Below are 43,364 nucleotides of genomic sequence, written 5' to 3'. Positions count from 1 at the left end.
CGGTTTCGTTCAATCCGGCTTCTCAGAGGTCCGGCTCGTCCGGGGCTGGCGTCATGCTTGCCGGACCTCAGAGAACCCTCCAGATTCGTCGAACGCAAGAAGAAGGGCGGCTGGGTCGATATCACCCTCGACCTGATCGAGGCCGGCACCAAAGCGCCCATGGCCGCCACCATCGACACCGCCCGGCTGGTCGAGGATGAGGCGGACAACACCCTGCCCGTGCTGGCGGACGATTTCGGCCATGGCTTCGACGCGGACGGCCCATCCTTCCTGGCCGACGACGCCTTGGGCATCCTGGGCGAGGCCGGCGGCATGTTGGGCCAGATCTCGGGCCGGCTGGCCGTCGTCGGACGTCCGCTTGGTCTGGTGCAGCGCGGTCTGTCTTCCTTCACCGGCAATCTTTCCAGCCTGATCGGCATGCCCTCGCTGCTCGGCGGTCAACTGCAGGGGCTGATGGCGGTCGCGGTAGTCGTCCGGGGTTTCGGTCACGGTGACCGGCGGCGGTGCCGACACGGCCAGCAGGCGGCGGCAGCTTTCCAGCTTGGCGGCGCGGCGGCCGTTGGCGAGGAAGCCATAGTGGCGAATGCGGTGAAAGCCGTCGGGCAGGACGTGGAGCAGGAAGCGGCGGATGAATTCGCTGGGCTGCAGCGTCATCACCTTCTGTTTGTCGTGATGGCGATAGTCCTTCCAGCGGAAGCGGACGCCGCTGTCATCGATCGCGACCAGGCGGCTGTTGGCGATGGCGACACGATGGGTGTACCGATTCCCACACCACCATGATCAACGCGCTGGGTGTGGTCGGCTGGGGCGTCGGCGGCATCGAGGCCGAGGCCGGCATGCTGGGCCAGCCCCTGGTGTTCCTCACCCCCGACGTGGTCGGCGTGCATCTGCACGGCCGGCTGCGCGAAGGCGCCACCATCGCCAACATGGCGCCGGAATACGGCGCCACCATGGGCTTCTTCCCGGTGGACGAGGCAACCGTCCGCTATCTGGAAGCCACGGGACGGACCGAGGCCGAGATCGGCGCTTTCCGCGCCTATTTCACGGCGCAGGGCCTGTTCGGCATCCCCATGCCCGGCGACATCGACTATAGCGAGGTGATCGAGTTCGACCTGGGTTCGGTGCAGCCCTCGATTGCCGGCCCCAAGCGGCCGCAGGACCGCCTGAACTTGCCGGATATGGGGCGGGCCTTCGTCTCGCTGTTCTCCGCCTCGGCGGAAGATGACGGCTATGGCCGACCGGCCACAGAACTGGAACGACAGCCCACGGGCTGGGCCTGCCGACGTCCATGGGCTGCCTGGCCCTAGCCCTGATTCCTGAAATGTGGGGGATCGGCGGCTATCTGGTGCCGCTGGCACTGGTCACCGCCGGCTACGCCTTGTTCCAGGTGGCCAACAACACCGCCATCATGACCGGCATCCACGCCGGTCAGCGCGGCGCCGCTTCGGCGATGCTGAGCCTGTCGCGCAATCTCGGCCTGATCACCGGGGCCTCGGTGATGGGGGCGATCTTCGCCTTCGGGGCGGGAAGCGGCGATATCGCCCTGGCCGCTCCGGCTAAGGTCGCGGCCGGAACGCGCACCACCTTCGCCGCGGCGACGCTTTTGCTGACCCTGGCGCTGGGCATCGGGGCACGCGCGCAACAAAAAGGCCGGGCTTCTGGCCCGGCCTGATGTCCTGAAATCTCAGGAGAAAAATGGTGCTGCCGAATGGAATCGAACCATCGACCTTACCCTTACCAAGGGTATGCTCTACCGACTGAGCTACGGCAGCATCTCGTACACGGGGGCAAAGGGTGCCCCCCCGAAGAGGGGCGCTTTATGCCACACCCCCTTTCATAACGTCAAGCGGGATTCCTCCCCCATTGACCAAGGAAATTTTCGGCGGAAAATAGCGGCCATGACCGACACCCCCCGCCCGCCCGCCGCGAAGCCGAAATCGCCGACCGGAGCCGAACTGCGCAAGATGCGTCAGGCCGAGGCGCTGCGCGCCAATCTGGCCCGGCGCAAACAGCAAGAACGCGAGCGCACAGACACCGAACCGGAGGTCGCGCCGTCCGCCCAGGCCGACCTTGCGCTGGACCGGGCCAAACGGTAAAAAGCCCGAGACCTTCGAGGGGAGCGCCCGCACATGTCCGTCATGCCCGATACCTGGATTCGTGAAATGGCCCTGACCAAGGGCATGATCGAGCCGTTCACCGAGAAGCTGCAGCGGGAAGGCGTGATCTCGTACGGGCTGTCGTCCTATGGCTACGACGCCCGGGTGGCGCCCGAGTTCAAGATCTTCACCAACGTCGATTCGGCGGTGGTCGATCCCAAGCAATTCTCGGAAAAGAGCTTCGTCGACCGCGAGACCGACGTCTGCGTCATTCCGCCCAATTCCTTCGCCCTGGCCCGCACCGTGGAATATTTCCGCATTCCGCGCGATACCTTGGTGATCTGCCTGGGCAAGTCGACCTATGCCCGCTGCGGCATCATCGTCAACGTCACCCCGCTGGAGCCCGAATGGGAAGGCCATGTGACGCTGGAATTTTCCAATACCACGCCGCTGCCGGCCAAGATCTATGCCAACGAGGGTGCTTGCCAGTTCATCTTCCTGAAGGGAGATTCGCCGTGCGAGACGTCCTATGGCGACCGCGCCGGCAAATATATGGGCCAGAAGGGCGTGACCCTGCCGAAGCTTTAACACGGCAGGCTTGACCCGGCCCCTGGCCGGGGGCTAAACCCTTGCCCTTTCCACCCGACCAGGACGAACGCGACATATGGACAGGATCCGCATCCACGGCGGCGTTCCGCTGAAGGGCACCATCGCCATCGGCGGCGCCAAGAACGCCGCCCTTGCCCTGATGCCGGCCTGCCTGCTGACCGACCAGACCCTGGCGCTTTCGAACCTGCCGCATCTGGTCGACATCACCACCATGGCCAACCTGCTGGCCCAGCACGGCGTGACCTTGGCGCTGAATGGCGATTCCCGCCATGGCGGCCATACCGGCCGGGTGCTGGAGCTGACCGCCGGAACCATCACCAACACCACCGCCCCCTACGATCTGGTGCGCAAGATGCGCGCCTCGGTTCTGGTGCTGGGGCCGCTTCTGGCCCGTTGCGGCCAGGCCAAGGTGTCGCTGCCCGGCGGCTGCGCCATCGGCACGCGGCCGGTGGATCTGCACCTCAAGGCGCTGGAACAGATGGGCGCCGAGATCGAACTGCAGGAAGGCTATATCAATGCCCGGGTCAAGGGCCGCCTGAAGGGCGCCCACATCATCTTCCCGCAGATCACCGTCGGCGGCACCGAGAACCTGATGATGGCCGCCACCCTGGCCGAGGGCGAGACGGTGATCGCCAACGCCGCCCGCGAGCCCGAGGTCACCGATCTGGCCCTGTGCCTGGTGGCGATGGGGGCGAAGATTTCCGGCATCGGATCGGGCACGCTGCGCATCGAGGGCGTCGACCGCCTGCATGGCGCCGAATATTCGGTGGTCCCCGACCGGATCGAAACCGGCACCTACGCGGTGGCCGCCGCCATCACCCGGGGCGACGTCGAACTGGTCGGCGCCCGCTTCGACCTGATGGAAGCGGTGATCAAGACCCTGACCGAATGCGGCGTGTCGGTGGAAGAGACTCCGCGCGGCATGCGGGTCAAGGCCGACACCGGCGACCTGGTCGGCACCGACATCATGACCGAGCCCTATCCCGGCTTTCCCACCGACATGCAGGCCCAGTTGATGGTGCTGATGGCCACCGCCAAGGGCGCCAGCATGATCACCGAAACCATCTTCGAGAACCGCTTCATGCATGTTCCCGAACTGATGCGCATGGGGGCGCGGGTCAATGTCCATGGCGCCTCGGCGATCGTGCGGGGCGTGCCCCGGCTGTCGGGCGCTCCGGTGATGGCCACCGACCTTCGCGCGTCGTCATCCCTGATCCTGGCCGGCCTGGCGGCGGAAGGCGAAACCATCGTCAACCGCGTCTATCACCTGGATCGCGGCTATGAGCGGGTCGAGGAAAAGCTGGCGGCCTGCGGCGCGCAAATCGAACGTCTGAAGGGCGACGCCGCCGAATAGAGGCTTCGCTTTATGCGCGAAGCGCTGCCCGTGCCGGGCCGGCTCAGACGCCGCCGGGCTTGGCACTGTGCAAAAAAGCCCGAGCGGCGATTGAGCCGCCCGGGATCGGGCCGCGCTTCGCGCCTAACAAGCTTCGCGCATTAGGCCGACAACAGCAATTTACCGCCGATCACCACCAGCACGGTGGCCAGCAGCGGGCGCAGCACCGCTTCCGGCACCCGCACCGCCAGGGCCGAGCCGATGGCGATGCCGGGCAGCGAACCGACCAGCAGCGAGACCAGCAACAGCCAATCGACCGAGCCCAGCATCCAATGGCCGATGCCGGCCACCAGGGTCAGGGGCACCGCGTGGGCGATGTCGGTGCCGACGATGCGGGCGGTCGGCAGGCCGGGATAAAGCAGCAACAGGGCGGTCACGCCGATGGCGCCGGCACCGACCGACGACACCGAGACCAACAGCCCCATGATCGCGCCCAGCCAGATGGTGGTGCGGATCGTGGCATCCCGCGACAGCCGGCGCGGCCGGCTTTCGGCCCAGCGCAGCAGGCGGCCGCGATAGAAGATCGCCAGCGCGGTCAGCAACAGCGCCACCCCCAGCCCGGCCGACATCAAGCCGCCGGCTTGCTTGCCGGTCACCCCCAGATGAAAGAGCAGGGCCAAGGTGGCCCCGGTCGCCGGCACGCTGCCCAACGCCAACCAGCCGGCCAGCCGCCAATCGACGTTGCGATTCATCCCGTGGACGACCGTTCCGCCGCTTTTGGTGACGGCGGCATACAACAGATCGGTGCCGACGGCGGTGGCCGGATGGAAGCCGAAGGCCAGGATCAGCAATGGCGTCATCAACGAGCCGCCCCCTACCCCGGTCAGGCCGACCAGGATGCCGACACCCAAGCCCGACAGGGAATAAAGGGGGTTGAGACCATTCAACAGCTCGATCACGGGCTTTCCCCAGGTTTCACCTTGATCATCACACTACCCTACCAATCTGGTGATGTTAAGTGTTTTCCCTGTGTATTTTGGTGGGAGATTCGTCCCGACTTGGCCGGACCGTTGAAGTATCTGGTTTTTTCCCCTATCCTGATCAATGGATAGATCGACCGTATTAAGGGACTGATTCGGTATGGTTGGGAGCCGTCCCATGGAAATCTTGCTGGTGGACGACAGCCGGGGCGACGCGCGCCTGGTCAAGGAAGCCCTGCGAGAGGAAGCGCCGCTCGACACCCTTCACCATGTCATCGATGGCGTTGAGGCCATGGCCTTCCTGCACCGCAACGGGGCCTATGCCGACAAGCCGCGGCCCGATATCGTGCTGCTGGACCTCAACATGCCGAAGATGGATGGCCGCGAGGTGCTGCGCGCCATCAAGTCCGATCCGTCTCTGAAGACCATTCCGGTGGTGACGCTGACCACCTCGACCCAGCGCGAGGATGTGGATTATTGCTATTCCACCGGGGTCAACGCCTTCATCTCGAAGCCGGTCAACCTGGACGACTTCATTCACACGGTGCGCCAGTTCAAGCAATTCTGGCTGTCGGTCGCCACCCTGCCCCACCCGCACGCGGCTTAAGACTTCAGTCCCTGACCACCCGAAAGCCGATGTCGTAGCTCCATAGCCGCGCATCCTGGGCCGAGCGGCCATCGGATCGCGACTGGTGCGGCACGAAATACCACGAGCCGCCGGCCACCCAGCGGGTCCGGCACTCGGGATCGGCGCAGGTTTGCGTCCATTCCCACACATTGCCATGCATGTCGAACAGACCCCACGGATTGGCCGCCATGGTCGCCACCGGGGCCGGGCGATGGTCGAAACGGGGATCGCAGCCGTAACAGACGGCGCGCCCGGGCTGCATGGTTTCGCCCCAGGCGAAGGCGGTCTTGGTGCCGGCGCGGGCGGCGATTTCCCATTCCTCGATGGTTGGCAGGCGGTGGTGACGGCCGGTGGCCCGGCTGAGCCAGGTGGCGAAGGCCTCGGCGTCGGCCAGGGTGACGTCGGTCATCGGATGGTCGGGCTCGGACCAGCGCAACGAGGGCTTGGCCGAGCAGCCGCCATCCTCGACGCAGGCCCGCCACTGGCCGACGGTGGTTTCGGTGCGGGCCATCGCCAGCGGGCGGCCGGGCAGATCCACCATGTCGGGATAGGGGGCGGCGGCGGCCGGAACGGCCAGAAGAATCACGGCCGGAACGGCCAGAAGAATCACGGCCGGAACGGCCAGCACAACCATCGCCAAAGCCAGTCGAAGCACCGCGTTACACTCCGTTACCAACCGGCCCGTCATGGCGTTACCGGCAAGGCGTCTAATGGGATCCAAGCAAGGATTTGGACCACAGGAGGATGCCATGAAGACCCTGACCAAGACCATCGCCGCCTTCGCCGGTCTGCTGCTTCTGGCCGGCTGCGCCGCCGCCGCCGAAGATACCACCCCGAAGAATGTCGGCCCCGGCTACGGCCCCGGCTGGCGTCACGAGGAAATGATCAAGGCCCGCCAGAGCGGCCAGTTCGGCCCCGGACCGATGATGATGAACCGTGCCGCCGCCCCCGGCCAGACCTTCGGCCCCGGCCGCATGGGGCCACCGTTGAATGCCGACGGCACCGTCGATACCACCAAACTGCCGGCCTGGTGCCCCTATAACCAGCAGGCTCCGACCAAATAGAAACCGGCAATCCGGGCCGGGCCGCCCCCCCAGGGCGGCCCGGCTTTGTTTGGGCCAGCGGCCGGTGTAGGATCGGGCGAGTACAACCCGCCCGGAGACCGGCATGATCCGCCTGCTCGCCCTGTTGTCGCTTTTGCTGCTGGCCGCCCCGGCCCGGGCAAAGGACGATCTGGTCATCGGCATCACCCAATATCCGGTGACGCTGCATCCGGGCATCGAATCGATGCTGGCCAAGACCTATGTTCTGGCCATGGCCCGGCGGCCGCTCACCGCCTATGGCCCCGACTGGAAGCTGATCTGCATGCTGTGCGAGACGCTTCCCACCATCGACAACAAGCTGGCGGTGCCGGAAAAGACCGCCGATGGCAAGCAGGGCGTGGCCTTGACCTACACCTTGCGGGCCGATTCCGTCTGGGCCGACGGCACCCCGGTCAGCACCGACGACGTCCTGTTCACCTGGGAGGTCGGCCGCCATCCGCAATCGGGCATCGCCAATGCCGAGCTTTATCGCCGCATCTTGAAGATCGAGGCCAAGGACAAGCGGACCTTCGTGCTGCATCTCGACCGCCTGACCTTCGACTACAACGCCATCAACGATTTCGCCCTGCTGCCGGCCCATGTCGAGAAGAAGCGCTTCCAGGCCGCGCCGGCCGAGTACCGCAACCGCACCGCCTACGACCAGGACAGCGCCAATCCGGGCCTCTATAACGGCCCCTACCGCATCACCCAGGCGGTCCAGGGCAGCCACATCGTGCTGGAACCCAATTCCCACTGGAAGGGCACCAAGGCAGCCTTTGCCCGCATCGTCGTCAAGACGGTCGAGAACACCCCGGCCCTGGAAGCCAATCTGTTGTCGGGCGGCATCGACATGATACCCGGCGAGCTGGGCCTGCCTTTGGACCAAGCCATCGCGTTCGCCAAGCGGGCCGATCCGCGCTTCGCCATCACCTACAAATCCAGCCTGGTCTACGAGCATCTGGACGCCAACCTGTCGGTGCCGATGCTGACCGACCTGCGGCTGCGCCAGGCCTTGATGTATGCCACCGACCGCGCGGCGATCTCGAAGCAATTGTTCGACGGCCGCCAGCCGGTGGCCCATACCGCCGTCAACCCGCTGGACGGCGTCCATGCCGACGACGTGCCGAAATATTCCTTCGACCCGGCCAAGGCCGCCCGCCTGCTGGACGAAGCCGGCTGGACCCTGCAGGGCAATCTGCGCCGCAACGCCAAGGGCGAGCCCTTGTATATCGAACTGGCCACCACCGCCGGCAACCGTACCCGCGAATTGGTGGCCCAGGTGCTGCAGGCGCAATGGAAGAAGCTGGGCATCGATTTGCGCATCAGGACCGAGCCGCCGCGCGTGCTGTTCGGCCAGACCCTGACCCAGCGCCGCTTCCCGGGCCTGGTGATGTATGCCTGGTACTCGGCCCCTGAAAGCGTGCCGCGCACCACCCTTCATTCCAGCCAGATCCCCGCCGAAGCCAATGCCTGGGCCGGCCAGAATTATCCCGGCTACAAGAATCCGCGCATGGATCAGTTGCTCGACGCCATCGAGGTCGAGCTGGACCGCCCCAAGCGGGTCGAGCTGTGGCGCCAGTTGCAGCATCTTTATGCCGAGGAATTGCCGGCCCTGCCGCTGTTCTTCCGCGCCGACACCTTCATCCTGCCCAAGGCCCTGAAGGGGGTGACGCCCACCGGCCATCAGGACCCCAGCACCTTGTGGATCGAGACCTGGCGGTGGGGGTGATCCTCGCCCGCCTGGGCCAGTCGGCCGTGGTCTTGCTGGTGATGAGCTTCGTCATCTACGGCTTGATGGGGCTGATGCCGGGCGACCCCATCGACCTGATGATCGCGGCCGACCCGCATTTGACCGCCGCCGACGCCGTCCGCCTGAAGGCCCTTTACGGCCTGGACCGGCCGTGGACCGAGCGTTATCTGCGCTGGCTGGCCCAGATCGGCCGGGGCGAGCTGGGCTATTCCCGCCTGTTCGCCCGCCCGGTCCTTGATATCCTGGCTCCGGCCGTGGCCAATACCGCGCTTTTGATGGTCGCCTCGCTGGCCTTGGCCCTGATGGTGGCCCTGCCGCTGGGCATCTGGGCCGCCAGCCGACCGGGCGGCTGGATCGACCGCGCAGCCAACCTGCTGGCCTTCGTCTCGGTGTCGGTGCCGACCTTCTGGCTGGGGCTGATGCTGATGGTGCTGTTCGCCGTGCAGTTGGGCTGGTTGCCGGCCGGCGGCATGCACAGCCTGGACGATGGCGGCGGCGGGCTGGTGGACCGCCTGCGCCATCTGGTGCTGCCGACCCTGACCCTGGCCATCGCCGGTACCGGCCAGTATATCCGCCATATGCGCGCCGCCATGCTGGAACAGGCCGGGCTTGATTATATCCGCACCGCGATCGCCAAGGGCTGCGGCCCGACCCGCGTGCTGCTGCATCACCAATTGCGCAACGCCGCCATCCCGGTCACCACCATCGTCGCCCTGGAAGTGGGTGGCCTGTTCTCGGGGGCCTTGATCACCGAAACGGTGTTCGCCTGGCCGGGCATGGGCCGGCTGATCTTCGAGGCGGTGATGGGCAACGATTTCAATCTGGCGCTGTCGGGCCTGCTGTTGGCCACCGCCATGACCCTGGCCGGCTCGATCCTGGCCGACCTGGCCTATGCCTGGCTTGACCCCAGGGTGCGCCGCCGATGAGCCCTGCACAGCGCATCCTGGCCCGCTTCCTGGCCGACCGCCCCGCCCTGGCCGCACTCGCCGTGCTGGTGGCCCTGACAATGGCCGCCCTGGGTGCGCCCTGGCTGGCCCAGGACCCCGAGGCGCTGGACCTGGCGGCGATGCTGACCGCGCCATCGTGGGACCATCCGCTGGGAACCGATGAATTGGGCCGCGACGTTCTCGCCCGCCTGCTGCATGGCGGCCGGGTGTCGCTGGCGGTCGCTGGCGCCACGGCCGGCCTGGCGGCCCTGTTGGGCACCCTGATCGGCTTGCTGTCGGGGACGTTGGGCGGCCGCGTCGATGCCGGGCTGATGCGGCTAACCGACGGGGTGATGGCGCTGCCGCTGTTGCCGCTGCTGATCGTGCTGGCGGCCATCGATCCGGCCAAGCTGGGCCTGTCCGCCGAGGCCTTGAACTCGGAAGGCTTCGCCATCGGCCGCATCGTCGTCATCGTCGCCCTGGTTGGCTGGACCCAGGTGGCCCGCCTGGTGCGGGCCGAGACCCTGTCGGTGCAGGCCCGCGACCATGTCCGCGCCGCCCGCGCCATCGGCGCCGGCCCGGTGCGCGTCATGCTTCGCCACATCCTGCCCGACGTCGCCTCGCCGGTGATCGTCGCCACGACCTTAAGCGTCGGCCATGTCATCTTGATCGAAAGCGCCTTGTCGTTCCTGGGGCTTGGCGTGCGCCCGCCCTTGGCCAGCTGGGGCAACATGCTGACCGGCGCGGTCGGCACCGTCGCCTCGGCCCCGACCCTGGCTTTGTGGCCCGGCCTGGCCATCCTGGTCACCGTGCTGGCCGTCAACCGCGCCGGCGACGGCTTGCAACGCGCCCTGGACCAACGGTCGCGCGATTAGGTCAAAGAAGCGTCAGCAGCGGCCCGGCCAGCCAGCGGCCGATCTTGTCCGCCCCGTTCGGCGTGTTGTGCAAAAAGTCGTAGAAATCGCCGTCACCGAAATCGATCCCGGCGGCAAGGTCCAGGCAGATCGCTCCGGTCTCGCCACAGACGTCCAGGGTGACCTGATTGGCCTCGGCCAACAATCGGGCATGATCCAGACCGGTCAATCCATCGTCGCCCACCACCCCTTCAAGCCGGCCGTCCCGCTGCCGGATGTCGCCCCGGCGCTGTGTCACCAGTACCGGCAGCGCCCCCATCGAGCGGATGGCCGCGACCATGTCGGTCAGCCTTTGCCGATAAGCCGCCGGCCGCCAGTCCGGCCAGGCCGAACGGGTGTCCGAAAAGCCGGGAACCTCGGTCCAATTCACGCGGGTCCAATCGACACGGCCATGATTCAGCTTGGCTTTCCGGGCATTCAGGGCCCCCAGCGCGGTTTCCCATAGCCTGAGAACCGCCGAATTCTGCTGAAGCATCTTGAAGTGGCTGGAAAATCCCAGCCGGTCGGTGGATTTTGGCCGCAGATAGGCGTCGTTGATGCCGACATAAGCCAGCACCAGCCTGGGATGCAAGCCGGGCACATGGGGGAACCACGCCTCGAAATTGCGCAGCATGCCGATGGTGCTTTGACCGTCGATGCCGGCATTGGCGATGGTCACCGGCCGCCCGGCCGCCCTTAGCTCACGGGTAAGCACCGATTGCCAGGTCAAATCGTCGGGAAGGTAAAGCTGCTCGGTGGTGCTGCCGCCGATGGTCAGGATGTCGATGGCGTGGGGAGCGGCGCCACCGCCCCGCACGCCATATTCATCCCGTGTGAAGTGAAACAACGTCCCGCCCGGGTAAAGGTCGCGCGCATCGACCTTGACGAAGGCGTTGCGCTGAATATTCACCCGGCTCAAGGGGGCCTCGATCAGCCAGGCCCCGAACACGGCCTCGGCGGCGATGATCGCGGCCAGCAGCAGGCCCAGGTTGACGGCGATGATCCGGGCCGCGTGCCCCACGTCAATTCTCCCGCCCGACCCAGGGGATGCGGGCGAATTCAACGCCGTCTTCCTCCAGCGCCTTGGATTCGTCGGCCGAGGCCTCGCCGTAGATCGGCCGGGCTTCGGCCTCGCCGTAATGGATCTTGCGGGCCTCGTCGGCGAACTTGTCGCCGACATAGTCGCAACTGGCCTCGACGGCCGAGCGGATCTGGCCCAGCAGGCGGCGCATTTCCTGGGCGGTGTCGTGGGCGTCAAGCTTGGCGCCGGTGGCCCGGTTCAGCCGGGGCGCCATGATCGCCTTGGCCACCCGCACATCGCCGCACACCGGGCAGACGACGGCACCCGATGCGACCTGGGAATCATAGGTGGCGTTATCGCGGAACCACGCCTCGAAATGATGGTCGTTGCCGCAACGCAGTTCGAATAGGATCATGATTCCTTCCATACCTCATTCGCAAAGGCTTCGTCCATGCCCCACCATTCCGACGCCTCGCCCTGGGTCCGGCGTTTCGCGCCGTTGGTGCCCCGGGGCGGCCCGGTGCTGGACGTCGCCTGCGGCGAGGGGCGCCATTGCCGCCTGTTTCGGGACCTGGGCCACCCGGTCACCGGTATCGACCGCGACATCGCCGACACCCGCGCCGACGGCGCCGAGCTGATCGGTGCCGACATGGAAACCGATGCGGGCTGGCCGCTGGATGGGCGCCAATTCGCCGGCATCATCGTCACCAACTATCTGTGGCGGCCGCTGCTGCCGGCGATCAGGGCCGCCCTGGCCGCTGGCGGCGTGCTGATCTACGAGACCTTCGCCCACGGCAACGAGGCCTTCGGCCCGCCACGCAACCCCGATTTCCTGCTGGCGTCGGGCGAATTGCTGCAAGCCTGCTCTGACCTGACCATCGTCGCCTACGAGCACGGCATCCGGGACGGCCGCGCCGTCATCCAGCGCATTTGCGCCGTCAACGGGCCGGGACCGTTCGCCCTGTCGTGATCAGTTCGTCGGGGAAAAGTCCCTCGGCTTCGCCTCGGTGACCTTTCCCCCGATTTTGTATGGCCGTTGTCAAACGCGAAAAATAGGCGCAGGGCCGCCCCAAGCCTATTTCTCTCCTTTTGCACGAACGACTGATCAGCCCTTGGGCGGCAGCGAAAACGGGCGGTCATGTTCCAGGCACGGCACCTTGCGCCGGGCCTCGATCACTTCCTTGATGTCGATGTCGGCGATGACGAAGCCCGGCTGTTCCAGCGCGTCGGCCAGAATCTCGCCCCACGGCGACACGATCAGGGCGTGGCCATAGGTCTCGCGGTTGTTGACATGGGTGCCGCACTGGGCCGGGGCGAAGACGTAGCAGCCGGTCTCGATGGCACGCGCGCGCAGCAGCACATGCCAATGGGCGCGGCCGGTGGTGCGGGTGAAGGCCGCCGGCACCGCCAGGAAATTGCAGCCGGCCTGGCCATAGGCGCGGTACAGATGGGGGAACCGCAGGTCGTAGCACACCGACAGGCCCATCCGCCCCCATGGCAGGCGGGCCACCTGGGCACTGTCGCCCGGGCGGAAAGTCGCCGATTCCTTGTAGACCTCGCCCAGGCCCAGATCGACGTCGAACATATGGATCTTGTCGTACTTGGCCGAGATCAGCCCGGACGGATTGATCACATAGGTCCGGTTGGCGACCATGCCGTCATCCACCAGCACCGCCAGCGAGCCGACATGCAGCCAGCAGCCCAGCTCGCGGGCCAGGGACTGGAAGGATTTCAGGGCGAGATGCTGGTCCTCGGGCATGGCCTTGAGGACGATGTTCGACCGCCCCCATTCCATCATCGCCACGTTTTCCGGCATCAAGATCAACTCGGCGCCGGCGGCGCGGGCCTCGACGCACAGGCGGCTGGCCTCGTCGATGTTGGCCTGCAGATCGTTGCTGGCGTTGACCTGAAGGCAGGCCGCCTTGAAGACCTCGCCCTTCACCTAGGCACCCGCCAGCATGGGATCGAGCTTGCCGTCGGATTCCAGATCGTACAGATCGTCGCAGCCGCCGACATGGGTGCCGTTGATGAAGATCTGCGGCACGGTGCGCTTGCCACCCGAGCGGTTGATCATGAACTCGCGCATCTGCTCGTCATCCGAGACATCGATTTCCTTGTAGGAAACCCCCTTCTTCTGGAACAGCTTCTTGGCGCGGACGCAATAGGGGCAGACGCGGGTGGTGTAGATTTCGATCTCAAGGGCGGGCATCGGATACTCCGTCAATCAGGCGACCTTTATATAGCGCGGGTCAGGCGTGGGGCAACACCACGCGCCCCAGCGTCAGGACATCGACGCCATGCGCGCCGGTCGTGACCAGGATTCGGGCGCATTCGCCCACCGTCGCGCCCGTCGTCAACACGTCGTCAACCAGCAGCACCCGCTTGCCCGCCAGCCGGTGGCGCCCTGACGGACGCACGGCGAAGGCGCCCCTGACATTGGCGGCGCGTTCGTCGCGGCCCAGATGGCCCTGGGCCGGGGTGGCGCGGGTGCGCACCAGAAGGTCAGGCGCCACCGGCTTGCCGGTCAGCCGGCCCAATGCGTTGGCCAGCACCGCGGCCTGATTATAGCGCCTAGACAACAGCCGCAGCCGGTGCAGCGGCACCGGCACGATCAAATCGGCGTCATGGATCAGATCGGCACCGGAGCGCGCCAGCCAGCGGGCAAAGGTCGGCGCCCCTTCCAGCCGGTCGGCATGCTTGAGGCGCAGCACCAAGGGCTTCGAGGCATCGTCATAGCGAAACACCGCCCGCGCCCGCGCCCATGGCGGCGCTTCGCGCGCGCACAGGCCGCACAGGGCGCCGGGGCCGGCATCGATCTCGAAGGGATGGCCGCAGGCATCGCAACAGGGCGCGGACAGGAAGGTGATCTGCCCCCAGCAATCCGGGCACAGCGCGCCGGGCTCGCCGACCATGGCCCCGCAGGACGGACACAAGGGCGGCAGCACTGCGTCGAGCGCAAGCCTGATCCACCGTCTTGCCCCCCTCATCCCACTTCCCCCGGCTACGCCGACCATGTCATATGGATGGATGGCTGATCCTATCACCATTTTCGACCGCTCGCTGTTGCGCAAGCGGCGCGACCGCGCCGCCAAGGCCTTCCCGTCCCACGACTTCCTGGTACGCGAAGCGGCCGAGCGTCTGGCCGACCGCCTGGACGACGTCACCCGGCGCTTTCCGGTGGCGCTGGACCTGGGCTGCCACACCGGCGAGCTGGGCCAGACGCTGGGCAAGCGCGGCGGCATCGAGACGCTGGTGCAATGCGACCTGTCGCCGGCCATGGCCGGGCGCGCGGCGCGAAGCGGACGGATCACCCTGGCCGCCGACGAGGAATGGCTGCCCTTCGCCGACGATTCCTTCGATCTGGTGCTGTCGTGCCTGTCGCTGCATTGGGTCAACGACCTGCCCGGCACCCTGGTCCAGATCCGCCGGGTCCTGAAGCCGGACGGGTTGTTCCTGGCGGTGATGCTGGGCGGCGACACCTTGATGGAACTGCGCCAGGCCCTGGCCGACGCCGAGATCAGCGTCGAAGGCGGCTTAAGCCCCCGGGTGTCGCCGATGGCCGAGGTGCGTGATCTGGGCGGCCTGCTGCAGCGGGCGGGCTTCGCCCTGCCGGTGGCCGATTCCGAGCATCTGACCGTCAGCTACGCCGACCCGATGAGCCTGCTGGCCGACCTGCGCGGCATGGGCGAGACCAACGCGGTGGCCCAGCAACGCAAGGGCCTGACCCGGCGCGCCACCTTGTTCACCGCCCTGGCCCGCTATCCGGAACGCTTCGCCGATTCCACGGGCCGGATGCCGGCCACCTTCCAGCTGTTGACCATGACCGCCTGGAAGCCGCACCCCAGCCAGCCCAAGCCGCTGGCCCCCGGTTCGGCCCAGACCTCGCTGGTCACCGCGCTCAACAATCCCTGCGCGCCGCTGCGGCCGCAGACGGATTGATGCCCGTGCGCTTTCCCACACCCCTGGTCCCGGCCACCCTGATCAAGCGCTACAAGCGCTTCCTGGCCGATGTCCGCTTCGACGACGGAGCCGAAATCACCGCGCATCTGGCCAATTCCGGCTCGATGCTGGGCACCTCGGCCCCCGGCAGCCGGGTGTGGCTGTCCCGCTCGGACAGCCCGACCCGCAAGCTGGCCTGGAGCTGGGAACTGGTCGAGATCGACGGCCATCTGGTCGGCGTCAACACCGCCCACCCCAACCGCATCGCCGCCGACGCCATCAGCGCCGGATTGATCCCGGAACTGGCCGGCTATGACCGGGTCCGCCGCGAGGTCCGCTACGGCAGCCGCAACTCGCGCATCGACCTGCTGCTGGAGGCCGACGGCCGCCCGCCCTGCTGGGTCGAGGTCAAGAACGTCCACCTGAAGCGGGGAGATTGGGCGGAATTTCCCGATGCCGTCACCGCCCGCGGCGCCAAGCATCTGGAAGAACTGGCCGACCAGGTCCGTCTGGGCGACCGCGCGGTGATGCTGTATCTGGTCCAGCGCGAGGATTGCACCGCCTTTCGCCCGGCCGCCGACATCGACCCGACCTATGCCGCCGGACTGAAGAAGGCGGTAGGCGACGGCGTCGAGACGATCTGCTATACCTGCCGCATGGGGCTGGACGGCATCGACATCGGATCGCCCCTGCCCCTGCATTTGGAACAGACGAGTTAAGCAGCACCCCATGGAACGCGAAGACCGCGAGGCGAGCCGGATCATCTTGCATCCCCGGGCCGATTTCGACGCCATGCACAAGGCAGGCAAGCTGGCCGCCGAGACGCTGGATTACATCACCCCCTTCGTGCAGCCGGGCGTCACCACCGCCGAGATCGACCGCCTGTGTGCCGAATTCATCGCCGCCCGCGGCGCGGTGTCGGCGCCCTTGAACTATCGCGGCTTTCCTCGCTCGATCTGCACCTCGGTCAACCACGTGGTGTGCCACGGCATTCCCGGCGACAAGCGCTTAGAAGACGGCGACATCGTCAATATCGACGTCACCCCCATCGTCGATGGCTGGCACGGCGATTCCAGCCGCATGTATTACGTCGGCAAGGTCGGCATCAAGGCGCGCAAGCTGGTGGAAATCACCTACGAGGCGTTGATGCTGGCCATCGACATCGTCAAGCCCGGCGCCACCCTGGGCGATATCGGCTGGGCCATCCAGAACCATGTCGAGAAGCAGCGCTTCAGCGTGGTGCGCGACTTCTGCGGCCACGGCCTGGGCCGCACCTTCCACGAGCCGCCCAACGTCATGCATTACGGCGTGCCCGGCCAGGGCATCGTCTTGAAGGAGGGCATGTTCTTCACCATCGAGCCGATGATCAATGCCGGCCGCGCCGACACCAAGATCCTGGCCGACGGCTGGACCGCGGTGACCAAGGACAAGTCCCTGTCGGCGCAGTTCGAACACTCGATCGGCGTCACCGCCACCGGCTGCGAAATCTTCACCGCCTCGCCGGCAGGGCTGCACTGTCCCCCCTACTAGCGTCCAGGTTTACATTTTATTGACATGGAACGCACAGGTGCGGAATAGTACCTATGCGAAAGTCTCAGGATTTCCGCCAAAATCAAGAAGGCCAAGCGACTATCCGGGGGGATAGGGCTTCAAGATTGTGGGGGCAACATGTCGGTGGGGGCATTATCGGTTGATGCTGGCGAGGCGGTTCGCCGTGTGAACGAGACCCTGCAGGGGTCCGTCGTCGAAATCCTTGCGCCGTTCGTCCCGGAATTGAAAAACATTCCGCGCGACCAGGCTTATCAGCGGGCGCTGGGCGATCTGACGTTGCTCGAGCGCTGCTTTTCGGCCTTCCGCGCACAGCGGGCCAAGTTTTCCCAGGTCCTGGTCGATGCCGCCAAGACGCCGGTAACCGACGACGGTGCGGAGTTGTCGTGTGGCCGCACCCTGGAACAGGTGGTGGCGATGATCGTCCGCACCGCCGCCAAACGCCATTTCCGCGCCCGGATGTGCCCGCGCCCCCAGATGGCCGAGGCAGAACCCGTGGGCCTGATGACCAAGGTCGCCACCATGCTGAAGGTCGGCCCCTGCGCGCCGGCCAAGCCCAAGGCACCGCCGGCTGCGGACGCCGCCCAGCGCGCCCGCGCCGACGAGTTGTACGACGCCCTGAAGGCCAACCTGCTGCACGAATGGCAGGTACCGCTGGTGCCGACCTATGCCGACATGACCCCCAACCTGGCCCGCGCCCTGGGGCCGAAAATCCTGGAACTGCGCGACCCCGACCATCTGCGCCGCATCGTCGATGACCCGGCCGAGGCTGCCGCCTTGTTCGACGTCCCCGACGCGCCCGAGCCGCCGACCGCCGGCTCGAAGGACGAACGCGCGCGCCTGTCCGACGTCCTGGCCCCGGGGGGCCAGCGTCTGCGCATGGAGGCCTTCAATTTCGCCCTGCGCGAGGAAACCCTGCGCTCGCTGGTCAAAAGCGGCCGGCGTATGTCGCTGATGACCGAGGCCTTGAGCGCCGTCGGCGGCGGCACCGCCAAGATCCTGGTCGCCGAACTGGGGCTGCGCATGGACCAACTGGCGCTGATCTTGCTGGTCGCCCACGAAGTGGCTGGCCCCGACACCTTCGCTCGCGTCTTCGGCCATCCCGGCGACCCGGCGATGCTGATGCGTCTGACCCAGAAGGCCCGCCAGCAAGGCATTTCGCAAAAGACCAGTCTGGCCGATTGCGCCGCCTTCACCCGGCGGCTGTTCGTCCGTCAGTCATAGGTCGTCGTCGCTAGCGTCCTGCCCACGAAATCCGCAACACGGATTTCGTCGATAAGCAGGCCGCTAATTTGTTGAATTGTTTGGTGATTTTGACGTTTGCGGAATGGTGCCAACTTCGAAATCACCACACTAGCGATTAAGTAAGGTCATTCCCACATGATCGGCAACAGGCAGACCCACGAGCACCCTGATGCCCGATAACCAGTCGCGCGACCATTTGAACGTCGTCAGAAAGATCACCGCCACCTTGCAAGGCCCGGTGGTCGCCGCCTTGGCCGAACTGGTGCCCGAGGTGCGCGCTTTGCCGCGCCGCACCGCGCTCGACACCATCTTGGACGATGTCGATCTGCTGAACCGCTGTTTCATGGCGTTTCGCACCAACACCGATCAATTTCGCCACCTGCTGGTGGACCGCCACAAAGTCACGGTCGAGGACGCCGACGCGCTGCTGGAATGCGGCCGCAGTTTGGACGACGTCATCGCCATGGTGGTGCGCACCGCCGCCAAGCGCCACTTCCGCCTGCGCCTGGACGGATCGACCAAGCCCAGGAAACGAAAGGCCCCCAACTCGCGCCGGGGTCTGTTCGCCAAGCTGCGCTCGCTGGTCACCCGCCACCACCCCCGCACCACATCGGGGCCGCTGACCCAGGGCGAGATTCTTTACAACGCCTTTCAGGAATATCTGCTGCACGACTGGCAGGTGCCGATCATCCCGGAATATGTCCAGATGAATCCCGGCATGGTTCGCCGGCTGGGCGAGCGCCTGCTGGAATACCGCCTGCCCGAGGACATTCGGCGGCTGCGCTCGGACCCCGACAACCCGCCGCCGCCGACCCCGGTGGTCAGCGACGCCCAGACCTCCGGCTTCCAGGTCGCCCCCACCGCCCCCGCCCCGCTGCCGGTTTCGGTGACCGGGTCCGAACGGGTGAGCGACGGCATGGCCCGCATCGAGATCAACCGCCCAAGCGCCGACAAGGACGAGCGGGCCCGGCTGTCCGAAATCCTGACCCCCGACGGCAAGCGGCTGCAGGCCAAGGCCTTCGCCAACGCGCTGCTGGACCCCAAGGTCCGCGAGGTCATTCCCAATGCCGCCAACGCCATCAGCGTCACCGGCAAGCTGGGCATCGTCAGCGCATCGGTCGGAAAGAAGCTGGTGGGCGACCTCGCCCTGCGCGTCGATCAGTTGGCGGTGTTCCTGATGAGCGCCAACGCCGCCCTGGGCGACGAGAATTTCGAAAAGGCCTTCGGGGTGCCCGGCCGCCCCGAATATGTCGCCAAGATCGTCCAGCGCGCGCAAGCGGCGAATTTGGGCCAAGCCAGCACCAACCGACAGATTGCCGACTTCATCACCCGCCTGTTCGCCGCCGCCGCCCAGAAGACCGGCTAGGTTCGAATTACTCTAATTTTAGCGCAGCTTTTATTTGCGTTCCTGCGTTCCGGGGGTATGGTTTGCCAAATTCCATGCATGGAGCCCCAGCATGAATGCCGAACCCCCTGTGCCTTTGTCCAACCTGAACGATCTGGTCGATCGCCTGATCGACGGCAAGTATCTTTCGCTTCCGGATGCCCCCGAAGGCCTTCCGGCCAAGCTGCGCGAACTGGCCGACAAGCTCGAGGACCGTTCGAAGGGGCTTTTGCGCCACTCGGTCGGCATGTCGATCTTCCTGAACGACACCGTCACCCAATCGGTGCAGACCATGCGCTCGATTCGCGAGATGAGCCAGCGCATGGCCACCATCTCGGCCTCGACCGAGGAAATGGTCGCCACCGTTCAGGCCATCAGCCGCACCTCGGAACTGGCGGCCTCGAACGCGCATTCGGTGCAGGACATTTCGGACGAAGGGGCGCGCAGCAACGAGCTGGTGGTTTCGACCATGCGCGACATGGTGGTCACCGTCAACGACACCGCCGAACGGGTGGCGCGGCTGTCGGACACCTCGGCCTCGATCGGCGCCATCGTCAAGCAGATCGAGCAGATCGCCCGCCAGACCAACCTGCTGGCCTTGAACGCCACCATCGAGGCTGCGCGTGCCGGCGAGGCCGGCAAGGGCTTCGCCGTGGTCGCCAACGAGGTCAAGGCCCTGGCCAACCAGACGGCGGCGGCCACCACCGACATCCGCGACCGCATCGGCGGCCTGAAGACCGAGACCGACGCCATCCTGGCCGGCATGGAACAAGGCGCCGAAGCGGTGCGCCAGGGCGAGCAGGCGGTGTTGTCCTCGGTCGGCAAGATGCGCCAGGTTTCCGAGGAAATCCGCGACGTCACCGCCTTGATGCAGGAAATCGCCGACCATCTGGGCCAGCAGCGCCAGGCCGCCCAGGAAATCGCCAGCAACCTGGAATTGGCCACCGAACGCTCGAAGTCCGACACCGATTCCATCAACAAGTTGATCGATACCGCGTCGATCGCCAGCGCCAGCCTGACCGACATGCTGACCAGCCTGATCGAAGTCGAGATGAAGAACGCGGTGATCTTGCTGGCCAAGTCCGACCACATGGTGTGGCGTCGCCGTCTGGCCGAAATGCTGGTGGACCGGGCCAAGCTCAATCCGCACGAACTGGCCAACCATCACCAATGCCGCCTGGGCAAGTGGTACGATCAGGTCCAGGACGCCTCGATGAAGTCCCATCCGGCCTTCCTGGCGCTGGAAGCCCCGCACAAGCGCGTGCACGACATGGGCATCCAGGCGGCGCAATTGTACGCCGATGGAAAGTTCGAGGACGCGGTCGAACTGGTCGCCGCCATCGAGGAGCCGTCGAAGGAAGTGCAGCGTCTGCTGGACGAGTTGGCCGCCGTTTATAGCTAACGCCCCATTGACCGAGGGCCCGGCTGCGCCTACACCCGATGATGGATGTTCGTCATTGCAAGGATAGCCGACCATGCGCCGTGTGCTTCGTTTCATCGTCGGCACCTTCGCGGTGATCGGCCTGTTGGTGGTCGTCGGCATGATCGGCGCCATCTGGGGGTTTTCCGCGCTGCACGACAAGGTCGAGCCGGCCCTGCCCAAGAAGATGGTCCTGACCTTGGACCTTGAATCCAAGATCCACGAGACCGCGTCGTCCGACCCGTTCGCAATGCTGTCGGGCAAACGCGAATATGTCCTGCGCGAGTTGGTCCAGGCCCTGGACGCGGCGGCCCGTGACCCGCAGGTGGTTGGCCTGTTCGCCACCATCGGCCAGACCCAATTGTCGATGGCCGAAGCCCAAGAGATCCGCGCCGCAATCGGCCGCTTCAAGGAATCGGGCAAACAGGCGGTTTTGTTCGCAGAATCCATGGGCGAGTTAGGCAACGGCACGCTGGCGGTCTATGTCGCCTCGGCCTTCGGCAAGGTGTGGCTGCAGCCGTCGGGCGATGTCGGCCTGACCGGCTTCGCCGCGGAATCGCCATTCCTCAGGGGCACGCTTGATATGCTGGGCATCCAGCCGCAGGTGGTCGCCCGCAAGGAATACAAGACCGCGCCCGAGACCTTCACCGAAAAGCGCTATTCGCCGGCCCAGGCCGAGACGCTGAACGGCCTGTTGGATTCGTGGAGCGATCAAGTCATCACCGGCATCGCCGAAAGCCGCAAGATGCCGACCGAGAAGGTGCGCGCCCTGTTCGGCAAGGGCCCATTCCTGGCAGCCGAGGCCCTGGCGGCCGGCCTGGTCGATCATCTGGGCTATCGCGACGAGGCATGGAGTGCCGCCGCCTTCGACACCAAGATCAAGAAGGTCGATCTGGCCGCCTATGGTGCCCGCCAGCCCAAGGCGAGCGGGACCAAGGTGGCGGTCATCACCGGCAGCGGCACCATCGTCCGTGGCGATGAAGAAGGCCCGTTCGGCGCCGAGCAGGGCTTCCATGCCGGCACCATCGCCCAGGCCTTCCGCGACGCCGTCGAGGATCCGGCGGTCAAGGCCATCATCTTGCGTATCGACAGCCCCGGGGGCTCGTATGTGGCGTCCGACACCATATGGAACGAAGTACGCCGGGCACGCGCCGCCGGCAAGCCGGTGGTCGCCTCGATGGGCGGGGCCGCCGCCTCGGGGGGCTACTTCGTCGCCATGGGTGCCGACCGCATCGTCGCCCAGCCAGGCACCATCACCGGCTCGATCGGGGTGTTTTCCGGCAAGGCGGTTCTGACCGAATTCTGGCAGAAGCTGGGGGTCAGTTGGGATGAACTGCACCGGGGCGACAACGCCACCATGTGGAGCACCAACAGCGCCTTCTCGCCCCAGGCGCTGGAACGGGTCAACGCCATGATGGACCACATCTACGCCGATTTCACCCATAAGGCCGCCGACGGCCGCAAGATCGCCAAGGATAAGATCGAACCCGTCGCGCGAGGCCGGGTGTGGAGCGGCGCCGACGCCAAAACGGTCGGGCTGGTGGACGTGTTGGGCGGCTGGACCACCACCTTCGAGCAGGTTCGCGAGGTGGCCGGGCTGGAGCGCGACGCGCCGTTGAAGCTGGTCGCCTTCCCCGAGCCGAAGAAGCCGTGGGAGATGCTGGGCAAGGTGCTGGGCGGCGGGCTGGTCGGCGACGAATCGACCCGGGCCATGGCAAAGATCGCCCGCATCATCGCCCCGGTCGCGGAACAGATGGAAATTCTGGACCCGCAGGCCGGATCCTTGCGCATGCCGGTGCGGCCATGAATGATCAGCGCCCGCTGACGGCGGTGGTCACCGGAGCCAGCCGCGGCATCGGTCACGCCATCGCCCGGCGGTTCCTGGCCGAAGGCTGGCGGGTGATCACCTGCGCCCGGGCCGAGATGCCGGCGGCGTGCCGATCCGACCCCAACTGGGTCCATCACGTCGTCACCGACCTGGCCGATCCCGCCAGCACCGATGCCTTCATTGCCGCCGCCAATGCCTGGTTGGGCGACGCGCCGCTGAACGCGCTGGTCAATAATGCCGGCGTCAGCCCCAAGACCCCCTACAAGGAACGATTGGGGGTGTTGAACGGCCCCATCGACGGCTGGAAGGAAGTGTTCGAACTGAACTTCTTCGCGCCCCTTCGGCTGGCGCGCGGTTTCGCCCGGGCGCTGCACAAGGGCAAGGGTTCCATCGTCAACATCACCTCGATCGCCGGCCATTACGTCCACCCCTTCGCCGGCTCGGCCTATTCCACCTCGAAGGCGGCGCTGTCGGGCCTGACCCGCGAGATGGCGGTGGAACTGGCCCAGTTGGGGGTGCGGGTCAACGCCGTGGCCCCGGGCGAAATTCGCACCGAAATGATTTCCGCCGAATACGAAGCCCTGGTCCCGCGCATTCCGCTGGAACGCATGGGCACGCCCGAAGACGTCGCCGGCACGGTGTTCCGCCTGTGCGGCCCCGACTTCGACTATGTCACCGGCAGCGAGATCTTCGTCACCGGCGGCCAGCACCTCTATTAGCCCTCCCACCTCAGATTGCGTCGAGCTGCATGCAATCAACACTGATTTGTCACATTATTAGACTCTATTTTAGCGTGTGCTTAAGCTAGCATGATCCCACCTAAAGCGGTGGAGGCATCCATCCTTCGGGCACCAAGGAAAACAACATGCAGGAAGGACACACACCATGACTGTCGGTACGTTCCTCGTTTCCTACGTCTCGTCCGAAACCATGCCCGGCGGCTGCGTGCTGTCGATGCAGCTGGTGGTCGATACCGTGCACAAGACCGCGTCGGGCATCGCCACCGTCACCCAGGCCACCAACCCGCCGCTGGACGTGCGCATGCCGGTCAGCGGCCCGGTGATCACCATGACGGTGATGCCCAACAACACCCACTTCCGCATGGATCTGCAAAGCCAGTCGGGCATGGTGGGCCGCAACCTGTCGGTCATGGCCGTGGTCGGCGAGGATTGGCAGAGCGGCGTCGCCAATGTGCACCTGTTCACCGACACGGCCCAGGGCACCATCAGCTTCACCACCCCGATCAAGACCGCCCCGGCCATCGGTCAGGTCGCCGCAGAATAATGGCATCGCCGGAAGGGTGGCGAAGGCCGCCCTTCCGGCGACTTCATTTCGCCCTTGCGAAAAGGGCCGGAAGCTGTCAACATCTGCGGGTCGAATAGTTAGGGCAACCCCCGCGACGCCGCCTTTTCGAAGGCCGCCACTCCTGGACTTCCCCATACCTGATTTGATGCTTCGCACCACCGGGCGCGGAGCCACGCCAGCAATGGAGGATCTAATGTCCACTGGCACCGTGAAATGGTTCAACAGCACCAAGGGTTTCGGCTTCATTCAGCCCGAGGACGGCTCGGCCGACGTGTTCGTCCACATCTCGGCCGTCGAGCGCGCCGGCATGAGCGGCCTGAACGAAGGTCAGAAGCTGTCCTACGAGCTGGAGCGTGGTCGCACCGGCAAGATGGCTGCGGTGAACATCCGCGCCGTCTAAGCCGTCAGGCTTAGCCAACGGAAAGGCCCGGCCCCTTTGGGGACCGGGCCTTTTTCGTTTGCTGTGACGAGACAGCGCTGCGCCAACGCCCTTCTCCCGTCATGGCCGGGCTTGACCCGGCCAGCCATGGTCCGAAACCGCCTCAGCAGGCTGGCCCCTCGGATCGAGCCCGAGGGTGACGAGATAACAATCCGATTCCACCAAACTCAGACAGGCTTTGAAGGCCGGTTGCTCCGGGTCATCAGCCGTCGACCATGAAGAAGGCCGACCAGATATAGGGCGAGCTCCATTGACCGATGCGCAGCATCTCCAATTGGGCCTCGCGCAGGGACTGGTGCGGGGTCTTGCCGGCCAGCAGGCGGCCGTACAGCGCGTTCATCAGGGTCTGGGTGCCGGCGTCGCTGACTTCCCAAAGGGACGACACCACCGAACCAGCCCCGGCCTCTTGGAAGGCGCGACGCAGGCCGTAGACGCCCTCGCCTTCATGAATTTCACCCAGGCCGGTTTCGCAGGCCGACAGAATCGCCAGCTTGGTGCCGGTCAGGTCCAGCCCCAGCACCTCAAGCGCGGTCAACACGCCGTCATTATCGGTGTCGATCTCGCCCAGCAGCTGGGCGTTGGCGTTGATGCCGGCAAAGGCCAGACCGGACCGCAGCAGCGGGTTATCGCCCGGTGGCGGCAATTGGATGTCGCCGCCGCGCTGCAGCTTCAACAGGCGCTTCCTCAGGGTATCGTCGGGCTTCAGGAAGAAGCCGTGGGTCGCGATGTGCAGAACCTCGGGCGGGCGCTCCATGTCGCGCAGCACGCGCTCCTGGGCGTCCAGCTTGCTGTAGATGGTGCTGGTCTTGCCGACCACCGTGACCTTTTGACGGATTAGCTGGCCTTCCTTCTCGGCACCCGGCAGCGGGTCGAACTTCAGGCCGCGCATGCCAGAAGACATGCCACGCATGCCGCCCGCCACCGACGAGCCGCGCGACCGGGCCTTTTCCAGGTTCTCCTTCCCGGTTACCGCCTCGGTATTATAGTCGGGGCCGGCATTGATCATGATTCCGCCGGTGGCCGGCGGCAACTTGTTGGGCAACAGGTTGCGGGCGGTGGTGTAGATGTGCACATCCAGGCGCTCGATCAGATACTTGCCGTTCTTCTCCACCAGGGCGGTGAAGGGCAGAATGTTCAGCATGCCGTCGGGGATCAGGTAGACCGACGACTTCTTGCCGATCTTGTCGGCCAAAGGCGCCCAGATCAGGCCATAGGTCGTCTGCCCCACTTCCAGCAATTCGTCGAGATCGATCTCCTCGCTTTGGATGTCGGTGCGGTATTTCTGGATCGCGGCGTCGATCTTGGCCGGATCGTCATAGGCGATCATGCTATAGACCGGCTTGCCGCCATCCTTGCGCAACGTCGCCGCCACCAGCTTCTGCTTGCCGGCATGGGTGAACAGCTGGAAATCGACCAGCACCGAATCCTCGGGCAGGAACTCGACCAACTCATCCAGCTTGATGCGTTCCACCGTCTTCTGGAACCGCACGCTGGCGCGGCCCAGGTCGGATTGCAGGCGGTTGATGCGCTCTTCCAGCTCGTGCAGAACCTCGGCGTGGCGGTCCTTGGTTTCCTCGGTCGGCCCCGACAGGGTCAGCGCCGCCAGCTTCTTGCGCGTCTCGGTCAGTTCGGAATTCAACTTGTCCAGTTCTGGGTTCTTGCTGAGGCGACCCAACTGGGCCAGCTCGGACGCCACCTTGAACAAGATGCCCTTGCGGTTCAGGCTGACGTCCAGCAAGCCCTTGCCGGCGGTTTCCGGGTCCAGCCGCGACAGCAGGTCCATATAGGCCGCCAATTCCGGCTGATGCAGCCGGACATAGCCTTCACGGGCATTGTCGCCGGTGACGTACAGCATGCGGTTCAGGAAGTCGGTGCGCCGCGCGAAGATGGTGGCGCGCACCCCCAGGCCACCTTTCAGGTCGCCCTTATCGACCTTGACGTCGGCCAGGCCATTCATCGCCTCGAAGGTATAGGGATGCAGCGGCCCCAGCACCTCTTCGCCCATGGCGGCGGCCTTGGTCAGCATTGAATCGGCATCGTCCAACCGCTTGGCGGTCCGCAGCATGTTGCCCAGGTCGATCTGCGAGCGCAGCACGTCCAGATGCTTCGGCCCCAGCACGTCGGACCTGGCCTTCAACACCTCGCGGAACAAGGCCTCGGCCTCGGCCAGCTTACCCTGGCGGTGCATGGTCCGGGCCAGCGAGTTGCGCGCCTTCAAGGTGTTGATGTGACGCGGACCATAGGACTTGGTCCACGCCGCCACCACCTGGCGGAACAAAGGCTCGGCGTTGGCGAATTCCTCTTTCAGCAGATAGAGGTAGGCCAGATTGTTGACGAAGGCCAAGGTGTCGGGGTGATTGGCCCCCATCTTCTTGGTGAAGACGATGATGGCGCTTTTATAGAATGCCTCGGCCTTGTCGAAATTGCCCTGGCTCTCGTTCAGCAGGGCCAGATTGTTCATGCTGACCAGGGTCGAGGGGTGGGCATCGCCCAGCACCTTGCGGCTGCCCTCGACGGCGGTGCGCAGATAAGGCTCGGCCTGATCGTACAGGCCCTGCTTCTCCAGGATTTCGCCCAGATTGTTGGCCGCCACGATGGTCGAGCGATGATCCAGGCCCAGCACCTTCTCGAAGCGCTCATAGGCTTCCTTGAACACCGCCTCGGCTTCGGCCAGCCGGCCCTGCTTGCGATAGATCGATCCCAGCGACGACAAGGTGGCGACGGTATTGGGATGGGCGTTGCCCAAAGTCTTGTTCTGATGCTCCAGGACTTCCCTCGCCAGGGCCTCGGCGCGGACATGGTCGCCGCGCTCGTCGACCACCTCGGCCAACTCGCCCTTGATGGCCATCGCCGTCTCGACGTCGCCGGCGGTTTGGGCATCCTTGACCAGGGCCTCCATCATCCCCTGGGCTTCGTCCAGCCGGCCCATGCGAAAGGCGATGGCGGCGGCTTCCGAGCGGGTCGAGAAGCCGGCCGGGTCGCCGGCGGCCAGCGCGCTGTCTTGAATGGACAGCGCCTTGGCGATCAAGGGCTGGGCCTTGTCGTACTCGCCCATCTGGCGGGCCAGTTCGGCCTGTTGGGCGACGCAGGTACCGGTCTTGGGATGGACCTCGCCATAGGACTTGGCGCGCGCCACGCAGGCGGCGTTCAGCAACTTTTCAGCCTCGGGATAGCGCCCGGAATTCTGCAGCGAGCGGGCCTGCGCCGCCTGGGCCGACAAGGTCAGGTCGTGCATCGGCCCCAGGGCCTGGCCGGCGGCCTTGGCCATCTCGCCCTGGATCTGGGCGGCCTGGGGGAAGCGGGCCTGCGCCGTTTCCAGGGCGGCCAGGTGCCCCTGGATCTTCAAGGTTTCCGGATGTCCCGCCCCCAAGGCGCGCTCGGCGGCGGCGGCGGCCGTCTTCAGGCTGGCACCAGCCAGCTCGATTTTGCTGGCCGCCATCTGGATTTGCCCCATATCCGAGCCGCTGTAGATCGTGGCGATATGGTCGGGGCCCAAATTATCGGTGGCGACCGACAAAGCCTGGGCGCCCACCTCTTGCGCGCGGTCCAGGTTGCCCTGGGCGGCGGCGGCCATCGCCGCCTGACGCATGCGGTTCCACATGCCGACCGCCGGTTCGCGGCCGGCGGGAATGGCCGACGCCTTGGCCTGGCGCTCGGCCATGGCCGGCGGCACCGCTTCCCGCAGCTTGGCCACCTCGGCGGCATAGGCCGCCGCGTCGTCCCGCTTGCCGGCGCCGACGGCGATCTTGTGCGCGGCCTGCAACAGGCTGGCCGCCGATTCGACATCGCCCAACTGCATGGCCAGGGCGGCGGCGTTGTGGGCGTAATCCAGGTTGGAGGGCGCCGCCTCGTGGGCCTTCTTGTACAAGGTGAAGGCCTCGGCCGCGTTGCCCTTGCCCAGCGCCTGCTTGGCCCGGTCCGCCAGCCCCGGGGCCGCCCCCTGGGCGAAGGCCGGCTGGGGTGATGCGACCGTCAGCACCACGCCCAAGGCGGTGGCGCAGGCGAGGAAGGCAAGGGTGCGACGTGCGGCCATACCGGTTTCTCCCGTTGAAGCCCGTTACTTTTCCTTGTGGGTATAGACCCCGTCCCAATCCGCCCCCGGCGGCTCGGCGACGAAATGTTCGATGCGGTCGAGATAGATCTGGTAGATCTTGCGATCCGGCTCTTCCGTCAGCAGCCCCTGGAAGGCGACCCGGGCGGCGTCCCACTTCTGCTGGGTGTAAAGGTGCAGGCCTTCGTGGTGGCGGTTGATGCGAGACAGGGTCTCGGCATCGACCTCGCCCTCGAAGCCGATCGGCTCGAAGATGCGGACCGGCGTGTCCTTGCCCTTGACGCGCACGCAATCCAGCTCGCGGGTGATCAGGTCGCCCACCTTGGCCTTGGTGAACTCGCTGATCATGATGTTGACGCCGTACTGCTTGGTCAGGCTTTCCAGGCGAGAGCCCAGATTGACCGCGTCGCCCAGCACCGTATAGGCCAGTCGGAAGTCGGATCCCATGTTCCCGACATTCATCACGCCGGTATTGAGGCCGATGCCGATCTTCAACGGCTTCCAGCCGCGCGCCACGAAGCTTTCGGCCAGTTCCTCCATGCCGGTATGCATGCGCAGCGCCGCCTGGATGGCGTGGCGGGCATGGTCCTCGTCCCGCAGCGGCGCCCCCCAGAAGGCCATGATGGCATCGCCCATATACTTGTCGATGGTGCCGCGATGGTCATGGATGATGTGGGTCATCGGGCTCAGGAAGGCGTTCATCAGGGTGGTCAGCTCTTGCGGCGACAGACCTTCCGAGATGGTGGTGAAGCCGCGCACGTCCGAGAACAGCACGGTCATCTCGCGCGATTCGCCGCCCACCGACACTTGCTGGCCGCTCTTGTTCATCTCGGCCACCAACTCGGACGGGATGTATTGGCCGAAGGTCTTGGAAATCTGCTGCTTCTGGTCGCGTTCCAGCATGTAATAGCGGTACTCGATCCACAGATAGCTGAGGAAGGCCGCCAGCAGTACATAGGACATCGGCAGCACCGTGCCGGCCTTGGCATAGGCCATGCTGGCGACAAAGCTCCATCCCAGCAGGACCGTGCCGGCCGACAGGCCGCGCAGCAGCGGATTGCGCATCCGTGCCACCGCCAGCATCAGGGCCAGCACGATGATGATGGCCAGGGCCTCGACTTCCGACGATGGCGGCCGCAGCGGGCCGCCCTTCAGCAGGGTGTGGATGGTGTCGGCGATGATTTCCACCCCGTAGACCATACCGACCGGGGTGTCGAACCAATCGTGCGACACTTCCGAGGTGTCGCCGATGATCACGATCTTGTCGCGCACCCAATAGGCCAGTTCCTCGCGCTCGTTCTCGTCAAGGGCCGAGATGTCCAGGAACTCCAGCGCACTGATGCCCGAGGTCTGCGACAGGAACCGGCTGCCGGTGGGCAGCGGCGGGAAGTCGATGTAAAGGCGGTGGCCGCTATCCAGCGGCACCTTCAACTCGCCCAGCATCAGGTCGGTGCCGACCAGCTTGGGCTCGACCCCCAGATACATCGCCGCCGCCTGCACCGAGAACGGCCAGCCGTCTTCCAACTGCGCCACCTCGGGGTAGACCTTCAGGCGCGACAGCATGGTCAGCAGGGTCGAATTCGAGCTGATGTTCGTGTAGGCGCTACGCGAGGCGGCATCCAGGGTCGGCGCCGGCCGGTTGATCTTGATGAACTTGCCGTGGTCGAACTCGGCCTGGGCCACCAGCAAGGTGTTGCCGGACCCGGCCAGCGCCTCGGCCAGGGCCGGGTCCTCGCCATAGGAACTGGGGAAGTCCATCAGCATGTCGACCGCGATGGTCTTGGCGCCAAGGTCGTGGACATTCTTGATGATCTGGGCGATGTCGGTACGCCTGAGCGGGAAGCTCTTATAGGCGCGGAAGAAGGCTTCGTCGGTGTTGACCAGGACGATGTCGTTCTTCGAGAAGGCCAATTCCTTCGGATCGCCATAGGCCAACCGCAGCTGGTGGCGAAACGACAGTGTCTGGTCCTCGATCAGGGCGAACCATTCGAAGTGCTGGGCCGGTATGGCCAGCAAGAACAGCACGACCGTCATCAGGATATCGTAGCGCTTGAACAAATTCCCCATCCCGACCCCCATCCATCCGACAAAAAACCCCGCCGGCGAACCGGCGGGGCATTTCGGCCAAGCCGTCAGTTGGCCTGCATTTGCTCGTTGTAGACCAGGGCTTCCTTCTGCCGCAAGTCCTTGAGCTTGAGGTCGTTATAGGCCTTGATCAACAACGGACGCATTTCGTTGTCGGTCTTGTTGGCGTCGAAGTACTTGCGGTAAAGGTCCATCGCCGCGACGGTCACGCCCTTGGAATCCAGCAAGCTGGCGGCGGTGAAGTCGTCGGAGCCGGTGGCGGCCTTGACCTTGGCCAATTCGTCGGCCAGGGCCTTATCCTCGGCGGCCGACAGCCACACGATGATTCCTTCCTTCTCGGCGTCGGCAACCTTCTTGCCGCCCTCGGTGACCGAGACGGTGAAGTTATGCTTGCCCGGCGCCAGTTCCGGCACCTTGAAGCGGATCATGTCGCCCTCGGCGCCAGCCACGGGAATGTCCTTGCCGGCGATGGACAGAACGTAACCGTACTGCTTGCCATAGCCTTCCCACACCAGGTCGGGATAGGTCGCCGACAGCGTGACCTGCGAAATCAGCCGCAGCTTGATCTCGCCGGCATCCTTGGCGACGGCACGGCGCACGGTGGTATAGCGCTGGGCCTCGGCGAAGCGGTTGCCAAGACCGGCGACCAGATCGCCAGAGGCCGGCTCGGGAGCCGACAGGGCGCCCTTGACCGCCTTGATGCCGGTCGCTTCGACCTTGACCTCGGCATTCGCGCCGACGCTCTGGGCCATGTTGCTGGCCTGATCGACCAGCTTGCCGCCGCCGTCCGCGCCGGTGCGAACCATGTCGCCGGCGAACAGGAACTTGTTGCGGGTCACCGGGGTCCACTTGGCCCCATCCTTGCTGACCTCGACCGTCCCGGTCGCTTGAATCAGCATCGAAACTGGCGGATCGGCGGCCAGAGCCCCAGCCGCCCATCCGGCCACGGTCGCCCCGATTGCCAGTGCGACAAAGGCCTTCAAAAGTCTGATCATGGTGGGTTCTCCCCTTCGCCATTCTGTTGATGGAAGACGCCGACACCCAGGACACGTCGCCCCGTTCCGGCGGTAGAGTTCACTGGTGCCTTTAGGATACCAGATTTCTCCCTGTGCGTGACACAGAGCAAAGACCCTAGAGGCGACGATTTTTATTCCCGTCGGATCAGACATCCTTTCCGTTGGACCGCCGCCACTGCGCCACCGGCTGATGATCGTGCCCGGCGATGAACGGAACGTACTTCTGGTCCTCGCCCAGGATGTGGGTGACCAACCAGTCGTTGAGAAGGTCGAAAAGATGGCGGGCATCCAGCACCTTGCCGCGCTCGATGTCCGACTTCAGCGAGAAGACCACGTCATACATGCGGTCGTGCAGGTCCTTGTGGGCGCGCCAGTCGGGGAAGCCTGCCTGCTTCATCTCGCGCTCTTCCTCGGCGAAGTGGAGCAGCACGAAATCCTCGAGCTTGGCCATCACCGCCCGGATGTCCGCCCCGTCGCCCTTGGTCTCCAACAATGGGTGCAACTGGTTCAGGCAATCGATGATCATGCGGTGGTGGCCGTCCAGCACCGGCGCCTTGACCGACATCTCCTCGGTCCATTCGATAAAACTCATGGCGTCAGCCTTCCATCAGGACACGGATATGGGCGGCGACCGACGCCGCCAGGGCGCGGGTGTCGTAGCCGCCTTCCAACAACGACACCACCCGCCGGCCGGCATGGGCTTTGGCGATGTCGAGCAATTGCCGGGTCAGCCAGGCGAAATCGCCGACCTGCAGGCGGAAATGCGCCATCGGGTCGGCGGCATGGGCATCGAACCCGGCCGAAAGAATCAGGAAGTCGGGCGCGAAGGCCGCCAGCCTGGGCAGGATGATGTCGGTGTAGGCGGCGCGGAAGGCTTCCGGCCCGGTACCGGCGGGCAGCGGGACATTGACCACCACCGCGCCGCCCTCGCCGCCGGTTTCCTCGGGCGTGCCGGTATAGGGAAAGGCGTCGGCCTGGTGGGTCGAGGCGTAGAAGGTGCCCGGCTGATCCCACAACACGTCCTGGGTGCCGTTACCGTGATGGACGTCGAAATCCACCACCGCCACCCGCTTGAAGCCGTGGGCGTCGCGGGCGTGCAGCGCGGCGATGGCGGCGTTCGAGAACAGGCAGAAGCCCATCGGCCGCTCGCGCTCGGCGTGGTGCCCGGGGGGGCGGGTGGCGACGAAGACGTTGCGGGCCCGTCCGGTCGCCACTTCGTCGACCGCCGCGCAGGCGCCGCCGGCCGAACGCAAGGCCGCCTCGCCGGAACGGGGCGACAGCATGGTGTCGCCGTCGATCTCGAACAAGCCGTCGGCCGGCACCGCCGCCATCACGCGGTCGTAATGGCCTTGCGGATGGGCGCGCAGAATCTGCTCGACCGTCGCGGGCGGGGCCTCTTCGCGCGGGACGTACATGAATTCCTCGTGGTCGAGGATGTGGCTGATGGCGCGAATGCGGTCGGCGCATTCCGGGTGGTACTCGCCGGTGTCATGGTCCAGACACACGGGATGCGTATAGATCACCGTCGAAGACAATGAACCCCCCCTCCCTAAATCTATCCTAGTTGGATAGGGGAGAAAGAGTGGCCCTTTTTGAATCGTTCGACAAGCGGGAACACCCGCCGATCAGCCCCGATATTCACGCATGGCTATTTGCGGCGGAAGCGATAGCGCTTGGTGCGCGGGCGGCAGGCCAGCAGCAAGGTGGTGCCCAGGGTTCCCATCACCACCCAGGCCGGCAGGTCCAACAGGCGCGCGGCGAAGGTCTGGCTGGATTCGGTCGGTTCGGCGGCGCCGCCGGTCAGCAGCGTCAGCACATCCGAGGTCAGGATGCTGGAATAATCGGCCGGCCCCAACGCCATCACCGCATCGGCCGAGGCCATCACGACGGTCAAGACAAGCAGGACCCACCCAAGGATTCGACCGAAAACCATTCGACACCCGGCGGCAATAGTGCGCTGTTTTTATCCAGGGCATCAGGTTTGCACCCTACCGACTGAAAATTCAATAGTTTTCGTCGGATTCTGGTGTTTTTTCAGACATGACCGGACCCTGAACGGGGTTGCGCGCCCCTGCCCTTGCGTGTATGTTCCGCAACCTTGCCGGCCGGGTGTCACACCCGCCCGCATGCGGAGGGATGGCCGAGCGGTCGAAGGCGCACGCCTGGAAAGTGTGTATACGTCAAAAGCGTATCGTGGGTTCGAATCCCACTCCCTCCGCCACTATTTCTAAAGAATAGATTCTCTGCCGCAAAGAGCCTTGGGTGAAAGCCCAAGGCTCTGCGCCACTTGTGGTCTAAAGCTGTTGACCCTGGCGGGTAGTGGCGGGCTGAAATTCGGCCGTTTTTTATTCTCTGCTCCCCGTATTCTCCAGCGCCTGTTGACTGCGCCCAAAAGGTACGGGTTTTAAAAGCCCCGTTAGTTCAATTGCTTGCAACTCGAAAAGCTGCTGACCTTTCCGCAGTTTCTTCTGGCGAGGGCAGGAACCTGGGGGCGAATTGGGCGGTCAACAGCCCAGCTCTCGTTTCCCGTTCTTTCCCTGGACAGTTCCCGAGCAGGCACCTGACGCCGTTTCGAGCGTGATGGAAATGGCATTGCCTCCATTCCCAACGGTCGGCCAGAATTTGTCGAGTTGCGTGCCGAGTCCCTTGTCGTCCAGCGATCCGACCCGGCCATCTGCCAGGAACTCAAAGCCATCGCAAATCGTCGTCTTGCCCGTCCCGTTTTCGCCGTAGATCAGCGTCAGTTTCTTGCCCTTCTCGAATTCGAGCCGAAACGGCGTGGATGCCCCTCGGAAGGCGGACAGAGAGAACGATTTGAGAGGCGAGGAGGTCATTTTTCGGCAGCCTCCTTGTTCGACAGGTCGATTTCGAGGTTCCAGTCCCCTTCCTTCATTTCACCGGCGGCGACCTTCGCGATCAGTTGGTCGCGTTTGACAGGGCGGAGATGCTCTGCGTCCAGCCGACAGTGGAGATGGCGAAACGTGCATCCCGCCAGCGCATCGACCCGCTGATCGATGAAAGCCCGGCGATCCGGGAACGGGTCAAACCGGCCCGCTCGCGTGACGCCGGCAACACCATGCTGTCGAAGGATTTTCCCGGCGGCACCTTGGTGCTGACCGGCGCCAACAGCGCGGTGGGCTTGCGCTCCATGCCGGCCCGCTACCTGTTTCTCGACGAGGTCGATGCCTATCCGGCCTCGGCCGACGACGAAGGCGATCCCGTCGGGCTGGCCGAGGCCCGCTCGCTGACCTTCGCCCATCGCCGAAAGGTGTTCCTGGCCTCGACGCCGACCATCCGGGGCATGTCGCGCATCGAGCGGGAATACGAGGCCAGCGACCAGCGCCGGTTCTTCGTGCCGTGTCCCCATTGCGGGAGCATGCAGTGGCTGAAATTCGAGCGGCTGCGCTGGGACAAGGGCCGCCCCGAGACGGTGCGCTATCACTGCGAAGTCTGCGAGCAGGAGATCGCCGAGCACCATAAAGGTGCCATGCTGACGTCAGGCGTTTGGCGGGCGACGGCCACGGGCACTGATCCCGGTACCATCGGCTTCCACATCTCGGCGCTGTATTCACCGCCGGGCTGGCAGTCGTGGCGCGACATCGTCCGCCTGTGGGAAGCGGCCCAGGGCAATGACGATGCCCTGCGGGTGTTCAAGAACACCGTGCTGGGCGAAACCTGGACCGAATCCGGCGAGGCCCCCGACTGGCAGCGGCTCTATGACCGCCGCGAAACCTGGGCCAATGGCAGTGTGCCGGAAGGCGCCCTGTTCCTCACCGCCGGGGCCGACGTCCAGAAGGACCGGATCGAAATCGACGTCTGGGCCTGGGGCCGCAACCTCGAAAGCTGGCTGGTCGACCATGTCGTCATCGACGGCGGGCCGGAACATGCCGAAACCTGGACTGCGTTGGAGCAGGTGCTGGCGAAGACCTGGCAACATGCCAACGGCGCCGCCCTGAAGATCGCCCGCCTCGCCATCGACAGCGGCTACGAATCCTCGGCGGTCTATACCTGGGGCCGCAAGATGGGCGTCGCCAGCGTATCGCCGGTCAAGGGCGTCGAGGGATTCAACCGCTCCAGCCCGGTGTCGGGGCCGACCTTTGTGGACGCTACCGAGGGCGGCAAGAAGGTGCGCCGTGGTGCCCGCCTCTGGACGGTGGCGGTGTCCACCTTCAAGTCGGAGACCTACCGGTACTTGCGCCTGGAGCGGCCCACCGACGAGGAACTGGCCGAGGGAATCCGTTTCCCGGCCGGAACGGTGCATCTGCCATCGTGGGCAGAGTCCGAGTGGTGCAAGCAGTTCGTCGCCGAGCAGCTGGTGACGGTCAAAAACCGGCGCGGCTTCACCAAGCTGGAATGGCAGAAGCTGCGGGAACGCAACGAGGCGCTGGATTGCCGGGTCTATGCCCGCGCCGCCGCCTGGATCGTCGGTGCCGATCGCTGGTCGGAGGCCAAGTGGCGGGATCTGGAAGCCCAGATTGGCCCGTCCGAGACGGTTCAACCCGAAGAAACCCAGGCGGGCCAGATCCGCCGCACCGTTCGTCGCCCCCGGCGGATCATCAAGTTCAGCGGGATGCACTGATCATGACTCTCGACGAGATGAAGGCTGAGCGCGAGCGGGTGCTGGCGCGACGCAACTCACTGGTCGCCCGCGTTACGGTGGGCGACCGCACCGTTCAATACGACCTCACCCAGGCCAACCATGTCCTGGCAGATCTCGACCGCCGCATCGCCGTGCTGGAGGGCAAGAAGCCCCGCCGCCGGATTCTCGCCGTCGCCACCAAGGGGCTGTGACCATGCTGGGGAGTTTCCGCCGTCGCCTCGGCGCCCTGATCGGCGGCTTCGAGGCCGCCCAGGGCAGCCGCCGTCTAAAGGGCTTCCAGCCCAGCCGCGCACACGTCAATACCCTGATCGCCGCCGCCGGTTCCGACATCACGGCGCGAGCCCGTTATCTGGTGCGCAATAACGGCTATGCCCTTAATGCCGCCGAAAGCTGGACCGGAAATGCCGTCGGCACCGGCATCAAGCCGTCGTCGCTGATCGCCGACAAGGATCTGAAGACCTTGGTGCAGCAGCTTTGGCTGGCCTGGACCGACGAATCCGATGCCGAGGAGCTGACCGATTTCTATGGCCAGCAGCGCCGCGCCGCCCGCGAGGTGTTCATCGCCGGGGAAGTGTTCTTCCGTCTGCGCCCGCGTCGTCTGGAAGACGGCCTGACGGTGCCGTTGCAGCTTCAGATGCTGCCCTCTGAAATGTTGCCGTTGACCCGAACCGAGGCTCTTCCCAACGGCAACGTCATCCGCCAGGGCATCGAGTTCGACCGCATCGGTCGGCGGGCGGCATATTGGTTCCTGCGCCGCCATCCCGGTGATCTCACCGATCCCGGCATGGTCGGCGAAATGGTGCGGGTGCCTGCCGCCGAAATCATCCATGTCATCGATCCGGTGGAATCCGGCCAGCTTCGGGGCGTGTCCCGGCTGGCCCCGGCCATCGTCAAGCTGTTCCTGCTCGACCAGTACGATGACGCAGAACTTGAGCGCAAGAAGATCGCGGCGATGTACGCGATGTTCGTCATCTCGCCGGCACCAACCGATATTATCGATGTGACCCCAGCCGACGATGGTTCCGGCGACCGCATTGTCGAGGTCCAGCCCGGCCAGGTGGTGCCGCTGGAGCCGGGCGAGCAGATCCAGACCTCGGCCCCCGCCGATGTGGGCGGATCGTATGAGCCGTTCGAGTATCGGACGCTGCTGCAGATCTCGGCCGCCACCGGCATCCCTTACGCCTATTTGTCCAACGACATGCTGAAGGCCAATTACTCCAACTCGCGCATGGCGCTGCTGGAATTCCGCCGCCGGGTCGAGGCATGGCAGCACTCGGTGATGGTCCACCAAATGTGCAGGAAAGTGTGGCAGCGCTGGCTAGATGTGGCGGTGCTGTCCGGGGCGCTCGACATTCCCGGCTACGAGCGCAACCGCGCCAGCTTCATCGCCTGTTCCTGGCTGCCGCCGAAATGGGACTGGGTCGATCCGCTGAAGGACGCCAAGGCCGAGATCGAGCAGATCGGGGCGGGTCTGAAAAGCAGGACGCAGGCCCTGGCCGAGCGTGGCTATGACGCCGAACAGGTCGATGCCGAGATTGCCGCCGACCGCGAGCGCGAGCAGCGGCTGGGGCTGACCTTCGGTTCCGATCCGACACCGCTCTTGTTGCCCCCACCGACATCGTAAGGACGGACATGCACGATTTGCCCCATCTCGCGGCTCGCCTGTATGGGACGCCGCTGCTGGTCGCCCGCAGTAAGCTGGATGTGATCCTGGGTGCTCTCGGCCCCCGGCTGGCTGGGCAGTCCATCTCCTTCGACGGCGATACGGCTCCGTCCGCCGATGTGGCGGTGACGCCCGACGGCATCGCCATTATCCCGGTGATCGGCACTCTGGTGGCGCGGTCGGGATACCTGGGGGCCGCCAGCGGGCTGACCGCCTATTCGGACATCGCCGAAACCATCGAGGCGGCGGCCACCGATCCCGGTGTCCGGGCCATTCTGCTGGACGTGGACTCCTCCGGCGGCGAGGTCGGCGGCCTGTTCGATCTGGTCGACCACATTCAGGCCGTCCGCGCCCAATGTGGCAAGCCCATCTGGGCGATAGCTGACGAAGCCGCGCTGTCGGCGGCCTATGCCATCGCCTGCACCGCCGACCGCCTCTACGTCACCCAGACCGGCGAGGTCGGCTCCATCGGCGTGGTCGCCGTCCACCGCGACGAATCGGGGGCCGATGCCCAGGCTGGGCTGGCCTGGACTTTCGTTCATGCCGGTGCCGCCAAGGTGGATGGCAATCCCCACCAGCCGCTGTCCGGCTCTGCCCGTGCCGCCCTTCAGGCCGATGTGGATGCCCTCTACGGGAAGTTCGTCGCCCTGGTGGCCAAATGCAGCAAGCAGCCGCCCGAGGCGATCCGCGCCACCGAGGCCACCGTCTATCGCGGCGATCAGGCGGTGACCGCCGGATTGGCCGACAAGGTCGGCACGCTCCGCGTTGCCCTGGCCGATCTCGGCACCACCCTGGCGCGCCCGTCTATCCGTTCCCCCGTCCTGTCCAAACCCAAGGAGACCACCATGTCCGAGCAAACGGGGGACATCCCCGTCATCGAAACCGAACGTCCCACTCCAGCAGCCATTGTTCCGGTGCCCGGCGCAGTAACCGCCCAGGTGGAACAGCGTCTGCGCGCCGAATATTCCGAAATCAGCGCCATCGCCGCCCAGGCCGCCCGGCTGGGCGTGACCATCGATCCCGCCGAGGCCATGGCCAAGGGCATCCGCCCCGAGGCGCTGCGCCGCTCGGTGCTGGAGCAACTGGCCGAGCGTTCCGAAGCCACCGACGTGGTGGCCGCCGCTCCGGCGAGTGCCGCTCCCAAAACCGAAACCGAAAGCCCCATCGTCCGGCGTGCCCGCGAAGCCGCCGCCCGGAAATAAGGACACGCTGCCATGCCTGTGTTGACCGCTTCGCCCACCCTGGGCGATCTGCTGAAGTTTGAACTGAACGCCAGCTACACTCGCGAGACCGTCACCCTGAAGGCCGGGAGCCGCTATCCCCTGGGTTCCGTGCTGGGCCGCATCACCGCCAGCGGCGAATTCCGCCTGTCCTCCGCCGCCGAAGTGGTGGGTGACGAAGGGGCGGAGGTGGCCGTCGCCGTGCTGCTGGACACGGTGGATGCGACGGATGGTGTCGTCACCGGCCTAATCGCCGCCCGTGGCCCGGTCATCCTGGCGGATTCGGCTCTGGTGTTCGACGCCTCCATCGACCAGCCCACCGAACGGGCCGCCAAGATCGCCCAGCTTGCCACCGTGGGGCTGGTTGCCCGCACCACCGTCTGATCGGAGCCTTCCCATGACCCAGATCATCAATCCCTTCGACGTGGGCGGCTACTCGCTCGCCGAAATGACCCAAGCCATCAACATCCTGCCCAACCTGTACACCCGGTTGGGCCAGATGGGCCTATTCCGCTTCGAGGGCGTCACCCAGCGCAGCGTCATCATCGAGCAGGCGGAGGGCGTCCTCAACCTGCTGCCCACCGTGCCGCTGGGCGGCCCGGCCACCGTCGCCAACCGCGATGCCCGGTCCATGCGCTCCTTCACCGTGCCGTGGATTCCCCATGACGATTCCATCACGCCCCAGGATGTCCAGGGCGTGCGTGGTTTCGGCGTCGCCGATGCCGCCGACCCCCTGGCCACCGTCATGGAGCGCAAGCTGACCCGCATGCGGAGCAAGCACGCCCAGACCCGCGAGTTCATGGAAGTCAACGCCCTGAAGGGCGTGGTCCGCGATGGCGGCGGGTCCACCCTGTACGACTACTTCAGCGAGTTCGCCCTGTCGCGGCAGCAGGTGGATTTCACCCTGGGCACCGCCACCACCAACGTCCAGAGCAAGATCCGCGATGTCCTGCGCAAGGTGGAGGTCGAGTTGAAGGGGGAGACCATGACCAGCGTGCTGGCCCTGGTCAGCCCGGAATTCTTCGACAAGCTGATCGGCCATGCCAAGGTCGAGCAGGCATACCAATACTATTCCTCCACCGGCGCCCAGCCGCTGCGGGAAGACGTGCGACGCCGCTTCCCCTTCGCCGGCATGGTGTTCGAGGAATACAGCGCCACCGTCACCCTCTCCACTGGCCAGACGGAAACCCTGATCCCGGCCGGCGAAGGTATCGCCTTCCCGTTGGGCACCATGGACACCTTCGTTACCTATGGCGCTCCGGCCAATTTGATCGAGACGGTCAACACCCTGGGCGTGCCCATGTACGCCCGCCAGTTGGCACGCCAGGACGGCAGCGCCATCGACGTCAAGACCGAGGCGTCCATCCTGCCGGTCAACAAGCGGCCCCGGCTGGCGGTTCGTTTGTTTTCGGGCAATTGATAAGCGCCTTCGCCGATGCCCTCGACGACCTGTTCGCCGATCCGAACATGGCGGTCACCGTCACCTACCAGGGCTGGTCCATCCGTGCCCTGGTACGGCGGCCCGACCGCGATATCGAATTTTCGGACATCACCGTGCAGACCAGCACGGCGGTGTTCGATATCCGGCGGCGGGAGGTTCCGGCACCCCAGGCGGGGGATGTGATCGTCCACGATGGCGACAGCTTCGTCGTCCAGGGCGAACCCCGTCTGGATGCCGAGCGGCTGGTTTGGACAATCGACGTGAGACCGGCATGAAACTGGCGGCGGCCATATCCGGTGATCTGCGCAAGATCATGGCCGAGGAGATCAAGGAAGCCGAAGACGCGGTCACCGCCGCCATGCGCCAAGCCGTCGACGGATTGAAGGCCGATCTTCGCCGCCAGGTCACCGAGGCTGGCATGGGCCAGCGTCTCGCCAATACCTGGCGGGCCGAGCTGTATCCCAAGGGGCGCAAAAGCATCAAGGCGGCGGGCTTCGTCTTCACCAGGGCCCCCACCATCATCCGCGCCTTCGACCAGGGCGCGGTGATCAAGTCCAAGCGTGGCTTCTGGTTGGCGATCCCCACGCCCGCCGCCGGAACCGGCGCCCGCGGCAAGCGCATTACGCCCGGCCTATGGGAACAGATGCACGGCAGCCGGTTGCGATTTATCTACCGCCGGGGTGCCCCCTCGCTGCTGGTGGCCGAGAACATGCGGGTCCGCACCGGCAAGCGGGGTGGTTTCGCCAAGGGCAGCGCCTCGGCACTCCGCTCCGGGCGTGGGATGACCAGTGTGGTGATGTTCATCCTGGTGCCGCAGGTGAGCTTGAAGAAGCGCCTCGACGTCAACGCCGCCGCGGAGCGGTGGGCTTCGGCGCTGCCGGAACTGATTGTGGGGAATTGGCGGAGGTAGCTAACAACGTGCCTTGAGCCTGGCGAGCGGTAGGAATAAGCGGCGGGGCTGTCCGGAAAACATTACGAAGCCATACTTTGCGTAGAATGCCGCAGCCTTGTCATCCTTGGCCTCGACGACCATGGCATGAATGGCGATGGCATCGCTGGCCCGCATAACCCGCTCGAACACGTTGAGCAGCAGGAACTTTCCGTACTGCTGTCCATGAAAGCGGCGATCAACCGCCAGACGCCCGATCAAGGCGGCCGGAATCGGGTAGCGGGGCAGTTTACGGGCCAATTCCTCGGGCAAGTCGTCCCGACTGAAACTCGCAGCGCTTAACGTGTAGTAGCCGATGATCTGTCCGCCTGGGTCATCGACGGCGACAAAAACGCTGGTCAGGTTGCGACGGATATCCTGGCCGGCGTGGCTGCGAATGTACTGATCAAGCGCTTCTTCGCCGCAGCAGAAGATGGATCGATCATGATGAATGTCCAGCGGTTCGACGCGGGGAAGGCGAAACCCCGTCATCCGCCGGTCACCCGCCCGTACCACGCGAAGGCTTCCTTCAGCTTCTCGTTCGGCTCGGGCGGATTGAGCAGCAACTCCTGAAACCGCTCCCATTCCTCGGCATTCAGGGTGATGACCTCATGTTCGCGCACCACGGTGTCCGCCTTCTGCAAGGCGACATCGACCATGAAATCGGTGAGCGTCTTGTCAGAATAGGCGGCAGCCCGTTCCAGCTTCCGCTTCGATTGCGGGCTGAGACGGATGCTGATGCGTTCCTGGCGCTGGGCGATTCTGGACATAGAGCGGCTCCGGTATCTGGCTCTCATTAATGTACGTCCGTCTGACGCACGTTTCAAGGATTTCCCATGCCCAGCATCCGCGAACAGATCCTGTGCACCCTGTTGGCGCGGCTGGAAACCATCCCCGCCGCCACGGCGAAGCGCGAAGCGCCGTTGCCCGAAACGGTCCCCGCCGGTGGTCTGATCATCCTGCGTGACGGTGATCCCGGCGATCCCGAGGTGGTGCTGTCGCCAGTCTCCTACCTATGGGAACACCAGACCGAGATCGAAATCATCCTCCAGCGCGGCCAGGACGACGACAGTGCGCCGCTGGATACCTTGTTGATGGCGGTTGGGAATGCCCTGGCCGCCGACCGTTCCCTTGGTGGTCTGGCTGAATGGCTGGAATGGGGCGCTCCCAAGACTTCCGGCCTAGCCATCGACGGAGCTGCTGCCCTGCGCGGCGCCACCGTCCCGGTCACCATCCATTACGGCTCCAGCGACCCGCTGGGCTGAGCCACACCTTATATATGGGAGTTCCCCATGGCGAAGACTCGGGCCTACGGCGCCGATTGCATCCTGCTGGCCGCCTTCGAGACGGTTTACGGCACGCTTCCGGCCGACGGCTATGGGCGGCTGTCGTTCAAGGAATCGAGCCTGGGGGCCGAGCGCCCCTTGGGCTACGACCCGCTGCTGGGCCAGGGCCGCGACGCCCAGGACCCGTTCTATGAAGCGATCAAGGACGAGGGCGATATCGGCGTGCCGCTGGATGTGCGAGCTTTGGGCTTCTGGCTGAAGGGCCTGTTCGGCGCTCCCGCCACCGCCGATAACGGTGACGGCAGTTTCGACCATGTCTTCACCTCGGGCGGCGATCTGCCCAGCCGCCTGGTCGCGATCGATGACAGCGGCGTCCGTTTCCGCTGGAAGGACTATCGCCATCACGACAAACAGAAGGTGATGACGCTGCAGCCCAGCGAATTCATCCGCCGCTTCCTGCTCCACGTCCTGCCCGACGGCTTTCACCGCATTCGCCACTATGGCTTCCTCGCCAACGGCCGCCGCGCCGCCAAGCTGGAAAGCTGCCGCCGCCTGCTGGCCGTGTCGGCAGCGCCGCCGGTCACCGTGACCGAAACCCCGGACGACTACCGCGACCGCCATCACCACCTCACCGGTCACGACCTCCGC

47 protein-coding genes, 2 tRNA genes and 1 pseudogene are annotated in these 43,364 nt (G+C 65.4%); 32 read left to right on the top strand and 18 right to left on the bottom strand.

Translation table 11 applies throughout. The features are described from left to right. Positions 1–474 precede the first annotated feature (474 nt). Positions 475–762: pseudogene (locus A6A05_RS20150) on the bottom strand (transposase); the annotation flags it as partial. Between the two features lie 14 nt (positions 763–776). On the opposite strand from A6A05_RS20150, the gene A6A05_RS09445 reads away from it, so the two are divergent. Together A6A05_RS09445 and A6A05_RS09440 are read left to right on the top strand one after the other, a co-directional pair. Continuing rightward, entirely contained in the window at positions 777–1,307 is a 531-nt protein-coding gene (locus tag A6A05_RS09445; RefSeq protein WP_068499759.1) for an aconitase family protein, read from the top strand. Further along, positions 1,289–1,672, top strand: a complete 384-nt coding sequence (locus A6A05_RS09440) for an MFS transporter (RefSeq protein ID WP_068499757.1) — start codon at positions 1,289–1,291, stop codon at positions 1,670–1,672. Before A6A05_RS09445 ends, A6A05_RS09440 begins: the two co-directional genes overlap by 19 nt. A 24-nt stretch (positions 1,673–1,696) precedes the next feature. On the opposite strand, the gene A6A05_RS09435 is transcribed toward A6A05_RS09440, so the two are convergent. Continuing rightward, positions 1,697–1,772: transfer RNA gene (locus tag A6A05_RS09435), tRNA-Thr, on the bottom strand. A gap of 126 nt (positions 1,773–1,898) precedes the next feature. Here A6A05_RS09435 and A6A05_RS09430 point away from each other — a divergent pair. The 3 genes from A6A05_RS09430 to murA all read left to right on the top strand — a co-directional run bounded on the left by A6A05_RS09430 (position 1,899) and on the right by murA (position 4,059). Further along, positions 1,899–2,096: a hypothetical protein gene (locus A6A05_RS09430; RefSeq protein ID WP_068499754.1), complete on the top strand. Its 198-nt coding sequence runs from the start codon at positions 1,899–1,901 to the stop codon at positions 2,094–2,096. A gap of 33 nt (positions 2,097–2,129) precedes the next feature. Then, complete coding sequence (gene dcd / locus A6A05_RS09425) at positions 2,130–2,684, top strand: dCTP deaminase (protein ID WP_068499750.1); 555 nt, start codon at positions 2,130–2,132, stop codon at positions 2,682–2,684. Between the two features lie 76 nt (positions 2,685–2,760). Further along, the gene (murA, locus tag A6A05_RS09420) at positions 2,761–4,059 is read left to right on the top strand and encodes a UDP-N-acetylglucosamine 1-carboxyvinyltransferase (RefSeq protein WP_068499747.1); all 1,299 of its coding nucleotides are present in this window, start codon (positions 2,761–2,763) and stop codon (positions 4,057–4,059) included. Between the two features lie 140 nt (positions 4,060–4,199). Here the strand turns inward: murA and A6A05_RS09415 are convergent, their stop codons facing one another. After that, positions 4,200–4,997 (bottom strand): sulfite exporter TauE/SafE family protein, encoded by a 798-nt coding sequence (locus A6A05_RS09415; RefSeq protein ID WP_342670019.1) that lies wholly within the window; start codon positions 4,995–4,997, stop codon positions 4,200–4,202. Positions 4,998–5,196: 199 nt separating this feature from the next. On the opposite strand from A6A05_RS09415, the gene A6A05_RS09410 reads away from it, so the two are divergent. Then, positions 5,197–5,625, top strand: coding sequence for a response regulator (locus A6A05_RS09410; protein WP_216635783.1), 429 nt, complete (start codon positions 5,197–5,199; stop codon positions 5,623–5,625). A 4-nt stretch (positions 5,626–5,629) separates the two neighbouring features. Here the strand turns inward: A6A05_RS09410 and A6A05_RS09405 are convergent, their stop codons facing one another. Beyond that, positions 5,630–6,301, bottom strand: coding sequence for a formylglycine-generating enzyme family protein (locus A6A05_RS09405; RefSeq protein ID WP_172822254.1), 672 nt, complete (start codon positions 6,299–6,301; stop codon positions 5,630–5,632). 94 nt (positions 6,302–6,395) lie between these two features. On the opposite strand from A6A05_RS09405, the gene A6A05_RS20805 reads away from it, so the two are divergent. The 4 genes from A6A05_RS20805 to A6A05_RS09385 all read left to right on the top strand — a co-directional run bounded on the left by A6A05_RS20805 (position 6,396) and on the right by A6A05_RS09385 (position 10,279). Next, complete coding sequence (locus A6A05_RS20805; protein WP_068499740.1) at positions 6,396–6,710, top strand: hypothetical protein; 315 nt, start codon at positions 6,396–6,398, stop codon at positions 6,708–6,710. 103 nt (positions 6,711–6,813) lie between these two features. Next, positions 6,814–8,457, top strand: coding sequence for a peptide ABC transporter substrate-binding protein (locus A6A05_RS09395; protein ID WP_068499737.1), 1,644 nt, complete (start codon positions 6,814–6,816; stop codon positions 8,455–8,457). Next, the gene (locus A6A05_RS09390) at positions 8,430–9,404 is read left to right on the top strand and encodes an ABC transporter permease (RefSeq protein WP_245644251.1); all 975 of its coding nucleotides are present in this window, start codon (positions 8,430–8,432) and stop codon (positions 9,402–9,404) included. The genes A6A05_RS09395 and A6A05_RS09390 overlap by 28 nt, the downstream gene beginning before the upstream one ends. Continuing rightward, on the top strand, positions 9,401–10,279 hold the full coding sequence (locus A6A05_RS09385; protein ID WP_068499734.1) for an ABC transporter permease: 879 nt from the start codon (positions 9,401–9,403) through the stop codon (positions 10,277–10,279). Before A6A05_RS09390 ends, A6A05_RS09385 begins: the two co-directional genes overlap by 4 nt. A 1-nt stretch (position 10,280) precedes the next feature. On the opposite strand, the gene A6A05_RS09380 is transcribed toward A6A05_RS09385, so the two are convergent. Beyond that, positions 10,281–11,318, bottom strand: coding sequence for an SGNH/GDSL hydrolase family protein (locus A6A05_RS09380; protein ID WP_172822253.1), 1,038 nt, complete (start codon positions 11,316–11,318; stop codon positions 10,281–10,283). Between the two features lies 1 nt (position 11,319). Next, the gene (locus A6A05_RS09375) at positions 11,320–11,733 is read right to left on the bottom strand and encodes a DUF1178 family protein (protein WP_068499769.1); all 414 of its coding nucleotides are present in this window, start codon (positions 11,731–11,733) and stop codon (positions 11,320–11,322) included. A 36-nt stretch (positions 11,734–11,769) separates the two neighbouring features. Between A6A05_RS09375 and A6A05_RS09370 the strand changes: the two genes are divergently transcribed. Beyond that, positions 11,770–12,288: a class I SAM-dependent methyltransferase gene (locus A6A05_RS09370; RefSeq protein ID WP_068499729.1), complete on the top strand. Its 519-nt coding sequence runs from the start codon at positions 11,770–11,772 to the stop codon at positions 12,286–12,288. A gap of 135 nt (positions 12,289–12,423) precedes the next feature. Here A6A05_RS09370 and A6A05_RS09365 read toward each other — a convergent pair whose 3' ends face one another. The 3 genes from A6A05_RS09365 to A6A05_RS09355 are packed head-to-tail and all read right to left on the bottom strand — an operon-like array spanning position 12,424 to position 14,305. Next, on the bottom strand, positions 12,424–13,260 hold the full coding sequence (locus A6A05_RS09365; protein ID WP_068499726.1) for a carbon-nitrogen hydrolase family protein: 837 nt from the start codon (positions 13,258–13,260) through the stop codon (positions 12,424–12,426). Next, positions 13,261–13,527, bottom strand: a complete 267-nt coding sequence (grxC, locus tag A6A05_RS09360; RefSeq protein WP_068499723.1) for a glutaredoxin 3 — start codon at positions 13,525–13,527, stop codon at positions 13,261–13,263. It lies immediately after the preceding gene. Between the two features lie 40 nt (positions 13,528–13,567). Next, a complete protein-coding gene (locus A6A05_RS09355; protein WP_068499721.1) occupies positions 13,568–14,305 on the bottom strand; it encodes a ComF family protein in 738 nt (245 codons plus the stop codon). 40 nt (positions 14,306–14,345) lie between these two features. Between A6A05_RS09355 and A6A05_RS09350 the strand changes: the two genes are divergently transcribed. The 10 genes from A6A05_RS09350 to A6A05_RS09305 all read left to right on the top strand — a co-directional run bounded on the left by A6A05_RS09350 (position 14,346) and on the right by A6A05_RS09305 (position 24,387). Then, positions 14,346–15,257 carry a methyltransferase domain-containing protein gene (locus A6A05_RS09350; protein WP_068499718.1) on the top strand — a complete coding sequence of 304 codons (912 nt, stop codon included), beginning with the start codon at positions 14,346–14,348 and terminating at the stop codon, positions 15,255–15,257. Positions 15,258–15,262: 5 nt separating this feature from the next. Beyond that, positions 15,263–15,976: a DNA/RNA nuclease SfsA gene (gene sfsA, locus A6A05_RS09345; protein ID WP_068499767.1), complete on the top strand. Its 714-nt coding sequence runs from the start codon at positions 15,263–15,265 to the stop codon at positions 15,974–15,976. A gap of 10 nt (positions 15,977–15,986) precedes the next feature. Continuing rightward, entirely contained in the window at positions 15,987–16,787 is an 801-nt protein-coding gene (map, locus tag A6A05_RS09340) for a type I methionyl aminopeptidase (RefSeq protein ID WP_068499715.1), read from the top strand. 186 nt (positions 16,788–16,973) lie between these two features. After that, complete coding sequence (locus A6A05_RS09335; protein WP_245644250.1) at positions 16,974–18,029, top strand: hypothetical protein; 1,056 nt, start codon at positions 16,974–16,976, stop codon at positions 18,027–18,029. A 190-nt stretch (positions 18,030–18,219) separates the two neighbouring features. Next, positions 18,220–19,416, top strand: a complete 1,197-nt coding sequence (locus A6A05_RS09330; protein WP_068499709.1) for a hypothetical protein — start codon at positions 18,220–18,222, stop codon at positions 19,414–19,416. A gap of 91 nt (positions 19,417–19,507) precedes the next feature. After that, positions 19,508–20,836, top strand: a complete 1,329-nt coding sequence (locus A6A05_RS09325) for a methyl-accepting chemotaxis protein (RefSeq protein WP_068499706.1) — start codon at positions 19,508–19,510, stop codon at positions 20,834–20,836. A 73-nt stretch (positions 20,837–20,909) separates the two neighbouring features. Further along, positions 20,910–22,661: a signal peptide peptidase SppA gene (gene sppA / locus A6A05_RS09320; RefSeq protein WP_068499703.1), complete on the top strand. Its 1,752-nt coding sequence runs from the start codon at positions 20,910–20,912 to the stop codon at positions 22,659–22,661. Beyond that, a complete protein-coding gene (locus A6A05_RS09315) occupies positions 22,658–23,401 on the top strand; it encodes an SDR family NAD(P)-dependent oxidoreductase (protein ID WP_068499701.1) in 744 nt (247 codons plus the stop codon). The genes sppA and A6A05_RS09315 overlap by 4 nt, the downstream gene beginning before the upstream one ends. A gap of 166 nt (positions 23,402–23,567) precedes the next feature. After that, the gene (locus tag A6A05_RS09310) at positions 23,568–23,966 is read left to right on the top strand and encodes a DUF1842 domain-containing protein (protein WP_082910838.1); all 399 of its coding nucleotides are present in this window, start codon (positions 23,568–23,570) and stop codon (positions 23,964–23,966) included. Positions 23,967–24,180: 214 nt separating this feature from the next. Further along, positions 24,181–24,387 (top strand): cold-shock protein, encoded by a 207-nt coding sequence (locus A6A05_RS09305; protein ID WP_068499765.1) that lies wholly within the window; start codon positions 24,181–24,183, stop codon positions 24,385–24,387. 241 nt (positions 24,388–24,628) lie between these two features. Here A6A05_RS09305 and A6A05_RS09300 read toward each other — a convergent pair whose 3' ends face one another. From A6A05_RS09300 to A6A05_RS09275, 6 genes are all read right to left on the bottom strand, one after another. Then, positions 24,629–28,459 carry a CHAT domain-containing tetratricopeptide repeat protein gene (locus tag A6A05_RS09300; RefSeq protein ID WP_068499696.1) on the bottom strand — a complete coding sequence of 1,277 codons (3,831 nt, stop codon included), beginning with the start codon at positions 28,457–28,459 and terminating at the stop codon, positions 24,629–24,631. Positions 28,460–28,483: 24 nt separating this feature from the next. Further along, positions 28,484–30,544 (bottom strand): CHASE2 domain-containing protein, encoded by a 2,061-nt coding sequence (locus A6A05_RS09295; protein ID WP_068499694.1) that lies wholly within the window; start codon positions 30,542–30,544, stop codon positions 28,484–28,486. A gap of 65 nt (positions 30,545–30,609) precedes the next feature. Further along, complete coding sequence (locus A6A05_RS09290) at positions 30,610–31,557, bottom strand: DUF7354 domain-containing protein (protein WP_068499691.1); 948 nt, start codon at positions 31,555–31,557, stop codon at positions 30,610–30,612. 166 nt (positions 31,558–31,723) lie between these two features. Next, complete coding sequence (locus A6A05_RS09285; RefSeq protein ID WP_068499688.1) at positions 31,724–32,170, bottom strand: bacteriohemerythrin; 447 nt, start codon at positions 32,168–32,170, stop codon at positions 31,724–31,726. Positions 32,171–32,174: 4 nt separating this feature from the next. Next, a complete protein-coding gene (locus A6A05_RS09280) occupies positions 32,175–33,113 on the bottom strand; it encodes a histone deacetylase family protein (protein ID WP_068499685.1) in 939 nt (312 codons plus the stop codon). 113 nt (positions 33,114–33,226) lie between these two features. Continuing rightward, the gene (locus tag A6A05_RS09275) at positions 33,227–33,463 is read right to left on the bottom strand and encodes a hypothetical protein (RefSeq protein ID WP_245644252.1); all 237 of its coding nucleotides are present in this window, start codon (positions 33,461–33,463) and stop codon (positions 33,227–33,229) included. A gap of 245 nt (positions 33,464–33,708) precedes the next feature. On the opposite strand from A6A05_RS09275, the gene A6A05_RS09270 reads away from it, so the two are divergent. Then, positions 33,709–33,799: transfer RNA gene (locus tag A6A05_RS09270), tRNA-Ser, on the top strand. Positions 33,800–34,082: 283 nt separating this feature from the next. Here A6A05_RS09270 and A6A05_RS09265 read toward each other — a convergent pair. After that, a complete protein-coding gene (locus A6A05_RS09265) occupies positions 34,083–34,412 on the bottom strand; it encodes an AAA family ATPase (protein ID WP_068499679.1) in 330 nt (109 codons plus the stop codon). Between the two features lie 86 nt (positions 34,413–34,498). On the opposite strand from A6A05_RS09265, the gene A6A05_RS09260 reads away from it, so the two are divergent. Genes A6A05_RS09260 through A6A05_RS09225 form a run of 8 tightly spaced genes read left to right on the top strand, consistent with a single transcriptional unit; the run spans position 34,499 to position 41,412 of the window. Then, positions 34,499–36,157 carry a phage terminase large subunit family protein gene (locus tag A6A05_RS09260; protein WP_281193265.1) on the top strand — a complete coding sequence of 553 codons (1,659 nt, stop codon included), beginning with the start codon at positions 34,499–34,501 and terminating at the stop codon, positions 36,155–36,157. A 2-nt stretch (positions 36,158–36,159) separates the two neighbouring features. Next, positions 36,160–36,369, top strand: coding sequence for a phage head-tail joining protein (locus A6A05_RS09255; RefSeq protein ID WP_024080787.1), 210 nt, complete (start codon positions 36,160–36,162; stop codon positions 36,367–36,369). Positions 36,370–36,371: 2 nt separating this feature from the next. Continuing rightward, positions 36,372–37,802 (top strand): phage portal protein, encoded by a 1,431-nt coding sequence (locus A6A05_RS09250; RefSeq protein ID WP_068499677.1) that lies wholly within the window; start codon positions 36,372–36,374, stop codon positions 37,800–37,802. Between the two features lie 8 nt (positions 37,803–37,810). Then, a complete protein-coding gene (locus tag A6A05_RS09245) occupies positions 37,811–39,043 on the top strand; it encodes a S49 family peptidase (protein ID WP_068499674.1) in 1,233 nt (410 codons plus the stop codon). A 12-nt stretch (positions 39,044–39,055) separates the two neighbouring features. Beyond that, complete coding sequence (locus tag A6A05_RS09240; protein ID WP_068499672.1) at positions 39,056–39,445, top strand: head decoration protein; 390 nt, start codon at positions 39,056–39,058, stop codon at positions 39,443–39,445. 13 nt (positions 39,446–39,458) lie between these two features. Next, positions 39,459–40,481, top strand: a complete 1,023-nt coding sequence (locus A6A05_RS09235) for a major capsid protein (protein WP_068499670.1) — start codon at positions 39,459–39,461, stop codon at positions 40,479–40,481. Continuing rightward, positions 40,478–40,777, top strand: coding sequence for a head-tail joining protein (locus tag A6A05_RS09230; RefSeq protein ID WP_245644248.1), 300 nt, complete (start codon positions 40,478–40,480; stop codon positions 40,775–40,777). The genes A6A05_RS09235 and A6A05_RS09230 overlap by 4 nt, the downstream gene beginning before the upstream one ends. Next, a complete protein-coding gene (locus A6A05_RS09225) occupies positions 40,774–41,412 on the top strand; it encodes a DUF6441 family protein (RefSeq protein WP_068499667.1) in 639 nt (212 codons plus the stop codon). The genes A6A05_RS09230 and A6A05_RS09225 overlap by 4 nt, the downstream gene beginning before the upstream one ends. On the opposite strand, the gene A6A05_RS09220 is transcribed toward A6A05_RS09225, so the two are convergent. Then, positions 41,413–41,922, bottom strand: coding sequence for a GNAT family N-acetyltransferase (locus A6A05_RS09220; protein WP_068499665.1), 510 nt, complete (start codon positions 41,920–41,922; stop codon positions 41,413–41,415). Further along, positions 41,919–42,200 (bottom strand): type II toxin-antitoxin system TacA family antitoxin, encoded by a 282-nt coding sequence (locus A6A05_RS09215; RefSeq protein ID WP_068499663.1) that lies wholly within the window; start codon positions 42,198–42,200, stop codon positions 41,919–41,921. Before A6A05_RS09215 ends, A6A05_RS09220 begins: the two co-directional genes overlap by 4 nt. A 66-nt stretch (positions 42,201–42,266) precedes the next feature. Between A6A05_RS09215 and A6A05_RS09210 the strand changes: the two genes are divergently transcribed. Next, positions 42,267–42,695, top strand: a complete 429-nt coding sequence (locus tag A6A05_RS09210) for an acyl-CoA transferase (RefSeq protein ID WP_068499661.1) — start codon at positions 42,267–42,269, stop codon at positions 42,693–42,695. A gap of 27 nt (positions 42,696–42,722) precedes the next feature. Further along, on the top strand, positions 42,723–43,364 hold a 642-nt coding region (locus A6A05_RS22110), incomplete at its 3' end, for a phage tail tube protein (RefSeq protein ID WP_281193264.1).

The organism is Magnetospirillum moscoviense (assembly GCF_001650635.1).
GTDB classification, from domain to species: domain Bacteria; phylum Pseudomonadota; class Alphaproteobacteria; order Rhodospirillales; family Magnetospirillaceae; genus Magnetospirillum; species Magnetospirillum moscoviense.
The sequence above is the reverse complement of the archived record's forward strand: the minus strand, read 5'-3'. Positions and strand labels throughout refer to the sequence as shown.

Coding starts and splice junctions, on each gene's coding strand:
- A6A05_RS09235 (WP_068499670.1), top strand. CDS start 39,459: ATGACCCAGATCATCAATCCCTTCGACGTGGGCGGCTACTCGCTCGCC.
- A6A05_RS09410 (WP_216635783.1), top strand. CDS start 5,197: ATGGAAATCTTGCTGGTGGACGACAGCCGGGGCGACGCGCGCCTGGTC.
- A6A05_RS09355 (WP_068499721.1), bottom strand. CDS start 14,305: ATGAGGGGGGCAAGACGGTGGATCAGGCTTGCGCTCGACGCAGTGCTG.
- A6A05_RS09325 (WP_068499706.1), top strand. CDS start 19,508: ATGAATGCCGAACCCCCTGTGCCTTTGTCCAACCTGAACGATCTGGTC.
- A6A05_RS09370 (WP_068499729.1), top strand. CDS start 11,770: ATGCCCCACCATTCCGACGCCTCGCCCTGGGTCCGGCGTTTCGCGCCG.
- grxC (WP_068499723.1), bottom strand. CDS start 13,527: ATGCCCGCCCTTGAGATCGAAATCTACACCACCCGCGTCTGCCCCTAT.
- A6A05_RS09300 (WP_068499696.1), bottom strand. CDS start 28,459: ATGGCCGCACGTCGCACCCTTGCCTTCCTCGCCTGCGCCACCGCCTTG.
- A6A05_RS20805 (WP_068499740.1), top strand. CDS start 6,396: ATGAAGACCCTGACCAAGACCATCGCCGCCTTCGCCGGTCTGCTGCTT.
- sppA (WP_068499703.1), top strand. CDS start 20,910: ATGCGCCGTGTGCTTCGTTTCATCGTCGGCACCTTCGCGGTGATCGGC.
- A6A05_RS09255 (WP_024080787.1), top strand. CDS start 36,160: ATGACTCTCGACGAGATGAAGGCTGAGCGCGAGCGGGTGCTGGCGCGA.
- A6A05_RS09215 (WP_068499663.1), bottom strand. CDS start 42,200: ATGTCCAGAATCGCCCAGCGCCAGGAACGCATCAGCATCCGTCTCAGC.
- A6A05_RS09225 (WP_068499667.1), top strand. CDS start 40,774: ATGAAACTGGCGGCGGCCATATCCGGTGATCTGCGCAAGATCATGGCC.
- A6A05_RS09330 (WP_068499709.1), top strand. CDS start 18,220: ATGCCCGATAACCAGTCGCGCGACCATTTGAACGTCGTCAGAAAGATC.
- A6A05_RS09440 (WP_068499757.1), top strand. CDS start 1,289: ATGGGCTGCCTGGCCCTAGCCCTGATTCCTGAAATGTGGGGGATCGGC.
- A6A05_RS09210 (WP_068499661.1), top strand. CDS start 42,267: ATGCCCAGCATCCGCGAACAGATCCTGTGCACCCTGTTGGCGCGGCTG.
- A6A05_RS09295 (WP_068499694.1), bottom strand. CDS start 30,544: ATGGGGAATTTGTTCAAGCGCTACGATATCCTGATGACGGTCGTGCTG.
- A6A05_RS09245 (WP_068499674.1), top strand. CDS start 37,811: ATGCACGATTTGCCCCATCTCGCGGCTCGCCTGTATGGGACGCCGCTG.
- A6A05_RS09430 (WP_068499754.1), top strand. CDS start 1,899: ATGACCGACACCCCCCGCCCGCCCGCCGCGAAGCCGAAATCGCCGACC.
- A6A05_RS09395 (WP_068499737.1), top strand. CDS start 6,814: ATGATCCGCCTGCTCGCCCTGTTGTCGCTTTTGCTGCTGGCCGCCCCG.
- A6A05_RS09385 (WP_068499734.1), top strand. CDS start 9,401: ATGAGCCCTGCACAGCGCATCCTGGCCCGCTTCCTGGCCGACCGCCCC.
- A6A05_RS09220 (WP_068499665.1), bottom strand. CDS start 41,922: ATGACGGGGTTTCGCCTTCCCCGCGTCGAACCGCTGGACATTCATCAT.
- A6A05_RS09305 (WP_068499765.1), top strand. CDS start 24,181: ATGTCCACTGGCACCGTGAAATGGTTCAACAGCACCAAGGGTTTCGGC.
- A6A05_RS09240 (WP_068499672.1), top strand. CDS start 39,056: ATGCCTGTGTTGACCGCTTCGCCCACCCTGGGCGATCTGCTGAAGTTT.
- A6A05_RS09265 (WP_068499679.1), bottom strand. CDS start 34,412: ATGACCTCCTCGCCTCTCAAATCGTTCTCTCTGTCCGCCTTCCGAGGG.
- A6A05_RS09315 (WP_068499701.1), top strand. CDS start 22,658: ATGAATGATCAGCGCCCGCTGACGGCGGTGGTCACCGGAGCCAGCCGC.
- dcd (WP_068499750.1), top strand. CDS start 2,130: ATGTCCGTCATGCCCGATACCTGGATTCGTGAAATGGCCCTGACCAAG.
- A6A05_RS09290 (WP_068499691.1), bottom strand. CDS start 31,557: ATGATCAGACTTTTGAAGGCCTTTGTCGCACTGGCAATCGGGGCGACC.
- A6A05_RS09250 (WP_068499677.1), top strand. CDS start 36,372: ATGCTGGGGAGTTTCCGCCGTCGCCTCGGCGCCCTGATCGGCGGCTTC.
- A6A05_RS09445 (WP_068499759.1), top strand. CDS start 777: ATGATCAACGCGCTGGGTGTGGTCGGCTGGGGCGTCGGCGGCATCGAG.
- A6A05_RS09350 (WP_068499718.1), top strand. CDS start 14,346: ATGGCTGATCCTATCACCATTTTCGACCGCTCGCTGTTGCGCAAGCGG.
- map (WP_068499715.1), top strand. CDS start 15,987: ATGGAACGCGAAGACCGCGAGGCGAGCCGGATCATCTTGCATCCCCGG.
- A6A05_RS09375 (WP_068499769.1), bottom strand. CDS start 11,733: ATGATCCTATTCGAACTGCGTTGCGGCAACGACCATCATTTCGAGGCG.
- murA (WP_068499747.1), top strand. CDS start 2,761: ATGGACAGGATCCGCATCCACGGCGGCGTTCCGCTGAAGGGCACCATC.
- A6A05_RS09285 (WP_068499688.1), bottom strand. CDS start 32,170: ATGAGTTTTATCGAATGGACCGAGGAGATGTCGGTCAAGGCGCCGGTG.
- A6A05_RS09310 (WP_082910838.1), top strand. CDS start 23,568: ATGACTGTCGGTACGTTCCTCGTTTCCTACGTCTCGTCCGAAACCATG.